53 protein-coding genes and 3 tRNA genes (1 of these 56 cut by a window edge) are annotated in these 55885 nt (G+C 63.5%); 26 read left to right on the top strand and 30 right to left on the bottom strand.

From position 1 onward, the window contains the following. The 3 genes in view from ASC45_RS10360 to ASC45_RS10350 are tightly spaced (at most 20 nt apart) and all read left to right on the top strand, a layout consistent with a single transcriptional unit that may run on beyond the window. Positions 1–571: the 3' end of a TIGR03013 family XrtA/PEP-CTERM system glycosyltransferase gene (locus tag ASC45_RS10360; RefSeq protein WP_055450966.1), read on the top strand. Its footprint begins 830 nt before the window's first position; 571 of the gene's 1401 nt are visible here — the last part of the coding sequence; the start codon falls outside the window, past its left edge; the stop codon is at positions 569–571. A gap of 20 nt (positions 572–591) precedes the next feature. Then, on the top strand, positions 592–1872 hold the full coding sequence (locus tag ASC45_RS10355; RefSeq protein ID WP_055450965.1) for a nucleotide sugar dehydrogenase: 1281 nt from the start codon (positions 592–594) through the stop codon (positions 1870–1872). Positions 1873–1878: 6 nt separating this feature from the next. Next, positions 1879–2892, top strand: a complete 1014-nt coding sequence (locus ASC45_RS10350) for an SDR family oxidoreductase (protein WP_055450964.1) — start codon at positions 1879–1881, stop codon at positions 2890–2892. An 86-nt stretch (positions 2893–2978) separates the two neighbouring features. Here the strand turns inward: ASC45_RS10350 and ASC45_RS10345 are convergent, their stop codons facing one another. Then, a complete protein-coding gene (locus ASC45_RS10345) occupies positions 2979–4091 on the bottom strand; it encodes an alkene reductase (RefSeq protein WP_055450963.1) in 1113 nt (370 codons plus the stop codon). Positions 4092–4277: 186 nt separating this feature from the next. Between ASC45_RS10345 and ASC45_RS10340 the strand changes: the two genes are divergently transcribed. The 5 genes from ASC45_RS10340 (at position 4278) to ASC45_RS10320 (ending at position 10352) form a co-directional block, all read left to right on the top strand. After that, complete coding sequence (locus tag ASC45_RS10340) at positions 4278–7250, top strand: molybdopterin oxidoreductase family protein (RefSeq protein WP_072243036.1); 2973 nt, start codon at positions 4278–4280, stop codon at positions 7248–7250. Next, complete coding sequence (locus ASC45_RS10335; RefSeq protein WP_245610025.1) at positions 7247–8065, top strand: 4Fe-4S dicluster domain-containing protein; 819 nt, start codon at positions 7247–7249, stop codon at positions 8063–8065. The genes ASC45_RS10340 and ASC45_RS10335 overlap by 4 nt, the downstream gene beginning before the upstream one ends. A gap of 2 nt (positions 8066–8067) precedes the next feature. Next, positions 8068–9000 (top strand): dimethyl sulfoxide reductase anchor subunit family protein, encoded by a 933-nt coding sequence (locus ASC45_RS10330; protein ID WP_055451090.1) that lies wholly within the window; start codon positions 8068–8070, stop codon positions 8998–9000. Between the two features lie 107 nt (positions 9001–9107). Further along, positions 9108–9485, top strand: coding sequence for a lysozyme inhibitor LprI family protein (locus tag ASC45_RS10325; RefSeq protein ID WP_245610024.1), 378 nt, complete (start codon positions 9108–9110; stop codon positions 9483–9485). Positions 9486–9545: 60 nt separating this feature from the next. Continuing rightward, on the top strand, positions 9546–10352 hold the full coding sequence (locus ASC45_RS10320) for an enoyl-CoA hydratase (RefSeq protein WP_055450961.1): 807 nt from the start codon (positions 9546–9548) through the stop codon (positions 10350–10352). On the opposite strand, the gene ASC45_RS10315 is transcribed toward ASC45_RS10320, so the two are convergent. Further along, on the bottom strand, positions 10341–11189 hold the full coding sequence (locus ASC45_RS10315; RefSeq protein WP_055450960.1) for a PP2C family protein-serine/threonine phosphatase: 849 nt from the start codon (positions 11187–11189) through the stop codon (positions 10341–10343). The genes ASC45_RS10320 and ASC45_RS10315 overlap by 12 nt on opposite strands. A 218-nt stretch (positions 11190–11407) precedes the next feature. On the opposite strand from ASC45_RS10315, the gene yoaA reads away from it, so the two are divergent. Further along, positions 11408–13441 carry a DNA repair helicase YoaA gene (gene yoaA, locus ASC45_RS10310; RefSeq protein ID WP_055450959.1) on the top strand — a complete coding sequence of 678 codons (2034 nt, stop codon included), beginning with the start codon at positions 11408–11410 and terminating at the stop codon, positions 13439–13441. A 21-nt stretch (positions 13442–13462) separates the two neighbouring features. Here yoaA and ASC45_RS10305 read toward each other — a convergent pair whose 3' ends face one another. Then, on the bottom strand, positions 13463–14284 hold the full coding sequence (locus ASC45_RS10305) for an outer membrane protein assembly factor BamD (protein WP_055451089.1): 822 nt from the start codon (positions 14282–14284) through the stop codon (positions 13463–13465). Positions 14285–14343: 59 nt separating this feature from the next. Between ASC45_RS10305 and ASC45_RS10300 the strand changes: the two genes are divergently transcribed. The 7 genes from ASC45_RS10300 (at position 14344) to rimO (ending at position 22192) form a co-directional block, all read left to right on the top strand. Continuing rightward, the gene (locus ASC45_RS10300) at positions 14344–15369 is read left to right on the top strand and encodes an RluA family pseudouridine synthase (RefSeq protein ID WP_055450958.1); all 1026 of its coding nucleotides are present in this window, start codon (positions 14344–14346) and stop codon (positions 15367–15369) included. 18 nt (positions 15370–15387) lie between these two features. After that, a complete protein-coding gene (gene pgeF / locus ASC45_RS10295) occupies positions 15388–16245 on the top strand; it encodes a peptidoglycan editing factor PgeF (protein WP_055450957.1) in 858 nt (285 codons plus the stop codon). Positions 16246–16354: 109 nt separating this feature from the next. Continuing rightward, positions 16355–18088, top strand: a complete 1734-nt coding sequence (phaC, locus tag ASC45_RS10290) for a class I poly(R)-hydroxyalkanoic acid synthase (protein ID WP_055450956.1) — start codon at positions 16355–16357, stop codon at positions 18086–18088. Positions 18089–18123: 35 nt separating this feature from the next. Next, positions 18124–19302: an acetyl-CoA C-acetyltransferase gene (locus tag ASC45_RS10285; protein WP_055450955.1), complete on the top strand. Its 1179-nt coding sequence runs from the start codon at positions 18124–18126 to the stop codon at positions 19300–19302. A 43-nt stretch (positions 19303–19345) separates the two neighbouring features. Then, positions 19346–20086, top strand: a complete 741-nt coding sequence (phbB, locus tag ASC45_RS10280) for an acetoacetyl-CoA reductase (RefSeq protein WP_055450954.1) — start codon at positions 19346–19348, stop codon at positions 20084–20086. Positions 20087–20204: 118 nt separating this feature from the next. Next, a complete protein-coding gene (gene phaR / locus ASC45_RS10275) occupies positions 20205–20750 on the top strand; it encodes a polyhydroxyalkanoate synthesis repressor PhaR (RefSeq protein WP_055450953.1) in 546 nt (181 codons plus the stop codon). A gap of 47 nt (positions 20751–20797) precedes the next feature. Then, complete coding sequence (rimO, locus tag ASC45_RS10270) at positions 20798–22192, top strand: 30S ribosomal protein S12 methylthiotransferase RimO (RefSeq protein WP_055450952.1); 1395 nt, start codon at positions 20798–20800, stop codon at positions 22190–22192. Between the two features lie 32 nt (positions 22193–22224). Here rimO and ASC45_RS10265 read toward each other — a convergent pair whose 3' ends face one another. Further along, positions 22225–22713, bottom strand: coding sequence for a hypothetical protein (locus tag ASC45_RS10265; RefSeq protein ID WP_055450951.1), 489 nt, complete (start codon positions 22711–22713; stop codon positions 22225–22227). A 142-nt stretch (positions 22714–22855) separates the two neighbouring features. Continuing rightward, positions 22856–23923: a sulfite exporter TauE/SafE family protein gene (locus ASC45_RS10260; protein ID WP_245610023.1), complete on the bottom strand. Its 1068-nt coding sequence runs from the start codon at positions 23921–23923 to the stop codon at positions 22856–22858. Between ASC45_RS10260 and ASC45_RS10255 the strand changes: the two genes are divergently transcribed. Then, entirely contained in the window at positions 23905–24453 is a 549-nt protein-coding gene (locus tag ASC45_RS10255) for an acetate uptake transporter (RefSeq protein ID WP_055450950.1), read from the top strand. The genes ASC45_RS10260 and ASC45_RS10255 overlap by 19 nt on opposite strands. Positions 24454–24669: 216 nt before the next feature. Next, on the top strand, positions 24670–25113 hold the full coding sequence (locus ASC45_RS10250; RefSeq protein WP_055450949.1) for a DUF2844 domain-containing protein: 444 nt from the start codon (positions 24670–24672) through the stop codon (positions 25111–25113). Between the two features lie 42 nt (positions 25114–25155). Here ASC45_RS10250 and ASC45_RS10245 read toward each other — a convergent pair whose 3' ends face one another. Then, the gene (locus ASC45_RS10245) at positions 25156–25776 is read right to left on the bottom strand and encodes a DUF4124 domain-containing protein (RefSeq protein ID WP_055450948.1); all 621 of its coding nucleotides are present in this window, start codon (positions 25774–25776) and stop codon (positions 25156–25158) included. Positions 25777–25952: 176 nt separating this feature from the next. Here ASC45_RS10245 and ASC45_RS10240 point away from each other — a divergent pair, with 176 nt between their 5' ends. Continuing rightward, complete coding sequence (locus ASC45_RS10240; RefSeq protein WP_055450947.1) at positions 25953–26756, top strand: exodeoxyribonuclease III; 804 nt, start codon at positions 25953–25955, stop codon at positions 26754–26756. 58 nt (positions 26757–26814) lie between these two features. On the opposite strand, the gene ASC45_RS10235 is transcribed toward ASC45_RS10240, so the two are convergent. After that, positions 26815–26889 (bottom strand) — tRNA-Val (locus ASC45_RS10235). 63 nt (positions 26890–26952) lie between these two features. Next, a complete protein-coding gene (gene dnaQ / locus ASC45_RS10230) occupies positions 26953–27672 on the bottom strand; it encodes a DNA polymerase III subunit epsilon (RefSeq protein ID WP_055450946.1) in 720 nt (239 codons plus the stop codon). Positions 27673–27856: 184 nt separating this feature from the next. On the opposite strand from dnaQ, the gene ASC45_RS10225 reads away from it, so the two are divergent. After that, a complete protein-coding gene (locus tag ASC45_RS10225) occupies positions 27857–29473 on the top strand; it encodes a peptide chain release factor 3 (protein WP_141655773.1) in 1617 nt (538 codons plus the stop codon). Between the two features lie 17 nt (positions 29474–29490). Here ASC45_RS10225 and ASC45_RS10220 read toward each other — a convergent pair whose 3' ends face one another. The 4 genes from ASC45_RS10220 to ASC45_RS10205 all read right to left on the bottom strand — a co-directional run bounded on the left by ASC45_RS10220 (position 29491) and on the right by ASC45_RS10205 (position 34970). Further along, a complete protein-coding gene (locus tag ASC45_RS10220) occupies positions 29491–30300 on the bottom strand; it encodes a DUF2189 domain-containing protein (RefSeq protein WP_055450944.1) in 810 nt (269 codons plus the stop codon). A 135-nt stretch (positions 30301–30435) separates the two neighbouring features. After that, positions 30436–30960 carry a signal peptidase II gene (gene lspA / locus ASC45_RS10215; RefSeq protein WP_055450943.1) on the bottom strand — a complete coding sequence of 175 codons (525 nt, stop codon included), beginning with the start codon at positions 30958–30960 and terminating at the stop codon, positions 30436–30438. Positions 30961–30977: 17 nt separating this feature from the next. Continuing rightward, positions 30978–33857: an isoleucine--tRNA ligase gene (ileS, locus tag ASC45_RS10210; protein WP_055450942.1), complete on the bottom strand. Its 2880-nt coding sequence runs from the start codon at positions 33855–33857 to the stop codon at positions 30978–30980. A gap of 141 nt (positions 33858–33998) precedes the next feature. Further along, positions 33999–34970 (bottom strand): bifunctional riboflavin kinase/FAD synthetase, encoded by a 972-nt coding sequence (locus ASC45_RS10205; protein WP_055450941.1) that lies wholly within the window; start codon positions 34968–34970, stop codon positions 33999–34001. Positions 34971–35340: 370 nt separating this feature from the next. Here ASC45_RS10205 and ASC45_RS10200 point away from each other — a divergent pair, with 370 nt between their 5' ends. Beyond that, positions 35341–35544 carry a cold-shock protein gene (locus ASC45_RS10200; protein WP_055450940.1) on the top strand — a complete coding sequence of 68 codons (204 nt, stop codon included), beginning with the start codon at positions 35341–35343 and terminating at the stop codon, positions 35542–35544. Positions 35545–35668: 124 nt separating this feature from the next. Then, positions 35669–36226, top strand: a complete 558-nt coding sequence (locus ASC45_RS10195) for a DedA family protein (RefSeq protein ID WP_055451087.1) — start codon at positions 35669–35671, stop codon at positions 36224–36226. A 27-nt stretch (positions 36227–36253) separates the two neighbouring features. On the opposite strand, the gene ASC45_RS10190 is transcribed toward ASC45_RS10195, so the two are convergent. The 4 genes from ASC45_RS10190 to ASC45_RS10175 all read right to left on the bottom strand — a co-directional run bounded on the left by ASC45_RS10190 (position 36254) and on the right by ASC45_RS10175 (position 39752). Next, the gene (locus ASC45_RS10190; RefSeq protein WP_055450939.1) at positions 36254–37486 is read right to left on the bottom strand and encodes a tryptophan--tRNA ligase; all 1233 of its coding nucleotides are present in this window, start codon (positions 37484–37486) and stop codon (positions 36254–36256) included. A 32-nt stretch (positions 37487–37518) separates the two neighbouring features. Then, a complete protein-coding gene (locus ASC45_RS10185; RefSeq protein WP_055450938.1) occupies positions 37519–38178 on the bottom strand; it encodes a site-2 protease family protein in 660 nt (219 codons plus the stop codon). A 77-nt stretch (positions 38179–38255) separates the two neighbouring features. Then, positions 38256–38891 (bottom strand): L-threonylcarbamoyladenylate synthase, encoded by a 636-nt coding sequence (locus ASC45_RS10180; RefSeq protein WP_055450937.1) that lies wholly within the window; start codon positions 38889–38891, stop codon positions 38256–38258. Positions 38892–38900: 9 nt separating this feature from the next. Further along, positions 38901–39752, bottom strand: a complete 852-nt coding sequence (locus ASC45_RS10175) for a 3',5'-nucleoside bisphosphate phosphatase (protein ID WP_055451086.1) — start codon at positions 39750–39752, stop codon at positions 38901–38903. A gap of 39 nt (positions 39753–39791) precedes the next feature. Here ASC45_RS10175 and ASC45_RS10170 point away from each other — a divergent pair, with 39 nt between their 5' ends. Further along, positions 39792–40286 (top strand): aminoacyl-tRNA deacylase, encoded by a 495-nt coding sequence (locus ASC45_RS10170; RefSeq protein ID WP_055450936.1) that lies wholly within the window; start codon positions 39792–39794, stop codon positions 40284–40286. Between the two features lie 68 nt (positions 40287–40354). Next, positions 40355–40987, top strand: a complete 633-nt coding sequence (gene plsY / locus ASC45_RS10165) for a glycerol-3-phosphate 1-O-acyltransferase PlsY (protein WP_055450935.1) — start codon at positions 40355–40357, stop codon at positions 40985–40987. A gap of 9 nt (positions 40988–40996) precedes the next feature. On the opposite strand, the gene ASC45_RS10160 is transcribed toward plsY, so the two are convergent. Further along, positions 40997–41482 carry a YajQ family cyclic di-GMP-binding protein gene (locus ASC45_RS10160; protein WP_055450934.1) on the bottom strand — a complete coding sequence of 162 codons (486 nt, stop codon included), beginning with the start codon at positions 41480–41482 and terminating at the stop codon, positions 40997–40999. Positions 41483–41524: 42 nt separating this feature from the next. On the opposite strand from ASC45_RS10160, the gene murB reads away from it, so the two are divergent. After that, the gene (gene murB / locus ASC45_RS10155; protein ID WP_082454360.1) at positions 41525–42550 is read left to right on the top strand and encodes a UDP-N-acetylmuramate dehydrogenase; all 1026 of its coding nucleotides are present in this window, start codon (positions 41525–41527) and stop codon (positions 42548–42550) included. A 305-nt stretch (positions 42551–42855) separates the two neighbouring features. Here the strand turns inward: murB and ASC45_RS10150 are convergent, their stop codons facing one another. From ASC45_RS10150 to ASC45_RS10095, 12 genes are all read right to left on the bottom strand, one after another. Further along, positions 42856–44724, bottom strand: coding sequence for a phage major capsid protein (locus tag ASC45_RS10150; RefSeq protein ID WP_055450933.1), 1869 nt, complete (start codon positions 44722–44724; stop codon positions 42856–42858). A gap of 234 nt (positions 44725–44958) precedes the next feature. After that, positions 44959–45252: a hypothetical protein gene (locus ASC45_RS10145; protein WP_055450932.1), complete on the bottom strand. Its 294-nt coding sequence runs from the start codon at positions 45250–45252 to the stop codon at positions 44959–44961. Then, entirely contained in the window at positions 45245–45865 is a 621-nt protein-coding gene (locus ASC45_RS10140) for a MerR family transcriptional regulator (protein WP_055450931.1), read from the bottom strand. The genes ASC45_RS10145 and ASC45_RS10140 overlap by 8 nt, the downstream gene beginning before the upstream one ends. Before the next feature lie 199 nt (positions 45866–46064). Next, positions 46065–47684, bottom strand: coding sequence for a hypothetical protein (locus tag ASC45_RS10135; protein WP_055450930.1), 1620 nt, complete (start codon positions 47682–47684; stop codon positions 46065–46067). Beyond that, on the bottom strand, positions 47677–48519 hold the full coding sequence (locus ASC45_RS10130; protein ID WP_167344850.1) for a toprim domain-containing protein: 843 nt from the start codon (positions 48517–48519) through the stop codon (positions 47677–47679). The genes ASC45_RS10135 and ASC45_RS10130 overlap by 8 nt, the downstream gene beginning before the upstream one ends. After that, entirely contained in the window at positions 48512–48796 is a 285-nt protein-coding gene (locus tag ASC45_RS10125; RefSeq protein ID WP_055450929.1) for a hypothetical protein, read from the bottom strand. Before ASC45_RS10125 ends, ASC45_RS10130 begins: the two co-directional genes overlap by 8 nt. Beyond that, positions 48796–49041: a helix-turn-helix transcriptional regulator gene (locus ASC45_RS10120; RefSeq protein ID WP_055450928.1), complete on the bottom strand. Its 246-nt coding sequence runs from the start codon at positions 49039–49041 to the stop codon at positions 48796–48798. The genes ASC45_RS10125 and ASC45_RS10120 overlap by 1 nt, the downstream gene beginning before the upstream one ends. 122 nt (positions 49042–49163) lie before the next feature. Beyond that, positions 49164–49943: a hypothetical protein gene (locus tag ASC45_RS10115; RefSeq protein ID WP_055450927.1), complete on the bottom strand. Its 780-nt coding sequence runs from the start codon at positions 49941–49943 to the stop codon at positions 49164–49166. Between the two features lie 105 nt (positions 49944–50048). Continuing rightward, positions 50049–50519, bottom strand: coding sequence for a JAB domain-containing protein (locus ASC45_RS10110; protein WP_055450926.1), 471 nt, complete (start codon positions 50517–50519; stop codon positions 50049–50051). Positions 50520–50638: 119 nt separating this feature from the next. Then, positions 50639–51862, bottom strand: coding sequence for a tyrosine-type recombinase/integrase (locus ASC45_RS10105; RefSeq protein ID WP_055450925.1), 1224 nt, complete (start codon positions 51860–51862; stop codon positions 50639–50641). 173 nt (positions 51863–52035) lie between these two features. Beyond that, a tRNA-Leu gene (locus tag ASC45_RS10100) sits at positions 52036–52122 on the bottom strand. A gap of 77 nt (positions 52123–52199) precedes the next feature. Beyond that, positions 52200–52284, bottom strand: a tRNA-Leu gene (locus ASC45_RS10095). Positions 52285–52373: 89 nt separating this feature from the next. On the opposite strand from ASC45_RS10095, the gene rnr reads away from it, so the two are divergent. Then, positions 52374–54770 (top strand): ribonuclease R, encoded by a 2397-nt coding sequence (rnr, locus tag ASC45_RS10090; protein WP_072243034.1) that lies wholly within the window; start codon positions 52374–52376, stop codon positions 54768–54770. Between the two features lie 20 nt (positions 54771–54790). On the opposite strand, the gene ASC45_RS10085 is transcribed toward rnr, so the two are convergent. Beyond that, the gene (locus tag ASC45_RS10085; RefSeq protein WP_055450924.1) at positions 54791–55666 is read right to left on the bottom strand and encodes a cytochrome c oxidase assembly protein; all 876 of its coding nucleotides are present in this window, start codon (positions 55664–55666) and stop codon (positions 54791–54793) included. Positions 55667–55885 lie beyond the last annotated feature (219 nt).

Below are 55885 nucleotides of genomic sequence, written 5' to 3'. Positions count from 1 at the left end.
GCGCCTGTTCGATCTTTTCAGTGCCAGCGTTTTGCTGCTCACCTTGTGGCCCATCATGCTGCTCGCCGCATTGGCCATCAAAATCGAAGATCGCGGCCCGGTGTTTTTTCAGCAGGAACGGGTTGGGTTGTTCGGCAAAACGTTCAAGTGCATGAAGTTCCGCAGTATGCGAACGGACGCCGAAAAAGACGGCGTGGCTAGATGGGCCAGCACCAATGACAATCGGATTACCCGAGTGGGTGCCTTCATCCGCAAAACCCGTATCGATGAACTGCCGCAACTGATCAATGTTCTGCGTGGCGAGATGAGCATGGTCGGCCCGCGGCCCGAGCGTCCGACATTTGTCGACATGCTTGAGCGAGACATTCCGTTTTACGCCATTCGCCACAGCGTGAAGCCGGGCGTGACCGGCTGGGCGCAGGTGCGCTACGCCTACGGCGCCTCGGTCGAGGACTCCAAAAGAAAATTGCAGTTCGATCTTTACTACGTCAAGAATAACAGTGTTTTTCTCGATTTTTTCATTTTGTTTGAAACCGTGCGCGTCGTGATTTTTGGCGAAGGTGCAAGATAATTTTTTATAGAAAGAGAAAGATGACAGTAGTTGCTGTAGTTGGTTTGGGGTATGTCGGCCTTCCTTTGGCCGTCGAATTCGGAAAAAAATATCGCACCATCGGTTTTGACCTATCGGTTGAGAAAATCGCGGCTTATTGCAAGCATGTCGATCCTACCGGGGAGGTCAGTCAAGAGAATCTCAAGCAGGCGACCCTGCTCGAACCCACCACCGACGCCTCCAAGCTGAAAGAGGCGGATTTTGTGATCGTCGCGGTGCCGACGCCCGTTGACGAGGCCCACAATCCCGATTTCAGCCCCTTGGTGGGCGCCAGCACCTCGGTCGGCAAGTACCTCAAAAAGGGCGCCATCGTGGTGTACGAATCCACGGTCTATCCGGGTGCGACGGAAGAAATCTGTGTGCCCATTCTCGAAAAGCAGTCCGGCCTGACCTGGAAAAAGGATTTCTTTGTCGGCTACTCGCCCGAGCGCATCAACCCGGGTGACAAGGAGCACACGCTGACCAAGATCGTCAAGGTGGTTTCAGGCGATACCGCCGAGACCCTCGACACCGTCGCCGAGGTCTATGGTTCCGTGATTACCGCCGGGGTTCATCGCGCTCAGAGCATCAAGGTGGCCGAGGCAGCGAAAGTCATCGAGAACACGCAGCGCGATCTCAACATCGCCCTGATGAACGAACTGTCGCTGATTTTTCATCGCATCGGCATCGACACGCTGGAGGTGCTCAAGGCCGCAGGGACGAAGTGGAATTTTCTGCCGTTCCGCCCCGGTCTCGTGGGTGGGCATTGCATCGGCGTCGACCCCTATTACCTGACGCACAAGGCCGACATGCTCGGCTATCACCCACAGGTCATCCTGGCGGGCCGGCGCATCAACGATGGCATGGGCAAATACATTGCCGAGCAGACGATCAAGCAGATGAGTCAGGCTGGGCTTCCCATCAAGGGCAGCGATGTCGTCGTGCTGGGGTTGACCTTCAAGGAGAACTGCCCCGATCTGCGCAACTCCAAGGTCATCGACGTCATCCGTGAGCTGGCTTCGTATGGGGTGAATGTGATTGTCCACGATCCGATCGCCGACGCGGGTGAGGCCATGCACGAGTATGGCGTCACGCTGACCCCCTGGGCCGATTTGCCACGTGCCCAGGCCGTGGTGGCAGCCGTGGCGCACCAGGCATACAAAGACTATTCAGTGCAGCAGTTGCTCGAGAAACTGCAACCCGGCGGCATCTTCATGGACATCAAGTGCCAATACGATGCTGCCGCGCTGGAGTCGCAGGGCGCCAAGGTCTGGAGACTTTGAGCCGCCATGTCGATCGAACAACTTTTAGCTGAAAAGCCCCGGCGCTGGCTGGTGACGGGAAGTGCCGGGTTCATCGGTTCCCACCTGATCGAAACCCTGCTGGCCCACGGGCAGACCGTGGTCAGCCTGGACAACTTTGCGACCGGTCATCAATCCAATCTCGACGAAGTGCGGCGCATCGTGGGTGAAGAGGCCTGGAAGCGTCACACCTTCATCGAAGGCGACATCGTCGATCTGTCGGCCTGTCAGCGCGCATGCGAAGGCGTGGACATCGTGCTGCACGAGGCCGCGCTCGGCTCGGTGCCGCGTTCCATTGAAAATCCGCTGGCGACCCATGCGGTTAACGCCACCGGCTTTCTGAACATGCTGGTGGCGGCGCGCGATGCGGGTGTGAATCGCTTTGTCTACGCTGCCTCCAGCTCGACCTACGGTGACCACCCGGGCCTGCCCAAGGTCGAAGACCTGATCGGCAAGCCTCTGTCGCCCTATGCGGTGACCAAGTATCTCAACGAGCTTTACGCCGATGTGTTCGGCCGGGTCTACGGCCTGCAGACCATCGGCCTGCGCTATTTCAATGTGTTCGGTACCCGGCAAGATCCGAACGGGCCTTACGCCGCCGTCATTCCCAACTGGGCCAAGGCCATCCGCAGCAATCAGCCCTGTTTCATCAATGGCGACGGCGAAACCACCCGCGATTTCTGCTATGTCGATAACGTGGTGCAGGCCAATGTCCTGGCTGGGCTGAGCACAAACCCGGAAGCCGTGGGGCAGGTTTACAACGTGGCGTTTGGCGAGCAGACCAGTCTGAACACCCTGCATCAGTTGTTGAGCGAGGAGATCATGTCCCTGGACGACAAGGTGGTCTTCACGCCGCCCGTCTACCGCGATTTCCGCAAGGGCGATGTCAGGCATTCCTTGGCTGACATCGGCAAGGCCAGGCGCTTGCTGGGCTACAACCCCGTTTTCAGCGTGCGCGCAGGCTTGAAAACAGCCATGCCCTGGTACGTCGCGCGGGGGTAAAGACGAACTGTCGTCAGCCCCCTCCGCATCCAACCCCTTCGATCGGCACATCGCTGATCGAAGGGGTTTTTTCTTTCAGGTGCGGCTCAGGCTGCGACCGTCGCGCCAAGCAGCGGGTAGTCGGTGTAGCCTTCCTCGCCGCCGCCATAGAAAGTGGCCGGATTCGGTTTATTCAGCGGCGCGCCCTGCTCGAACCGGGCGACCAGGTCCGGATTCGCAATGAACGGGCGGCCGAAGGCCACGGCGTCGGCAAGCCCCGAGGCCAGTCGGGCTTCGGCGGATTCGCGGGTGTAGTTGCCGCACACGATGATGCTGCCCGAGTAGCCAGCTCGCAGCTTTTTGCGGAAATCCTCGCTCAGAGCTGGGCCGCCAGCCCAATCGGGTTCGGCGATGTGAATGTAGGCGATCGAGCGGCGGTTGAATTCTCGCGCCAGGTAGAGATGAATCTCCTCCGTTTGCTCGTCCTTGATGTCGTGGCGGATGAAATGCGGGGAAATGCGCACCCCGACGCGATCCGCACCGGCCACCTCGATCAGGGCATCGATCGCCTCGAGCACGATGCGCGCCCGGTTTTCCAGGCTGCCGCCGTAGCCGTCGGTGCGCTGATTCGTATTGGTCGAGAGGAATTGCTGCAGCAAATAGCCGTTGGCGCTGTGCAGTTCCAGCATGTCAAAGCCCGCCTGCATAGCGCGCTGTGCCGCATGGCGGTAGTCGGCGATGATGCCGGGAATCTCTGCCGTCTCGAGCGCGCGCGGCATGTCGCAGGGCACGCGCTTCGGGCCCTCGGGCAGCACCACGAATGATTCACCCGTCTCGCTGCGGATGGCACTGGGCGCCACAGGCGCCTGGCCGTTTTCCTGCAGCAGATGGTGCGAGATGCGGCCGACATGCCATAGTTGCATCGCCATGCGTCCACCGGCTTCGTGGACGGCGTCCGTCACCATTTTCCATCCGGCGACTTGTTCATCGGTGTAGATGCCGGGGGTGAAGGCATAGCCTTGCCCCTGCCGGGAAATCTGCGTGGCTTCGCTCACGATCAGGCCCGCAGTGGCGCGCTGGGCGTAATAGCGTGCATTCATTTCGCCAGGAATGTCGCCGGGCTGCCGAGCGCGCGAGCGCGTCAGTGGTGCCATCACCACGCGATTGGGCAGTTGCAGGGCGCCGAGTTGCAAGGGGGTGAGCAGGGTAGGTTTGGTCATGGAGATCCTTGTTTGTTGCAATGCAGAACGATCGTAAGTCGGTTGGCGGGAACTTGCTGAGTTGGGGAATCGCCTTGTGGGTCATGGCTTGCATCGAAAAATTAGATATGAAAGACACAAACTAATCGTTTGTTTAATGAATGGGGCAGGGCTAGGGTTGCAACAAGCACGCACCCGAAGCTCGCCATGCCCGCCCTGTTCAAACCGCTCGATCGCTTTTTCTCCAACGGCACGCCATTGCACGATCCGCTCGCGCCCCCGCCCGGAGCCACCGAGGTCAAGTCGACGACCTGCTACATGTGCGCCTGCCGTTGCGGCATCAACGTGCATCTGCGCGACGGGCAGGTTCGCTTTATCGAGGGCAATCCGAGGCATCCGCTCAATCAGGGCGTGATCTGCGCCAAGGGCTCTGCGGGCATCATGAAACAGGTGTCACCGGCGCGCCTCACGCAGCCGTTGCGGCGCAAGCCGGGTGCCGAGCGAGGCGACGGTCAGTTCGAGCCGATTTCATGGGACGAGGCGATGCAACTGCTGGAAGATCGCTTGCGCCATCTGCGCGCCACCGATCCCAAACAGTTCGCGCTGTTCACCGGGCGCGATCAGATGCAGGCGCTCACTGGGCTGTTCGCCCGGCAGTACGGCACGCCCAACTATGCCGCGCACGGCGGCTTCTGCTCGGTGAACATGGCCGCCGGCATGATCTACACAGTCGGAGGCAGCTTCTGGGAATTCGGCGGGCCGGATCTGGAGCGGGCCCGGTTGTTCGTGATGATCGGCACTGCCGAAGATCATCACAGCAACCCGATGAAAATCGCCCTGTCCAAATTCAAGCGGGCAGGGGGGCGGTTCATCTCCATCAATCCGGTGCGCACTGGCTATTCCGCCATCGCCGACGAGTGGATTCCCATTCGTCCGGGCACCGATGGCGCGCTGCTGCTCGCGCTGGTGCATGAGTTGCTGCGCACCGGCCGGTTCGACGCCGAGTTCATCGCCGCCTGCACCAACGGCGCGCAACTCGTGCGGGTGCAGCCCGGAGATGCGCAGGACGGCCTGTTCATTGCCGATGCTTCGGGCGCGGAGCAGTCGCAAGACCGCATGTGGTGGGACGCACCGATGCAGCGCCCCGTGCCCGCCTGGACCGAGGGCGCGCAGCCGAATCTGTCCGGGCACTATCGCCTGGCCGACGGCACGCCGGTGGCGCCCGCCTTGGAGTTGCTGCGCGAACGGGTGGCCGACAACACCCCCGAATGGGCCGCGGACATCACGGGCATCAGCGCTGCACGCATCCGCCAACTGGCGCAGGAGATGGCCAGCGCCGCGCTCGATCAGGGCGAAGACCTGCCCATCGCCTGGACCGACTGGTTGGGCCGCGAGCACGCCACGGTGCGCAGCAAACCGCTGGCGTTCCACGCCATGCGCGGTCTGGCGGCGCATTCCAACGGCTTTCAGACCATCCGCGCCCTGTCGATTCTGATGAGCCTGCTGGGCACCATCGATGCGCCGGGCGGCTTTCGCCACAAGGCGCCGTACCCCAAGGACATTCCGCCCGATGTGCGCAACCCGCGTGGCCCGCAGGACGTGCGGCCCGACACGCCGCTTGCCGGTTCGCCGCTGGGCTGGCCGACCTCGCCCGACGACCTCGCGCTGATGGATGATCGCAGCCCGCTGCGCATCGACAAGGCGTTTTCCTGGGAGCATCCGCTGGCGGTGCACGGCCTGATGCACAACGTCATCACCAATGCCTGGCGCGGCGACCCGTATCCGATCGACACACTGCTCATCTTCATGTCCAACATGGCGTGGAATTCGGCGATGAACACTGTGGACGTGCGGCAGATGCTGCGCGATAAGCGCGAGGACGGCAGCCATCGCATTCCATTCCTGGTGGTGTGCGACGCCTTTCACAGCGAGATGACCGCCTTTGCCGACCTGCTGCTGCCCGACACCAGCTATCTGGAGCGGCATGACGCCATGTCGCTGCTGGATCGACCGATCTCCGAGTTCGACGGCCCCGTGGATTCGGTGCGTGTGCCCGTGCTGCCGCCGCTGGGGCAGACGCGGCCATTCCAGGAGGTGCTGGTCGAGCTTGCCGGGCGTCTGGGGCTGCCAGCGTTCGTGAATGCCGACGGCAGCCGCAAGTACAAGGACTACCCCGATTTCATCGTGAACTACGAGACCGCGCCGGGTTCGGGCATCGGCTTTCTGTCGGGCTGGCGTGGCAAGGACGGCAGCAAGTCGCTCAAGGGCGAGCCCAACCCGCGTCAATGGGAGATGTACGCAAAGAACGACTGCGTGCACTTTCACCATCTGCCCGAATCGCTGCGCTTCATGCGCAACTGGAACCGCGATTACCTCGATTTCGCGCAGGAGCAAGGCTGGCGCACGCGCAACACGCCCATCATCATCGCGCTGTATTCCGACGTGCTGCAGCAATTCCGCCTGGCGGCGCGCGGCCAGCGTCCGGGGCGGCAGCCGCCCGAACACTTGCGCGAGCGCGTGGCACATCACTTCGATCCACTGCCTTTCTGGGAACCGCCGCTGGAGCACGCTGCCACCGACCTGTCGCGCTACCCGCTGGCGGCCGTGACCCAACGGCCCATGGCCATGTATCACGCCTGGGATTCGCAGAACGCCTGGCTGCGGCAGATTCACGGCCACAACCGGCTGTATGTGAATCCGGCGCTCGCACGGCAACAGGGCATCGCCGATGGCGACTGGCTGTGGGTCACCTCGCCGTGGGGGCGGGTGCGGGCGCGCTGCCAGTACAGCGAAGCGGTCGAGCCCGGCACGGTCTGGACCTGGAATGCCATCGGCAAGGCCAGCGGCTTCTGGGGGTTGCATCCGCGAGCCGAGGAGGCGCAGACCGGCTTTCTGCTCAACCACCTCATCCGCGAGGAACTGCCCGCCAGCGCACTGGGGGCAGGGCAAGGACAGATTTCCAACAGCGACCCCGTCACCGGTCAGGCCGGCTGGTACGACGTGCGCGTGCGCATCGACCCGGCCGACGCGCCGCCCGAGACCGATGAACCCGCGCCGGATGCAGCCGAGCAGAGCTGGCCGCAGTTTGCGCCGCCCCCAACCCTGCATGGACAAGCACCGAAGCCATCGGTGCTGCGCTATTTCGCCGGGCGGCATGCCCGGCAGGGAGAAAAGCCATGACCCAGCTCGCCCTGGTCATCGACCTCAATGTCTGCGTCGGCTGCCATGCCTGCGTGACGTCTTGCAAGCAATGGAATACCTCGGGGGCGGCCGGGCATCTGAGCGACCTGGAGCCCTACGGCGAAAACCCGCTGGGGGTGTTCTTCAACCGGGTGCAGACCTACGAGGTCGGCCAGTTCCCGCACACGCAGACGGTGCATTTTCCTAAGAGCTGCCTGCACTGCGAAGAGCCGCCTTGCGTGCCGGTGTGTCCGACCGGCGCGTCGTACAAGCGCCAGGAAGACGGCATCGTGCTGGTGGACAGCGACAAGTGCATCGGCTGCAAGTACTGCTCCTGGGCCTGTCCCTACGGCGCGCGTGAATACGATGAAGACCGCGGGGTGATGACCAAGTGCACCCTGTGCGTGGACCGCATCTACGACGAATCCATCCCCGCGGCGCAACGCCGCCCGGCCTGCGTCAACGCCTGCCCGACCAACGCCCGCTTGTTTGGCGACGTGCACGATCCTGAATCGGAAGTATCGCGCGCCATCCGCGAACGCGCAGGCTACGCCCTGATGCCCGAGCTCGGCACCCGGCCCGCCAACCACTATCTGCCTCGCCGCCTGCCGCAGGATGTCGGGCTGGCGGAGGAGGCGAGGCAAGTGCCGGAGCAGGCTCCGGCCCCGCGCCCGGTGCCGAACGAGGCGGCCCTCGAGGTCGAGGCGCGCGGCCTGTTTGCACGGCTTTTCGGCGCACTGGGGAAGAACCGCAACGCCGACCCGAAGACGCATGGTGCCGATCTCGCCCATGCCGCCGGTCGGCAGGGATATTGATCATGCGGCCCGCCTTCTCTGTTCTTCTCCTCACCACCCTGATCGGCTGCGCCCAGGGGCTGGCGGTCGTAGTGGCGCTGCCCGCGCTCGCAGGCCGCGTGCCAACCGAGGCCTGGCTGGGTTTCTGGAGCCTGAGTCTCTGGATCATTCTGGGCCTGGGCGTCATCGGGCTGGCCGCGTCCTTCGGCCACCTCGGGCGCCCCGAGCGGGCCTGGCGTGCCGCGGCCATGTGGCGCACGTCCTGGCTGTCGCGCGAGGTCATTGCCTTGCCCGCGTTCCTGGGGTTGAGCGCGCTGTGTCAGCTGAGCCTGTTGCGCTTTCACGCCTGGCCCGCGTGGCTTGCCGCGGTCCTGATCGCCGGGGCCTTTGCGCTGTGGGTCTGTACCGCGATGATCTACGCCGGGGTGCGTTTTCTGCGCGAATGGGCCACCCCGCTGACCGTGCTCAACTTCGTGTTGATGGGTCTGGCCAGTGGCTGCCTGCTCGCCGCCGTGCTCGCCTTGTGGCGGTTTGCACCGCAGGCGGCGCTGTATGCGCGCGTGGCATCAGCCTTGCTGGCTGCCGCGCTGCTGGGGCGGCTGGCGGCGCTGCTGCGGGTGCGGCGTCTGGCGCCTGCGGGGTCGATGCAGTCGGCCATCGGCGTGAGCAGCCCGGTGATTCGGCAGACATCCAAAGGGTTCACCGCGGGAGCCTTCAACACCCGTGAGTTCTTTCATGGCCGCAGCGCGCAATGGGTGACGAGCGCGCGTTGGAGTTTCGTCGGGCTGGGCTTTGTGCTGCCCATGCTGCTGCTGTGGCTGACACCAGAGCCCTTGCGCGCTATCGGCTGGCCGCTGGCGCTGCTTAGCCATCTGCTGGGCATGATTGCCGAGCGCTGGGACTTTTTCGCCCAGGTGCGCCACCCGCAGAACCGCTATTACCAGGCGGCGTTGTGACCGATTGAAACCGCCGGGAACGACCGGGGCAGAGCAGGCCTCCATTCATTTTTCGATGATGGAGGCGAAGGATGCATGGGCGCGGCTTGTGGTGTGGTGGGGGATGGATGCTGGCCGTGGTGGCCTCTGGTCTGATGGCGCAGGCCGCTGTCGCGGCGCCAGCGCCTATTTGCCAGACGCAGCCGCAGAGCCCGGCATGCGCAGCGCAAACCCGTCACGCCCTCAATGACCGCATGACGCATCTCTACCGTCTCGAACTGCAAAAGGTGATGGGCACTTACGCCGAGCGCCGACTCGATCATGCGCAGAACCTTTGGCGGCGCTGGGTGAATGCGGAGTGTCTGTTCCGCGACGGCCCGCCGGGCCGTGGCGGGGCTGACTGGAATCGGCGGCAGGATGACTGTCTCTCCGGCATGATCCGCACCCGCATAGCCCAGCTAGACGGTTTTCTGCACTGTTCCGGCGCCACCTGTCCGCCGCGATGACCCTCGTCAGATGAGTATCAGCAGGTGATGGCAGTATGCTCGTCGAAAAAGGAGACAGTCATGCCCCATTCCTCCAACCCCACCGATGTGCTTCTGCGCGAACGCGATGCGCGCGGCGTGGTCACTCTGACGCTCAATCGCCCGCAGGCCTTCAACGCACTCTCCGAGGCGTTGCTCGATGCGCTGCAGGCGCAGATCGATGCCCTGATGCAGGACGACACTGCCCGCGTGGTCATCCTGCGCGGCGCGGGGCGCGCCTTTTGCGCCGGGCATGATCTCAAGGAGATGCGTGCCCAGCCCTCGCAGGCGTACTACCAGTCGCTGTTTGCGCGCTGCGGCAGAGTCATGACCGGGTTGATGCGTCTGCCCCAGCCCGTCATCGCCCAGGTGCATGGCATCGCCACCGCCGCAGGCTGCCAGTTGGTCGCGAGCTGCGATCTGGCCGTGGCCAGTCTTGAGGCGCGTTTTGCCGTCTCGGGGGTCAACTATGGGCTGTTCTGTTCCACGCCGGGGGTGGCGCTCGCGCGCAACCTGCCGCGCAAGCAGGCGATGGAAATGCTGCTGACCGGCGACTTCATCGATGCCCAGACCGCCCTGCAGCGCGCCCTCGTCAACCGGGTGGCTCCGGCTGACGCGCTCGACGCGGAAGTCGAACGTCTGGTCGGCAGCATTCTGAGCAAACCGGCAGCTGCCGTGCGCATGGGCAAGGAACTGTTCTATCGCCAGATCGAAACCGGCATCGACGCGGCCTACCAACTCGCGGCGCAGACCATGACCTGCAATATGCTCGACGAGTGCGCCCTCGAGGGTGTGCAGGCCTTCATCGAGAAACGCGAGCCGAGCTGGCGCGTGGGGTCAGCCGCCTGAGGTTTCACCCGGCGCGGGCAGGCGCATGAGTTCGATGACGATGATGGACAGGTTGTCGCCGCGCCCGCCCGCGCGCGTGCGGGCCTTGTCGATGAGGTATTGGCAGCACTCGCGCGGCTGCAGCTTGGAGGTCGCGATCTCCAGGTCCTGGTCGGTGAAATAGTGCCAGACCCCGTCGCTGCACAGCATCAGCACGTCGCCGGGCATCAGCGGGCTTTCCTCGACGGGCTTGACCGGCAATTCCGACATCCCCAGGCTGCAGGTGAGCACATTGCTCATCGGATGGGTGCGCGCCTTGGCCTCGGTGATCTCGCCCTTGTCGACCAGGGTCTGAACGTAGCTGTCGTCCTTGGAGCGCAGCAGCAACTGGCCGTCGCGGAAGATATAAATGCGGCTGTCGCCCACATGCGACCAGTAGCACCGCCCCTCGTCGGCATGAAACAGGGCGCAGGCGATGGTGGAGTGCGGCTCCTGCTCGGTGGACAGGGCCGTGAGCCGGATCATGCTGTGACTTTCGCGCACGATCTGCTGCAGCAGCGCATGGGGGTCGTCGCCATCGGGGTGATAGCGCTCAAACAACTGCTGCGCGGTGAGCATCACCTGGTCGGCGGCCTTGCGGCCTCCGCTCTTGCCGCCCATGCCGTCGGCAATCACCGCCAGCACACAACCTTGCACACGCGGGTGGGGAATGACGCGGAGCTGATCCTGCTGATAGGGGCGATCGCCCTTGTGCAGGCCGCTGGCCGCGTTCAGCCGCCAGCGCGTTCCTGCCTTGTGCTGCACGGGCTTGGGCAGTGGCGGCAGCCGGGACGACGGGTAGTGATCGGTGGGGTCCATAGAATCGGCTGATGGGCCTGGGCGCAGCGGATGGATCGGATGAAGTGGTGAATCAATGCAGGAAGCAGGGATGACGAACGAGGTGCTAGCACAGGATTCTAGGGGCCACGCAGGCCCGCGCCCGCAGCGGGCCGCCACGCATCGGGCGGCTGCTTCACCCCTGGCGTGTTCGCCTTGGCAGCCCGCGATCCTCAAGTTCGACAGGCTCCTAAGTTCGCATGACTTCTGATCCTGCCCTTGCAAGTCAGGCGCAGCCCGAGCCGGTCACGGCGCTGGCCGAGCACTGCGACGCTTTGTTCTCGCCGGGTAGCCCGCTGCAGGCCGAGCTGCCGCAATGGTCGGTACGCGAGGGCCAGCGCGCGCTGGCCATGGCCGTGGCCGACGCCATCAGCGATCGCGCCATCCTCATGGCCGAGGCTGGCACGGGCACAGGCAAGACCCTGGCCTATCTGATTCCGGCCTTGCTGCACGGCGGGCGGGTGATCATTTCCACGGCCACCCGCAACCTGCAGGATCAGCTCTACCAGAAGGATCTCCCGGCCGCGCGGCGGGCGCTGGGGGCGGCGGTGAGCACCTGCGTGCTCAAGGGTCGTTCCAACTATGTGTGCCTGTACCGCCTGCAGCGAGCGGCGGAATGGGTGCACGGTCGTCATGCCCATGCACAGTTGCGGCGCATCGAGCAGTTTGCCCGCAGCGATGCGCGCGGCGATCTGTCGGCGCTGCCGGGGCTGGAGGAAAACTCGGCGCTCAACTTTCTCGTCACTTCAACCACCGACAACTGCCTCGGCGCCGATTGCCCGGATTACAAGGCCTGCTTCGTGATGAAGGCCCGCCGAGAAGCTCTGGCCAGCGATGTGGTGATCATCAACCATCATCTGTTTTTCGCCGACCTGGCGCTGCGAGGCGAGGGCGTGAACGAACTCCTGCCGACCGCCGATACCCTCATTCTCGACGAGGCCCATCAGCTTGCTGAAATCGGCGTGCAGTTTCTCGGTGCGCGCACCAGCACGGCGCAGGTCGTCGACCTCAGTCGCGATCTGCTGGCCGCTGGGCTGCAGCATGCCAAGGGCCTGGCCGACTGGCAGACGCTCAGCGCCGCGCTGGAGCGTGCCGCGCGCGATCTGCGTCTGGCTGCGCCGCAAAATCCGGGGCGGCTGAGTCAGCCCCAGGTTCTCGATCTGCCGGGTTGGGACGTGGCCATGCACGATCTGCAGGCCCGTCTGGCGCTTACCGCGCAGGTGCTGTCGGCGCACGGCGAGGCGGCGCCCGAGTTCGAGCGCCTGATGGACCGCTGCACCGATCTTCACGCGGCCTTCTCCCGCTGGCAGGCCGACACATCGGAGGATGACGACAGTGCCGACGCCGCACAGGTGCGCTGGGCCGACGTGGGCAGCGCCCACCTGCGGCTGCAGGCCGCGCCGCTGTCGATCGCACCCGCGTTCGCCGCGCTGCTGGCTCAGCGCAGCCAGGCGTGGATTTTCACCTCGGCGACCTTGAGCGTGGGCGGCAGCTTTCGTCACGCCCGCGCCGCGCTGGGGCTGACCCCGGAGCAGGGCGGCTGCACGCCGGTGGAACAAGGCGTGGCGCCGCGTTGCCGCGAGCTGCGCGTGGCCAGCCCGTTCGACTATGCCGAACAGGGCAGGCTGCTGGTGCCGCAGGATTTGCCCTTGCCGAATCAGCCTGGCCACTCCGAGGCCGTGGCGGCGCTGGCCGCCCGGCTTGCCGCCAGCAATGGTGGCGGCACCTTCGTCCTCACCACCACGCTGCGGGCCGCCAAGCTGATTGCCCAGCAACTGCGCGCGCTGCTGCCCGACCGCACGGTGCTGGAACAGTTCGACGAATCCAAGGCGGCCCTGCTCGACCGATTTGCGCGCACGCCGCAGTCGGTGCTGGTGGGCAGCCAGAGCTTCTGGGAGGGGGTGGATCTGCCCGGTGATCGTCTGACCCTGGTGATCATCGACAAGCTGCCCTTCGCCCCGCCGGACGACCCGCTCACCGCGGCACGCCTGCGGCAGATCGAAGCCGAAGGTCGCAGCGGATTTGCCGACTACAGCATGCCGCAGGCGGCGCTGTCGCTGCAGCAGGGTGCCGGGAGGCTGATTCGCACCGAAAGCGATCGCGGCGTGCTCGTGGTGTGTGACCGTCGCCTGACGGCCACTGGCTGGGGTCGCCAGTTGCTCGCCAGCCTGCCGCCGTTCACGCGGGTGACGCAGACGGCCGAGGCGCAGGACTTTCTGCGGCAGCTGCGGTGAGTCCGCACCCGGCAATCAGCTTTACCAGAGCTTCCAGAAAGGCTCGTTGCGCGCCGGCAGGCCTTCGGTGAGGTAGGTGCTGTTGGGATAGTTGAGCTTGAGCACGCGCTCGGCATCGTCGCGCAACTGGGTCAGGCCCAGTTTGCCGTAGGCATCGACCAGAATGGCCAGCGCGAGCTGGGTGGCTGGGGCGTCCTGGTAGTGCTCGATGGCGCGCTGGGCCCGATCGGCAGCGGCCACATAGGCGCCGCGGCGGTAGTAGAACAGCGCGACATGGGTTTCGTACTCGGCCAGCGAGTTCACGATGTAGCGCATGCGCTGGCGGGCATCGGGCGCGTACTTGCTCTCGGGGAAGCGGGTCACGAGTTCCTTGAAGCTCTCGAACGACTGCTTGGCCGCCGCCTGGTCGCGCTCATACAGCTTCTGATCGGAAAGGAAGGAGAACCAGCCCTGATCGGTGTTGAAGTTGATCAGGCCCTTCAGATAGAGCACGTAGTCGGTATAGGGGTTGTTGGGATAGAGCTTGAGAAAGCGGTCGGCGGCGGCAAGCGCCTGGGCGCGTTCGCCCTGCTTGTAGTTGCCGTAGGCGATCTCGATCAGCGCCTGCTGGGCCATCAGGCCGTAGGGATAGCGCGACTCGAGCTTCTCATACAGCTTCACACCTTTTTCGGTGTTGCCGCTGTTCATCTCGTCCTTGGCCTCTGCATACAATTTGGCCGACGACCAGCCCAGGGTTTCGTCTTTCGATGGCGAGGAGGCGCAGCCCCCGAGTCCAAGCAGCACGGCCGCCGCCGCAGTGCCCATCAATCGCAGCGTCCAAAGACGATACAGCGCAACACGCATATCCATCACCCTGAGTGGTGTAAAGCTCGCAGATTATAGGGAGCCCTTGCTCGCCCCTCATGACCCCTCCTTCTCCTCATTCCCCCCAACGCACTGCGGCAGAGCCCGAAGCCGACCTCGACGAAGACGACGCTGGCGCCGATAGGGTGCTGGAGGCCGTGGTGCCCGAGGCCGATGCCGGGCAGCGTCTCGACAAGGTGCTCGCCGCATTGTTCAGCCAGTATTCGCGCAGCCGTCTGCAACAGTGGTGCGAGGCGGGGCTGGTGCGCATGGGGGCAGCCGTGGCCGGTGTGAGGGACAAGGCGCTGCCGGGCGAAATCCTGCGCATCACCGTGCCCGACCTGCCTGAAGAGACCGCGTTCGCGCCCGAGGATGTGCCGCTGAACGTGGTTTACGAAGACGCCGATCTGGCTATTCTCAACAAGTCGGCCGGCATGGTGGTGCACCCGGCGGCGGGCAACTGGAGCGGCACCTTGCTCAACGGCCTGCTGGCGCGTTATCCCGAGACCGCCAGCCTGCCACGTGCGGGCATCGTCCACCGCCTGGACAAGGACACCAGCGGGCTGATGGTCACCGCGCGCACGCTGGAGGCGCAGACCGAACTGGTGCGCAGGCTGCAGGCGCGCACCCTGCAGCGGCAGTACCTCGCGCTGGTGTGGGGGTCGGTTGAGCGTGCCTTCAACGTCGATGCGCCCATCGGTCGCCACCCGCGAGACCGGCTTCGTATGGCGGTCGTTCACGGCGGCAAGCCCGCGCGCACCGATTTCACCCCACTGGCCGAGTTGGACACCGAGTGGGGCCCGATGACGGCGCTGCGCTGCAAGCTGCACAGCGGCCGAACGCACCAGATTCGGGTACATCTGCAGTTCGCCAAGTTCGACATGGTGGCCGATCCGGTCTATGGCGGTCGGGTGCGTCCCGGTCTGCCGCTGAAGCGTCAGGCGTTGCATGCCGCGCGCCTGGCCTTTCTCCACCCCATCTCCGACCAGCTGCTCGATCATGTCGCGCCGATTCCCGACGACATCGCCGATTTCTGGGCGGCGTGTGGCGGCGAGCCGGAGGAGATCGATCCGCACAACTGGTGAGTCGTCCCGGACAAGAACATGACTCAAACGCCCATCCTGGCTGATTTCATTCCCGAAGCGCTTTCCCCTGTGGGGGCGTCAGACCCTGCGTTCGTGCAGGCCCCCTGGGTGCAGGTGGAGTGGCCCGGCAACCCGCGGGTTCGGGCTGTGTTCACCAGTCGCATGGGCGGGTTGAGTCGCGGGGACTATGGCGGGGGCGAAGCCGCACCGGATCGGGGCATGAATCTGGGCAGCCATGTGGCCGATGCCCCGTCCACCGTGGCGGAAAACCGCCGCCTGCTGCGCGAGGCGCTCGGCGGCGCCGAGCCGCTTTATCTGCAGCAAGTGCATGGCGTGGCGGTCGCCGATCTCGATCTGGAAAACGGGCAGGTGGCGCAGCCGGTGGCAGACGCCGCGTGCACCACCCGACCGCGCATCGCCGCCACCGTGCTGGTGGCGGACTGTCTGCCGGTGCTGTTTGCGGCGCCGCAGGGGCGGGCGGTCGCTGCGGCTCACGCGGGCTGGCGAGGCCTGGCCGGGGGCGTGCTGGAGGCCGCGCTCGCATCGGTCTGTGTGGGCGCCGGATGCGATGTGGCCGAGGTCCAGGTGGCCCTGGGTCCGGCGATCGGACCTGAGGCGTTCGAGGTCGGTGACGAAGTGAGGGAGGCCTTCGTGAGTCGGCATCCGCAGGCCGCGGTGGCCTTCAGGGCGGGAGCGCCCGGGAAGTGGTGGGCCGACCTCTGGCAACTCGCCCGCATTCGATTGCACGCCGCCGGTGTGCGTGCGGATCATGTGGCGGGCGGCGGGCTTTGCACCTTCGGCCTTGCGCAGCGCTTTTACTCGTATCGGCGCGAGCCTGTCACCGGTCGGCAGGCAGGCTGCATTTGGATTGACTGAACCGGCCGTCACACCCACGTCGTTGACAGGTGTTGCCGCGTGTTCAAGAATGCCACAGTGGTCTTCAAGCCGAAGACGCCAATCTCACATCCCGCCGTCTCAACTCCCCATGGCACATTCCACTTCGATGGACCGCGAGGCGTCGCCGTCATTCGCGGGTCCGGGCTCTGCCTCGATAGCCTGGGCCGAGATGCCGCAGCGATGGTCGGCCTTGCTGGGCGAAGCGGCCAAGGGAACATCCGTGCAGATCGAGCCGGAGCGGCTGCGTAAGCTGCAGCAGCGTTACCTCGACGAGTTCCGCCAGTTGTGGGCCAGCCTTCTGCAGTCCGATGGTGGCCAAGAGGCTCCCAAGTTGGACGCAGACCGGCGCTTCTCTCACGGCGCCTGGGGTGAGAACCGGGTGTCGCGGTACACCGCGGCGCTGTATCTGCTGGGCGCGCGGGCTTTGTTCGATCTGGCCGACAGCGTGCAGGCCGACGAGCCGACGCGGCAAAGGCTGCGATTCGCGGTGCAGCAGTGGGTCGATGCCGCGGCGCCTTCGAATTTCCTGGCGCTCAACCCCGAGGCGCTCGCCAAGGCCGTGCAGACGAACGGGGAGAGCCTGCGCGCCGGGATGGACAACTGGCTTCGCGATCTGAAGCAGGGTCGTCTCACCCAGACCGACGAGTCGGTCTTCGAGGTGGGACGCAATGTAGCGACCACGGAGGGGCAGGTGATCTTCGAGAACGCGCTGTTTCAGCTCATCGAATACGCGCCGCTCACGCCCACTGTCCATGCGCGTCCGCTGCTCATCGTCCCGCCTTTCATCAACAAGTACTACATCCTCGATCTTCAGCCCGACAACTCGCTGGTGCGGTTTGCGGTGGAGCAGGGCCATCGCACCTTCGTCGTGTCGTGGCGCAACCCCGACGCCAGCATGGGGCATCTGACCTGGGACGACTACGTGCAGGATGGCGCCATTCAGGCGATGACCGTGGTGCGCGATGTGGCCGCGGGCAAGAGCGGCGGCTCGATCAACACGCTGGGATTCTGTGTCGGCGGCACCTTGCTCGCCAATGCGCTGGCCGTGCAGCAGACGCGGGGCGAATCGTTCGCGCACAGCGCCACCCTGCTCACCACCATGCTCGATTTCAGCGACACCGGGGTTCTGGGCGTCTATATCGACGAGGCTTCGGTGGCGATGCGTGAAGCCACGCTGGGGCAGGGCGGGCTGATGACCGGGCGCGAACTGGCCTCGGCCTTTTCCAGCCTGCGACCGAACGATCTGGTCTGGAACTATGTCGTCGGCAATTACCTCAAGGGCGAGACTCCGCCGCCTTTCGATCTGCTGTACTGGAATTCTGACTCGACCAACCTGCCCGGCCCTTTGTTTGCCTGGTATCTGCGCAACACCTACCTTGAAAACAAGATGCGACAACCCGGAGCGCTCACCGTGGCCGGATTGCCCCTGAATCTTCAGGCCCTCAAGCTGCCGACCTATGTGTACGCGTCGCGCGAAGACCATATCGTTCCCTGGCAGACGGCTTACGAAACCACGCGAATATTGAGCGGGCCGACGCGTTTCGTTCTCGGTGCATCCGGGCATATCGCCGGGGTCATCAACCCCGCCAAACGCAACAAGCGCAGCTTCTGGACGTCTCCATCAGGTCAGCGCAAACTGCCGCCGAAGGCGCAGGACTGGCTCGACGCTGCCTCGGAGCACCCCGGGAGCTGGTGGACGGATTGGGCGCAATGGCTGGACAGTCAGGCCGGGCCGCAGATCGCGGCGCCCAAAAAGCCCGGCAATGCGCGCCATAAACCCATCGAACCGGCACCGGGGCGCTACGTCAAGGTGCGGTCCTGATTCCGTCTGATTCTTTACTGCAAGGGAATTCGATCATGACTGATATCGTCATCGTGTCCGCCGTCCGTACCGCGGTCGGCAAATTCGGCGGCTCGCTCGCCAAAACGTCGGCCGTCGATCTGGGCGCCCGGGTCATCCAGGAGGCCGTGGCTCGCGCCCGCCTGGAGCCGGGGCAGGTCTCCGAAGTCATCTTCGGTCAGGTCTTGCAGGCCGGGTGTGGCCAGAACCCGGCGCGGCAGGCCAGCATCAAGGCCGGACTGCCCGACATGGTGCCTGCGATGACCATCAACAAGGTCTGCGGCTCCGGCCTGAAGGCGGTCATGCTGGCCGCACAGGCGATTCGCGACGGCGATGCCGACATCGTCGTGGCCGGCGGCCAGGAGAACATGAGCGCTTCCCCGCATGTGCTGCCGGGCTCGCGCGACGGTCAGCGCATGGGCGACTGGAAACTGATCGACACCATGATCGTCGACGGCCTCTGGGATGCGTTCAACCACTACCACATGGGCACCACGGCCGAGAACGTCGCCAAGAAATATGGCATCACCCGCGAGATGCAGGATGCCTTCGCCGCGGCCAGCCAGAACAAGGCCGAAGCCGCTCAGAAAGCCGGACGCTTCGCCGATGAAATCGTGCCGGTGATGCTGCCGCAGAAGAAGGGCGATCCGGTCGCCTTCGCCACCGACGAATTCGTGCGTCACGGCGTGACGGCGGAAAGCCTGGCCGGGCTGCGCCCCGCGTTTGACAAGACGGGCACGGTCACTGCGGGCAATGCCTCCGGCCTCAACGATGGGGCTGCTGCCGTGGTGGTCATGTCGGCCAAACGCGCTGCCGAACTCGGTCTCAAGCCGCTTGCGACCATCCGTGCCTATGCTAATGCGGGCCTCGATCCGGCCTACATGGGCATGGGGCCAGTGCCGTCGTCCACGCGCTGCCTGTCGCGTGCGGGCTGGACACCGCAGGAACTCGACCTCATGGAAATCAACGAGGCCTTCGCCGCCCAGGCCATCGCCGTGAATCAACAGATGGGTTGGGACACGGCCAAGGTCAACGTCAATGGCGGGGCGATTGCCATCGGCCACCCGATCGGCGCCAGTGGCTGCCGCATTCTGGTGACGCTCTTGCACGAGATGAACCGGCGTGATGCCAGGAAGGGCCTGGCCTCGCTGTGCATCGGCGGCGGCATGGGCGTGGCCATGGCGCTGGAGCGGTGATATTGAGCATCGACCTATCAAGAACCAAAGCGAGGAGAACGACATGAGCAAGAAAGTGGCCTACGTCACGGGCGGCATGGGTGGGATCGGAACCGGCATCTGCAAACGGCTGTGCGAGGCCGGGCACAAGGTGATCGCGGGCTGCGGACCCAATTCCAGCCGCAAGGACGGCTGGTTGGAGACGATGCGATCGCAGGGTTACGACGTCTACGCCTCCGAGGGCAACGTGGCCGACTGGGAGTCGACCAAGGCCGCGTTCCAGAAGGTTTTCGTCGAGCACGGCCAGGTGGACATTCTGGTGAACAACGCGGGCATCACCCGCGATGCCGTGCTGCGCAAAATGACCTACGAAGACTGGGATCTGGTGCTGCGCACCAATCTGTATTCCATGTTCAACGTGACCAAACAGGTGATTGACGGCATGGTCGAGCGGGGCTGGGGGCGCATCATCAACATCGCTTCGGTGAACGGAGAAAAGGGCCAGTTCGGTCAGACCAATTACGCCGCGGCCAAGGCCGGCATGCACGGCTTTGCCATGTCGCTGGCGCTGGAAGTGGCCTCCAAGGGCGTGACCGTCAACACCGTCTCGCCGGGCTACATCCTCACCGACATGGTCAAGGCCATCCGCCAAGACGTGCTCGACAAGATCGTGGCGTCGATTCCGGTCAAGCGTCTGGGTACGCCCGAGGAGATCGCCTCGATCGTGGTGTGGCTGGCCAGCGAGGACGCCGGTTTCACCACAGGCGCCGAGTTCAGCTGCAATGGTGGCCTGCACATGAGCTGATTGGAGCTGATCGCCCGGACGGGATGCGGGCAAGCCACAGTGGCGTGGGTCGGGGAATATGGTTCAATCGGCCTCGAAAACATGCCCGCTCCCATCTTTCCGACCGGATTGCAACGACATGCCCAAAGCCGACTCGTCTCAGCGCATCATCAAAAAGTACCCCAATCGCCGTCTCTACGACAGCGAGGCCAGTGCCTACATCACCCTGAGCGATGTCAAGCAACTGGTGATGGAGGGCACGCGCTTCGTCGTCCAGGACGCCAAATCGGGCGAAGACCTCACGCGCAGCATTCTGCTGCAGATCATTCTGGAGGAGGAAAGCGGCGGCGTGCCCATGTTCAGCACCGTGATGCTCGAGCAGATCATCCGCTTCTACGGGCATGCGATGCAGGGCATGATGGGCAGCTATCTGGAAAAGAACGTGCAGGCCTTTATCGACATTCAGAACCGGTTGAGCGAACAGTCGCGCGGCATCTACGACAATGCCGCGCTCAACCCGGAAGCCTGGACGCAGTTCCTCAACGTGCAGAGCCCCATGCTGCAGAACATGATGGGCAACTACCTCGAACAGAGCAAGAATCTGTACATGCAGATGCAGGAGCAGATGCAGGAACAGGCCAAGCAGATGCTCGGCGCCTTCCAGCCGCCAGCGCCCAAGAAATGAAGCCCCGCTGAGCCGATTCCCCTTTGGTCTTCGGCGACAATAACGGGATGGAAACACCTTCAACGTCGCCCGCCGCAGCCGCGGCGCCAAAAATCGGCTTTGTCTCGCTCGGCTGCCCCAAGGCACTGGTGGACTCCGAGCGCATCCTGACCGAATTGCGCGCCCAGGGTTACGACACCTCCAAAAACTACGCTGGGGCCGATCTGGTCATCGTCAACACCTGCGGCTTCATCGATGCGGCCGTGCAGGAAAGCCTCGACGCCATTGGCGAGGCGCTGGCCGAAAACGGCAAGGTCATCGTCACCGGATGTCTGGGAGCGCGCGTTGACACGGCGACGGGCCACAATCTGGTGCGCGAAGTGCACCCCAAGGTGCTCGCCGTCACCGGGCCGCACGCCACCGACGAAGTGCTGCATCATGTGCATGCGGCCTTGCCCAAGCCGCACGATCCCTTCGTTGACCTCGTTCCGGCCGCCGGCATCAAGCTCACCCCCAGACATTACGCCTATCTGAAAATCAGCGAGGGCTGCAACCATCGTTGCACCTTTTGCATCATCCCGGCCATGCGGGGCGATCTGGTGTCGCGCCCGATCGGCGACGTTCTGAACGAAGCGCGCGCGCTCTTTGCCTCGGGCGTGAAAGAACTGCTGGTGGTCAGCCAGGACACTTCAGCCTACGGCGTGGATGTGAAGTACCGCACCGGGTTCTGGGATGGCCGCCCCATCCGCACCCGCATGACCGAACTGGTCGAAGCGCTGGGCGCGCTGGCGGCGGAGCACGACGCCTGGGTGCGGCTGCACTACGTCTATCCCTATCCGCACGTCGACGAGGTTCTGCCGCTCATGGCGCAGGGCCGCATCCTTCCCTATCTGGACGTGCCGCTGCAGCATGCGCATCCCGACGTGCTCAAACGCATGAAGCGACCGGCCAGCGGCGAGCGCAACCTGGAGCGCATCGCGAAGTGGCGTGAGATCTGCCCCGAGCTGGTGATCCGATCGACCTTCATCGCCGGATTTCCGGGCGAGACCGAAGAGGAGTTTCAGACCCTGCTCGATTTCGTTGAGGAAGCCGAGCTCGACCGAGTGGGCTGCTTTGCCTACTCGCCGGTGGAAGGCGCCGCGGCCAACGCGCTCGCCAACCCGGTGCCCGACGCGGTTCGAGAGGAACGCCGCGCCCGCTTCATGGCGGTGGCCGAGGCGGTTTCCACCCGCAAGCTGCAAAAGCGCGTGGGGCAGGTGATGCGGGTTCTGGTCGATCAGGCCAGCCGCGAGGGCGGTTTGGGCCGCACCTATGCCGATGCGCCCGAGATCGACGGCAAGGTGCATCTGCTCCCGCCCGACAAGCCCTCACACAAGATGCGGCTGGCGCAAAGCGGCGGTCAGTTCGTCCGCGTGCGCATCACCCGCGCCGACGGCCACGACCTCATCGGCGAACTGATCTGACGGGATCGCCGGGGGGGGGGGCAGCTTGCGGCTTAGCTCCCGCCGACCGCGGCTTTCAGCGCGGCCAGATCACGCGGGAACTGGATCTGAGTGATCTTGCCCTGGGCCAGATGCAGCACCGTGACGGCGTCTTTTTCGTGGGGCATGAAGGCACATTGATCCGCCTTGTTGGCCAGCAGGATCGAATAGGGCCGCTTGCGCATTTTCGGCAAGGCGAAGGTCTGGGTCACGAATCCCGGCATGCCGCTGATGTCGGCCAGAAACACGATGCCTCGCTGGCGCATGGCCTCGACGCCCAGGGCGGTGAGGTACTCGTTGACCACGTCGGAAGGCGCCTTCTCCACGGCGAACAGCACGACCCTTGTGTCAGCCCCGGGGAAAGGTTCCGGCTTGCCGTGCTGATTCTCGAAGGTCGTTGACGGAAGACCATCTCCCACTCCCAGCGCAGCCGCCACGGCCAGGGCGGGCCAGCCCAATACGGTCGATACGGCGGCGGCCATGATGAACGTGCGACGTTGCATGCGAACTCCTGTGTCCAAATGCAACATCAGAACAGACGCTGGCCGCCCGGTTCCCGCGAGAGCCCAGCCAGCCGCTCGCGCAATTGCGACCGATCAATCTGCACCACCCGTCGGCATGGTGCGACGGGTTCGGGTTTACACCTTACAGATGAATGCCGAAGGCCGACATGTTTTTGTAAATCATGTACACGGCCACCACCGCCACCAGCGCGGCAAAAATGATGTTGAGCGTTCCCTTGCTGCTCTTGCCCAGATGCGTGGCAAGGCGTGCTCCGAACACACCCCCGGCGATGCCGCCGGCGATGTAGAGGCCCGCGACCGTCCAGTCGAGTAGACCGGAGCTGGCGTAGTTGATGGCCGTCGTCAGGCCGAAGGTGCCCACCGAGAACAGTGACGAACCCACCGCAGCCAGCATAGGCATGCCGGTGGCGAACACCAGTCCGGGAACGATGAGAAAGCCGCCGCCGATGCCGAAGAAGCCCGACAGCGTGCCCACGATGGCCGCGGAAACGATCAGTTTCCACAGCGAAAACTGTCCTGGATGGCCCTCCATATCGCCCGGCTTGACCTTTTTGGGGCGAACCATCAGCGCCGCGATGACCAGCATCAGGATGGCAAACAGAAACAGCAGCTTCTTGCCATCCACGGCCTTGCCCAGCGAGGAGCCGATAAACGCGGCGACTGCACCGACGATCGCAAAGATCACCGCCTCCTTCCAGCGCACATTGCCAGCGCGGGCATGCGGGATGAGGTTCAGGTAGGCGTTGATCGAAACCGCCAGGGCGGTGGTGCCGATGACCACGTGTGGGTTGGGATAACCCACCAGATACAGCAGGAGCGGCACCGCGAGGATGGAACCGCCGCCGCCGATCAGGCCGAGCGTGAAACCGACTGCCGCGCCGGAAACGACGGACAGAATATGTTGGGTCAGGGTCAGGTCTGCGAGCATGGTGGTCACAGCATATAAGAACCGTCTTATGGGAGCTGTGAGGATTTGTGCTGATTTGTGGCGAGGCGATGGCGGATGTCGCAGCAGGATGACCGGCGTGACAAAGCGTAAAGCATGCCTGGCGTTTGTGACATGTAGGCAATCCGTCAGCCGGATTGCCGAAGCTTCGTGCAGGTCGGCAGATTGCGGGCCCGCAAAACGGGCAAACCGTTTTGCTTCCTGAAAACAATGAGGAGAATGAAATGGCTGAGAAAATGGCAATCAATCCCGCGCCGCTGGGGTTATCCGGCTTCGCCTTGACGACCTGGCTGCTGAGTATGGTGAATGCCGGCTGGTTTCCAGGCGCTGACGTTCCGATGGTGCTCGCAGCCGCGTTTGCGTTCGGCGGCACAGCGCAATTTGTCGCCGGTGTGATGGAAGCCACCGTGGGCAATGGCTTCGGCTTCGTGGCTTTTTGCGGGTACGGCGCGTTCTGGTGGAGTTTTGCACTGTTTGTCGACTTCTTCGCCAAGGGCGTCGGCGGACCGTTCGTCGGCTGGTATCTACTGCTCTGGGGCGTATTTACCACCTATCTGTGGATCGGCACATGGAAGAAGGGGCGTGCCCTGATGCTGGTATTCACCGCGCTCGTTCCCACGTTTTTCCTGCTGGCGGCTGGTGCGCTCACCGGAAATGGCGGCCTGAGCATCTTCGGCGGCTACCTGGGTTTGATTACGGCTGCCTTGGCGTTTTATCTGGCTGCTGCCGAAGTCATCAACGAGGCTTGGGGCCGCATCGTATTACCGGTTTGAATCCGCGCGGTGTGACAGGCTCCTGTGACATGCTGCCATGCAGCAGATATACGCCTGAATCAGCATGAACTTATTCAGGTAAACGTCAGTTTTGCATTGCAGCATTCAGGCACGAGTGCCGCGTCCGTTCCGAATCTAGTTCGGCCGGACGCTGCCAATAGGCGCGGCTGCCCGATCAGGCAGACCGGGCACTCGGACAACGAGCCTGTTCACATCATGAAAAATCGCTGGATCATTCTGGGCGCGGCGGTCACCCTGTCCGCGCCGTTCGCGTGGGCTGGTCTGGGCCAGGTCGATCTGACCCCATCGATCCGAACCGCTGGCCCGAGCGTGGCCACCACATCCGCCAGAATCGTGGCCCGCTCCATGCCCGACAGCCTGCAGATTCGCGCAGCCAAGGGGCCGAATGGGATGCCGGTGCAGGAGTACATCGCCGCGGACGGATCGCTTTTCGCCATCACCTGGGCCGGACCGCGGCATGTTCAGGCGCAAGATTTGGTGCGACAGTTTTTCCCTCACGCAGCGGCGAGCAGCGATCATGCCGCACACGAGATGCAAGCAGTGGTGCGCAGCGCCAGGCAACCCTGGGGCAACGAAGGTGTTGCTTACCTTCCTGCTCTGATGCCTATGGATTTCGACCCAAATACCTTGGCGCCCTGATTTTCGCCCGCAGGTCGAGCAGGGCGAGAGGCTTGGAGAGAGTCACTGACCCGTCGAGGTTCTGGCCCACAACGGTTTCAGGCGGACGCGCAGCGCTTCGTATTCCCGGTTGATCCGGGCGATCTCCGCGTTCTGGCCCACGATCAGGTCATTCTCCTGCTGGGTTAGCACCTTGTTTTCGTCGAGCTTGGTGCGCAGTTCCAGCGGCAGAGGGCCTTGGGGATAGAACTGCGCTTCGATGCGCAGTTGCTTGAGTTGGCGCTCAAGGCTTTCCAGTCGCTTGCGTGCATCCTGAATCATCGTCTGGGGCCGATTCAGATCGTTGATCCTCGAGGCTTCGAGCGCGGCCTCATTGGGATAACGCAACAACAACGCACGATCCTCGCGCTGCTGATCACGCTGTTGCCGGGCCTGGTTTCGGGCAGCTTCCTGAGCCTGGGCCAGTGCCGCCTGCTCCTTGACCGTCAGGATGCGACGGCGAACGGTGCCGTCAGGCCCGATGACTTTGCCGCCGTAGGTCAGGCAGTCGTTCGTCATGCGATCGCTGGTGACCAATGTGCCGTTGGCATCACGACAGAGGTAGATGTCCGCATGCGCGCCCTGTGCAACGCACAACAGGACGGCGAAGATCGTGGAACTGAAGCGACGCACGGTCAAGTTCATGGACAACAAAAACGTGGGTGCTGCAACAATGGGGTGGCAGGGGATCGGGTTGACAGGTTTCTTATTGTGCCTTGGTTTGTGATCTCACAGGCCCGTCGCATTCGATCACCCGAACGTCAAGCCCACAGGGGCTTGAAGCCTTTCGATCAATTCAAGTTCTAAGCCAGAAATCTCCTATGTTGCCATTTCCTTTGCGCGTGACCTCGCTCAATCTCAACGGCGTTCGCTCAGCCGCTGGCAAGGGTGTCGATGAATGGTTGAGGGAGCACGCTCGCCCCGACGTGCTTTGCGTGCAAGAGCTCAAGGCTCTCGATGCCGACATGACGCCGGCACTTCGCACCCTCGGCGGTCTGCCGGGTGCCGCTTTCCAGTACGCGCAGAAGGCGGGTTACAGCGGCGTGGGCCTTTACTGGAAGCACGAACCCGACGAGGTGCGTATCGGCTTCGGCCATGACGAGTTCGATGCCGAAGGCCGGTATGTCGAAGCGATCTACAAGCAGCCGGGTGGCGGGCGCCTGTCCATCGTGTCGGCTTACTTTCCCTCCGGCTCCAGTTCGGAAGAACGCCAGGACGCCAAATTCCGCTTCCTCGCGGACTTCTATGAACACCTGTGCGCTTTGAAGTCGGCGGGTGATGTGCTTCTGTGTGGCGACATCAACATTGCCCACAAGGAAATCGACCTCAAGAATTGGAAAGGCAATCTCAAGAACAGCGGCTTCCTGCCCGAAGAGCGCGCCTGGATGACACGCCTGCTCGAAGAGGCTGGTTATGTGGACGTGTTTCGCCAACTCGATCCCGCGCCGGATCGCTACACCTGGTGGAGCAACCGGGGCCAGGCGCGTGCGAAGAATGTGGGCTGGCGCATCGATTACCACCTCGCCACCCCGGCCATCGCCGCTCAAGCCAAACCTAGAAGCGCCTGGATCTACACCGAGCAGCGTTTCTCCGATCACGCGCCGCTGACCATCGACTATGCCTGATGGCGTGAGGTTAGCCGCAGGCAACAAAAAAGCAGCCTTCAGGCTGCTTGATGGTCGCTGGTGGGCGGTACTGGGATCGAACCAGTGGCTTCCACCGTGTGAAGGTGGCACTCTACCGCTGAGTTAACCGCCCGAAGTGCGCTCGGTTTGCAAAGCGCAATCAGCAAAGACTTCCATTATTGCACACTTTTTCCGATCACCGGGCGTCTTCTTGATCGGGGCGGGGGCGCCAGATGCTCTTGCCGTTGCTTTTCTTGTCGAGCAGCCGCAGGAATGACTCGTGTGCGGCCATCTCTTCCGTGCTGGCCGCGGCAACTGGCAGATCGAATCCATCGAGCGCGTGTGCCGTGACGTTGAGTTGTTGCTGCGGGGTTTCCAGGTCGATCACCAGGCTGTCCTGGCCCCGCGTCAGGCTGAGATAGACCTCGGCGAGAAGTTCGGCGTCGAGCAGCGCGCCGTGAAGGGTGCGGTGGGCGTTGTCGATGCCGAATCGCTTGCAGAGGGCGTCGAGATTGTTGAACTTGCCCGGAAACTGCGACTTGGCCATCACCAGGGTGTCGGTGATCTGCGCCACATGGTCTTTGAAGGCGGGGCGGCTCAGACGTTCGAGCTCGGCATCGAGAAATGCGCAATCGAACGGGGCGTTGTGAATGATGATTTCGGCATCGCGCACGAATTCGAGCAGATCATCGGCGATCTGCTCAAACCGCGGTTTGTCGGCGAGGAACTCCTCGGTGAGGCCGTGGACTTTGAGGGCGTCGGGATGACTGGCCCGATCCGGGTTGAGGTAGGCGTGATAGTGCTTGCCCGTGAGCCTTCGATTGAAGAGCTCCACGCCGGCGACTTCGATGATGCGATCTCCGCTGGCCGGGTTGAGTCCGGTGGTCTCGGTGTCGAGGACGATCTGGCGTGTCATGTGGGATGGGGCTCAGGCAGAATACGAGGTTTGCTGCGCCGCCCGATGAGCGGCCAAGAAGCATGCGCTGGGGCGATTCTCCAGGCCCCGAGTTGAGGCCGAAACGGTGATCGCTCCTGCCCCATCGCGCAGCCCTAAGCCTACCCCAGTTGCCAGCCGCCGCGAGATGCGGGCCGGCCCGACCATGAGCACGAACGATTCCGAGCAGATCCGCAGGCGGCGTACTTTCGCCATCATTTCTCACCCCGATGCGGGCAAGACCACGCTGACCGAAAAGCTGTTGCTGTTCTCCGGCGCGATTCAGATCGCGGGGAGCGTGAAGGCGCGCAAGGCCAGCCGACATGCCACGTCCGACTGGATGGAGATCGAAAAGCAGCGCGGCATCTCGGTGGCGTCGTCGGTCATGCAGATGGAATGGCGCGACTGCGTAATCAATCTGCTGGACACGCCCGGTCACCAGGACTTTTCCGAAGATACCTACCGTGTGTTGACCGCCGTGGATGCGGCGCTGATGGTGATCGATGCGGCCAACGGGGTGGAAGAGCAGACCCTGCGTTTACTCGAAGTCTGCCGGGCGCGCAACACGCCCATTCTGACCTTCGTGAACAAGATGGACCGCGAAGTGCGCCAGCCTCTCGACCTGATGGACGAGATCGAGCGCAACCTGGGCATGGCCGTGGCGCCGTTCACCTGGCCGGTGGGCATGGGGCGCGATTTCCATGGCGTGTTCGACCTGCGCCTCGACCGCATGCGGGTGTTCCGGCCTGGCGAGGAGCGGGTGCGCGACGACGATCAGATGCTGACCGGTCTGGACAACCCGGAATCGGTGCGGCGCTTCGGTCAGGCCTACGAACAGGCGCAGGGCGAAATCGGCTTGTTGCGCGATGCATCGCCTTCCTTTGATGCGGCGGAGTTTCTCGCCGGTCGCCAGTCGCCATTGTTTTTCGGCTCGGCCATCAACAACTTCGGAGTGCAGGAGGTGCTCGACGCGTTGGTGGAACTGGCACCGTCGCCCCTGCCACGCGCGGCGACCACGCGCGTGGTGCAGCCCGATGAACCGAGCTTTACCGGCGTGGTGTTCAAGATTCAGGCCAATATGGACCCGGCGCATCGCGACCGCATTGCCTTTGTGCGCATCGTTTCGGGTCGTTTCGAGCGCGGCATGAAAATCCGGGTCGGGCGCACCGGCAAGGACATCCGGCCTGGAAGCGTCGTCACCTTCATGTCACAGCGGCGCGAGTTACTGGACGAGGCTTTCGCTGGCGACATCGTCGGCATCCCCAATCACGGCACCCTTCACCTCGGAGACAGCCTGAGCGAGGGAGAGGAACTGCAGTTCACCGGCCTGCCGTTTTTCGCGCCCGAGATGTTTCGCGTCGTCGAGATCGCCGATCCGATGCGCAGCAAGCAGCTACGCACTGGTCTTCAGCAATTGGGCGAGGAGGGCGCCATCCAGGTCTTTCGCCCTGCGACTGGCGGCAGTCTGCTGCTGGGGGCCGTCGGCACCCTGCAGTTCGACGTGGTGCAGCACAGGCTGAAGTCGGAGTACGGCGTCGATGCGCGCATGGAGGGCAGCAAGTACCGCATGGCGCGATGGTTCACCTGCGACGATCCGCAGGCGCTCAAGCGCTTCATCGATACCAATGCCCACCGTATCGCTTACGACGTGGTCGATGCACCGGCCGTGCTGCTGACGCACGCCAGCGAGTTGCGGGTCATGCAGGAACTCGCGCCCAAGATCCAGTTCCACACGCTGCGCGAGCATGCCGGTCAGGTGTTCAAGGCTTCGATGCAGACCTGACAGGCGCCTGGCCTCGCTTACCCTGGCAGAGGCTGCTGCAGGCTTGGGCAGACGACGCCACGGTAGGCATGCCAACTGGCATGCCCGATCACTGGCAGCACGATGATCCATCCCAGCCCGAAAGGCAGCATGGCCAGCAGGCTGATGAGGCCGATCAGAGCTGCCCAGCAGATCATGGCGACCGGGTGTTCGAGGCAGACGCGAAGGCTGGTCAGGGCTGAGGTGATGGCGTCCACCGGGCGGTCGAGCATCATGGGAATCGAGATCACACTGATGGCAAACACCAGCCCACCGAACAGCAAGGCGACGCCCAGATAGACCAGAACGAAGGTGAGATTGCTTGGGTCGAGCAGCAGGCGCAGCACACCGCCGGTCTCGGGCATGCCGGCATCGAAAAACAGGGCGAACACCACCAGCGCGGTGCGCCCCCAGAGAAGTTCAATGACCAGCAGCAATCCGGCGAAGATGGCCACACTGCCGCGATGAGGCCACCAGCAGCGGATGCAGAAATTCAGGCGCGCCTTCTGGTTGATCTCGCAGCGGCGGCTGGCTTCCATCAGGCCCATGGCCAGTGCCGGCCCGATCAGAAGCAGGCCGGCTGCCAGCATCAGGGTGTATTCCGGTGTGCTGGCCAGGGTCCACACCAGCAGCCAGCCCAGCGCTGTGAAAATGACACCGTAGGTCAGTCCCACCACGGGGCAGCGGGCGAAATCACGCCATCCTTCGGCAAGCCAGCGAAAGGGCGTGTTCCATCGCAGCGAGCACACGCTCACGCGCGTGCGTGTCTCGGCTGCCAGCGGGTGGCGCTGTGCTTCTTCGGGGGTCATGAAGGTTCTCCTCCTTGGGGGGCGCCTGCTTTGGGCGCCCATCAATGAGGAGACTAAGGTGCGGCAAACGGTCGCACAACCCGGGATACTACGGGGTGTTTATCGTGATATCTCAATAAACCAATATCGCAGCATTCAGTGGTGCCGACGACTGCGCCGGAACTCGTCGACGATCAGCAGCACCGCACCGATGAAGATGGCCGAATCGGCGAGGTTGAAGGCAGGCCAATGCCATTGCCGACCATTGAGGGTGAGATAAAAGTCGAGGAAATCGGTGACCTTGCCCCAGAGAACCCGGTCGATCACGTTGCCCATGGCCCCGCCGAGAATGAACGCCAGTCCAAGGCTGAACAGAGCCTTGCCGCGATTCTTGAACATCAGCCACACGATGAATGCCGAGGCGGCAAGGCTCAGGCCGGTGAAGAACCAGCGTTGCCAGCCCGGTGCGCTCGCGAGAAACGAGAACGCCGCCCCGGGGTTGTGGATGTAGACGAGGTTGAAGAAGTCGGTGACCGGACGGCTGCTGTCGAGCGGCAAGACCTGCCGAACCCAGGCCTTGCTCAACTGGTCCGCAAGAATGACGATCAGCGAGACCACGAGCCACGGCCAGACGGCCGCGCGGCGTGGATGGAAGGTGGCGTCAGAGAGAGCGGAAGGCATGATGAGTTCACAGCCTCTCAGGCGATGTGGCGCGGCTCACCGGCGCCGAACAGATTGCTCACGCATCGACCACAGAGACCTGGGTGGGCCGGATCGGCGCCCACATCGTCACGCCAATGCCAGCAGCGCTCGCACTTGAGATGGGTCGTGGGTGAGACGGCGATACGCAATTCACCGTCTCCCTGATGTAGCGTGGCCCTGGAGGTGATCAGCACGAAGCGCAGATCGTCCTGCAGCCGGGCCAGGAGTTCATGCACGGCTGGCGGCGCGTAAAGATCGACTTCGGCCTGCAGCGAGGCACCGATCTTGCCTTGCTCACGCAGCGCCTCGATGTCCTTGTTGACAGTCTCCCGAACGGCGCGGATGCGAGCCCATTGTTCGAGCATCGGGGCGGCGTCGGGCTGCTCGGGCCACTGCCAGTAGGTTGCGGTGAAAATGCTTTCGCTATTGCCGACCAGGGCCCAGGCTTCTTCGGAAGTGAAGCTCAGAAAGGGCGCCATCCAGCGCAGCATGCCTTGGGTGATGTGCCATAACGCGGTCTGTGCGCTGCGACGCGCGAGGCTGTCGGGCGCGGTCGTGTATAGGCGATCCTTGAGCACATCGAGGTAAAACGCGCCCAGGTCTTCCGAGCAATAGACCTGCAGCTTGGCCACCACGGGGTGAAACTCGTACTTGTCGTAATGCGCCAGAATGACCGACTGCAGGCTCTGCGCATGCGCCAGCGCCCAGCGATCGAGCTCGAACATCTGGCTCAGCGGCACGGCATGCCGAGCAGGGTCGAAATCACTGGTATTGGCCAGCAGGAAGCGCAGGGTGTTGCGGATGCGACGATAGCCATCGACCACGCGCGCGAGGATTTTGTCGTCGCCCGCAATGTCGCCGGAATAGTCGGACGCGGCCACCCATAGTCGGATGATCTCGGCGCCGAGCTTGTTGCAGGTCTGCAGCGGGTCGATGCCATTGCCCAGCGACTTGCTCATCTTGCGGCCCTGGCTGTCCACAGTGAAGCCGTGGGTCAGCAGCCCTTTGTACGGCGCGCGGCCGTACATGGCGCACGAGGTGAGCAGGGAAGAGTGAAACCAGCCGCGATGCTGGTCGTGGCCTTCCAGGTAGAGGTCGGCCTGGGGCCCCTCGGCATGACCGGCGCCTGCATGGCTGCCCATCAGCACCGTGGTGTGCGTGGTGCCGGAATCGAACCAGACTTCGAGAATGTCGGTGCTCTTGGTGTAGTGCGCCGCGTCGGCCTCGCACCCCACGCGGGCGAGGATGTCTGCGGCACTGGCCTTGCTCCAGGCCTCGATGCCGCCTTGCTCCACCATCTCGGCGGCAACATCGAGAATGTCCATGGTGCGGGGATGCAATTCGCCGCTGTCTTTGTGGAGAAAGAAGGGGATGGGCACGCCCCAGCTGCGCTGGCGGCTGATGCACCAGTCGGGCCGGTTGGCGATCATGTCGTGCAGACGAGCCTTGCCGTTTTCCGGATAGAAGCTGGTGTGCTCGATGGCGTCGAGCGCCATTTGGCGCAATGTCTTGGGCGCCTTGTCCTTGGTGAATACGCCTTCGCCTTCATCCATGCGGATGAACCACTGCGCCGCCGCGCGGTAGATCACCGGTACTTTGTGACGCCAGCAATGCGGGTAGCTGTGGGTGATGGTGTGCGTCGCCATCAGCCGACCGGCGTCGCGCAGTCGCTCGATGATTTGAGGCACCGCCTTCCAGATGTTCTGGCCCCCGAACAGCGGGAAATCCGGGGCGTAGCTGCCGTCGCCCTGCACGGGGTTGAGGATGTCCTCGTAGGCCATGCCGTGTGCGACGCAGGAGTTGAAGTCGTCGACACCGTAGGCAGGCGAGGAGTGAACGATGCCGGTGCCATCGTCCGCGGTGGCGTAGTCGGCCAGATAGACCGGCGACAGCCGCCGGTAGCCTGCGTCCACGTCATAAAGCGGATGCCTGAACGCCAGCCCGCCGAGCGCCTTGCCGGGTACGGTGGCCACGACGTTGCCTTCGAGCCCATAGCGGCTCAGGCAGTCGGTCACCAGACTGCTGGCGAGCACCAGATAGCCTCGCGGCGTATCGACCAGGGCGTACTCGATGTCCGGGTTGAGATTGAGCGCCTGGTTGGCAGGCAAGGTCCAGGCCGTCGTCGTCCAGATGACGGCGAAAGCGGGCTTGGCCGCATCAGGCAGCGCCGCCAACCCGAATGCCGTAGCCAGTGCCGCAGCATCGTTGGCCTCGAAGGCGACATCGAGGGTCTGCGATTTCTTGTCGGCGTACTCGATCTCGAACTCGGCTAGGGAGGAGCCGCAGTCGAAGCACCAGTACACGGGCTTGAGACCGCGATAGACGAAACCGCGCTCGATCACCCGCTTGAAGGCGCGGATTTCAGCCGCCTCGTTGACGAAGTCCATCGTCTTGTAGGGATGGTCCCAGTCGCCCAGCACACCCAGCCGCTTGAAGTCGGCGCGCTGCTGGTCGATCTGCGCTGCGGCGTAGGCGCGGCTCTTGGCCTGCATTTCGTCGCGTGGGAGTTTGCGGCCGAACTGCTTTTCGATGGCGTTCTCGATCGGCAGACCGTGGCAGTCCCAGCCTGGGATGTAGGCCGCATCGAACCCAGCCAGTTGCCGGGCCTTGACGATCATGTCCTTCAGGATCTTGTTGACCGCATGCCCCATGTGAATCTGGCCGTTCGCGTAAGGCGGGCCGTCGTGAAGCACGAACTTCGGCGCGCCCACCCGAGCCAGCCTCAGCCGTTGATAAAGACCTTCTTCATTCCAGGTCTGGATCCACTGCGGCTCGCGCTTGGGCAGGTCGCCGCGCATCGGAAACGGCGTGTCGGGCAGATTCAAGGTAGACCGGTAATCGGGCTTTCCGGTATCGGGGGAAACGGGTTGATCCATGGGATTCCTGGCGGGGCTGAAGCCGTCGGCAAACGGCTCGGCGGGAGGAGAAAACGGCTCGGTCAGCTCGGAGCCTCGTTGCCAATGTGCGAACGGGCGCGCCAACCAAAGGGCGAACGACGCCTGTTGGGCCCATCGCCGTCAAATTCGGTCGCGCGTGGTCTGCCGGGCGAGTTGGGCGAACCAAGCTCGGGCCTGATCGCTGTCGTGCTGAATGGCAGCGGTCAATTGGTCGAGATCCGGGTAGTGCGCTTCATCGCGCAGTTTGTGCAAGAGTTCCACTCGGATGAGTTTACCGTAGGCATCTCCACGCCAATCGAACACATGCGTTTCCAACAGCACGCGACCCTGATCCTCGATCGCAGGTCGCGTGCCCAGACTGGCCACTGCAGGAAGCGGTGTGTCGTGCAGACCGAACACCCGAGCGACAAAAATGCCGCCGAGCGCCGGGCGGGCACGGTCAAACCGGAGATTCAAGGTGGGAAAGCCCAACTGCCTGCCCAACTTGGCGCCGTGCATGACATGCCCGGAGATGGCGTAGGGGCGGCCCAACAGCCGCTCGGCCATTTGCATATCGCCGCGCTTGAGCGCATCGCGCACGGCCGAACTCGATATGCGCAAATCGGTTTCGGTCACCACAGACATTTGCTGCGCTTCGGCGCCTGCTTCGCGCATCAGGCGATCGAGCTGCTCGAAATGGCCGGCGCGCTTGGCGCCAAAGCGGAAATCGTCGCCGATCAGCACATATCGGGCCTTGAGCCCGTCAAGGACGATGCGAGCGACAAAATCCGCAGGCGACAGGGCAGCGAGGTGTTGGTCAAAACGCAAAACCACAACCTGCTGCACACCGGCGTCGCCAAGCGCACACAGCTTGTCACGCAGAGTCGAGATATGGGTGGGAGCAGACTCGGCGTGACCTTGAAGTGTTGCAAAAAAATCACGCGGATGCGGCTCGAAGGTCAGGACGGTAGGGGTCAGTGCACGGAACCGTGCCGTTTGCACCAATTGGTGCAGCATCGCCTGGTGACCGCGGTGCACCCCATCGAAGTTGCCGATGGTCAAGGCGGTTCGGGCTGCCAGCAGTTTGTGATGAAATCCGCGAAAAACGTGCATAAAAACAGTCAGTTAGAGCGCATGCGCGCTGTGATGGCGTCTCGGAGTCAGGAAGCCTCGCCGCATGGGCCCGGATGCGCGGGATGCACTGGATCGATGCGGCCATCACAACCTCCGCCTTGATTCGCATCTGCATCAGGCAGGCATTTTCCGCGACATTGAGCATGAGGCGCGGTTCGGCGCTCGGGGCGGGGAAGACCCTGCGCCGAATTGTCGCGCGCGCAGGTTTTTTGCGTGTATAGTTGAAGCGCAGTCGAAACAAGAGCCTGTTCATCGTTTGCCTGGATGGGCTTGTGACGGTTTCACAGTTGTGATTTCCCGGGCTTGTTGAAGATTTGCACTCATCTATATTTTCTTTAAAGGTTGATTCATGGCTACCGGTACTGTGAAATGGTTTAACGAGTCCAAAGGCTTCGGCTTCATCAAGCCCGATGAAGGCGGCGAAGACCTGTTCGCTCACTTTTCTGAAATTCAGGCCAAGGGTTTTCGTACCCTGCAAGAAAACCAGCGCGTCGAATTCACGGTGAAGGCCGGCCCGAAGGGTCCGCAGGCTTCTGCCATTCGCCCGCTGTAAGCACACTTAAAGCATATTGCCGCGCCCGAGCCTAGGCTGGGTGCGGAAAAATCAACCGGCCCAGAGCCGGTTTTTTTTCGCCATCCGCGCCGGGCCCGACAGACTGCCGCGCATCTTCCATGACATGATCGAGGACTTCGTACGGCATTACGGCTATGCGGCGGTTGCGCTGGGCGCGCTGGCCGAGGGAGAGACGGTTCTGCTCATGGCCGGCTACGGCGCCCACCTGGGTTGGTTGCAATGGCCCTTGGTCGTCGCAGTGGCGGCCATCGCGGCCACGATGGGCGATCAGTTTTTCTTCTTTCTGGGACGATGGTATGGGCCTCGTCTACTCCATCGTTTTCCAGGTCTGAAGAGGCGACTGCCACGCGTCGAGCGCCTGCTGCAACGCGGAGCCCCCTGGGCGATCGTGAGCGTCCGGTTTCTTTATGGTCTGCGGATTGCGGGGCCCGTTCTGATCGGGATGGCCGGGGTTGCGCCGTGGCGGTTCATCGTCTTCAACGCCATAGGCGCGTTGATCTGGGCGCCGATCATCACCGGACTGGGATGGGTCTTCGGCGCCGGCATGGTGCAGTTGGCTTCGCGCTTGCAGCAGGGCGAGGAAGTCCTGCTGATGGCCGCCTCGGTCGTCGTGGTGATCGCCTGGTTGCTCTGGCGACGCAGGCACCGGGCCGACGATTAGGGTCTGCAACCGAGACGTGCGCAGCCCCTAGCTTTTCAGCCCCATGGCTTCACGTACAGCGCGCATGGTCTCGCGTGCCGTCGACCTGGCCTTGTCGCTGCCGTCGGCAAGAATGTCTCGCACCATGGCAGGGTTGTCGACGTAGGGCTGCGCGCGTTCGAGCATGGGCTGTTGTTCGCGCAGGATGGCGTCGATCACGGGTTGTTTGCACTCCAGGCAGCCAATGCCTGCGGTGGTGCAGCCGCGTTGAACCCACTGCCGCGTCGCCTCGTCGGAGTAGGCCAGATGAAACTGCCAGACTGGGCAGCGTTCGGGCGAGCCGGGGTCGGTGCGCTTGACGCGGGCCGGGTCTGTGGGCATGCGTTTGACCTTCTGTTCCACACTGGCGCGGTCTTCCCGAATGGCGATGGCGTTGCCGTAGCTCTTGGACATCTTGCGGCCGTCCAGGCCCGGAAGCTTGGATTCGGGGGTCAGCAGCGCCTCGGGCTCGCGCAGGATCTGGCGGCGTCCGCCGCTGAGTTGCGCGCGCAGGGCGTCTTTTTCGGCGCGCGACAGTTTGCTTGCAGCGATCAAATCACGCGCTTCATCGCGCTTTTCGGTGAGACCCTCTTGATCGGCCGCGCGACGCAGCGCGGTGAGTCGAACGCACATATCTTCGGGTAGCTTGGCCGCGGCCGCACGGGCCTGCGCCTCGACGTGAGAATCCTTGCCGTACAGGTTGTTGAAACGACGGGCGATCTCGCGGCTCATTTCGATATGCGGCACCTGATCGGCACCGACTGGCACGTAGCGTGCCAGATAGATCAGAATGTCGGCGGCCTGCAGCAGCGGGTAGCCGAGAAAGCCATAGGTCGTCAGATCCTTGTCCTTCAGATTGGCGATCTGATCCTTGTAGGTCGGCACGCGCTCCAGCCAAGACAGGGGCGTGCCCATGCCGAGAAGGAGAAACAGCTCGGCATGTTCGAGCACGCGGCTCTGAACGAACAGCGTGGCCTTGTTCGGATCGACCCCGGCGGCCAGCCAGTCGATGACCATCTCAGTCGTATGCGCTGAGATGGTTTCGGGGGTCTCGTAATGCGTGGTGAGCGCATGCCAGTCTGCGACAAAGAAGTAGCAGGCATGCGAGTTCTGCAGTTGGGCCCAATTCTTCAGGGCGCCGTGGTAATGGCCCAGGTGCAGTGCGCCCGTGGGGCGCATGCCCGAGAGAACGCGATCATCAGCGCTGCGGGCAATCTCCCCGGCCTGTTCGGTGGATGTCATGGGTAAGTAAGGGTTGGAAAGGAGCGTCTGGCTCAGAGCAGCATCTGAAACGGGCTGAGCAGAACTTTGAGAACCTGCATGGAGACCGCCATCAGAGGGGAGAGCCAGAAATTGCTGACAATGCCGGTGAGCACAAGGGCCATGACGATGAAAAAGCCGTAGGGCTCGACGCGCGAGAGCGCAATGGCCTGACGCACCGGCAGCAGACCGACCAGGATACGGCCACCATCGAGGGGCGGCAGCGGGAACAGGTTGAACACGAACATCACCAGGTTGACCAGAATGCCAGCCTGGGCGACGTCGTAAAAATAGATTTCGTTGACGGCAAAGGCGTGCAACGCGACCAGCATGAGCCCCCACAGGAAGGCCTGGAGGAAATTGGAGCCAGGTCCCGCCAGGGCCACCCAGATCATGTCGCTCTTGGGGTTGCGCAGCCGCCCGAAATTCACCGGAACGGGCTTGGCATAACCGAACAGAAACGCGCCTGACGTGGCGAAGTACAGAATGAGAGGGACCAGAATGGTGCCAATGGGGTCGATATGCCGCACCGGGTTCAGGGAAACACGCCCCATCATGTAAGCCGTGTTGTCGCCGAAATACCGCGCCGCGTAGCCATGCGCCGCTTCATGAAGGGTGATGGCGAAGAGCACCGGCAAGGCATAGACGGTGACGGCCTGAATGAGTTGATCCATGGTGAGATTGTAGAAAGGGCGATGCGACGAGGTGTGGGTCGCCGGGACGGGGCACGCGCTGGCGGCGATGCACCCGGCTACTGCAAGGCCGGAATGCCCAGCGCATCGAGCGGGCCGCGGCCAATGCGCACCACCACGGGCTCGGTGCCGCACAGATCGACGACGGTGGTGGGCTCGCTCGGGCAGGGCCCCGCATCGAGAACGAGATCGACCTGATGCTCCAGCCGTTCGCGGATGTCGGCGGCATCGTTGAGCGCGCTTTCGTCACCGGGCAGGATCAAGGTCGTGGCCAGTAGCGGCTGGGCCATTTCCATCAACAGGGTGTGGGCCACGGCGTTTTGCGGCACGCGCACCCCGATGGTCTTGCGCGAGGGATGCGACACCCGCCGCGGGACTTCCTTGGTCGCTTCCAGAATGAAGGTGTAAGGGCCGGGCGTGCAGGCCCGGATCATGCGGTACTGGCGGTTGTCCACACGGGCGTAGTTGCCGAGTTCGGACAGATCGCTGCACAGCAGGGTCAGGTGGTGGCGCTCGTCCACCTGTCGAATCTGCCGCAGGCGCTGCACGGCGGCTTTGTCGTCCAGGTGGCACACCAGGGCGTAGGACGAGTCCGTCGGGATGGCCGCAACGCCACCAGCGTGCAGCACCGTGGCGGCTTGTTTGATGAGTCGAAGCTGGGGGTTGTCCGGATGCAGGCTGAAGTATTGGGCCATGGAAAAGTCTCAGTGCAGCAGATCCCAGACGGGGGCGAGATCAACGGGGAGGGGAGCGAGTCGACCGAGGTCGCAAACGCTTTCACCGGGGCTATGAAAGTCGGACCCGCGAGAGGCATAGAAGCCGAACTCCAGCGCGAGCTTGGCGTACTTGCGGGCCTGCGAGGCAGTGTGGCTGCCCGTGACCACCTCGATGCCTTGACCACCGAGAGATTTGAATCGATCGAGCAGCGCCCATTCTTCGGTTGCGCTGAAGCGGTAACGCCCCGGGTGGGCGATCACGGCAATGCCTCCGGCAGCTCTGATCCAACTCAGCGCGTCGTCAAGGCTCGCCCATTCGTGCTCCACATAGCCCGGCTTGCCCGGGGTGAGAAATCGACTGAAGACTTCATGGGTCTGATGGCAGATGCCACGTTCCACCAGAAGCCGAGCGAAGTGCGTGCGCGACAACAGCGCCGGGTTTCCGGCAAAGCGCAAGGCTCCTGCGTAGACACCCTCGATGCCCAAGTGGTCTTCGAGCGCGGCGGCCATGTCCCTGGCGCGCTGGTCACGACCGGCGCGAATCTGCTGTAGGCCGTCGATGAGGGTCGGATGCTCAGGGTCGATGTTCAGCGCGACGATGTGAACCGTCTGTGTCGCAACCGAGACCGAGATCTCCACGCCGGGAACGAAGCGCATGCCCAGTTCCTCGGCCGTGCGCCGGGCCTCGAGCAGTCCACCAAGTTCATCGTGATCGGTCAGCGCCCAGAGGTCGACACCCTGCGCGTGGGCCCGCCGCGCCAGCGCATCAGGGGCAAGCGTGCCGTCCGACACGTTGGAATGACAGTGCAGGTCGGGGTTGCGGGGCTGGGAACGTGATATCACCTCGCCATTGTAGGGAGCGCGTCTAAACTCCGCCGGATGGGCAAATCGCATCATGTCAGTCAAACACCGGCCACACAGTGTTTGCAAAAGCACGGCGTCGCCTACACCGAGCATGTGTACGACTACGTCGACCACGGCGGCGCCTCTTGGGGGGCGGAGTCGCTTGGCTTGTCGCTGCATTCGGTCATCAAGACGCTGGTGATGCAGAACGAGAAGTCTGAGCCGCTGGTTGTGCTGATGCACGGCGACTGCGAGGTGTCGACCAAGCAATTGGCCCGTGTCATCGGCACGCGGCACATCGAGCCGTGCAAACCCGACGTGGCGCAGCGGCATAGTGGCTATCTGGTCGGGGGGACCTCGCCATTCGGGCTGCGCAAGCCCATGCCGATCTATGTCGAGCGATCCGTGCTCGGGCTCGAGCGCATTTTCATCAATGGCGGGCGTAGAGGCTATCTGCTGGGCCTTGCGCCCGGCCTTCTGGAGACCCTGCTGAAGGCCCAGCCAGTGGACTGCGCGCTCGCCGCGCCTTGAGCCCGGCTGCACACCAAATCACCGTGGGGTCGGTCGCTGCTTGCGGGCGCCTCAATACAATCACTGTCATGAATACATCGAGTGTCGTGGCGCTGTTTTTCGCTGCTCTGGCTTACCTGTTGGGGTCGTTATCGTTCGCGGTGCTCGTGAGCCGGGCCATGGGCATGGCCGACCCTCGAACCTACGGCTCCGGCAATCCGGGCGCGACTAATGTGCTGCGCAGCGGCAACAAGACCGCTGCCATCCTCACCCTGCTTCTCGATGCCTTCAAGGGCTGGCTCGCCGTCTGGCTTGCCATGGTGATTGGGCCAGGCTTCGGCCTCGGGGCGCCTGGCGTGGCGCTGGTTGCCGTGGCGGTTTTTCTTGGCCATCTGTACCCGGTTTTTTTCCACTTCAAGGGTGGCAAAGGCGTGGCGACGGCCGCCGGCGTGCTGCTGGCGATTCAGCCTTGGCTGGGGCTGGCCACCTTGCTGACCTGGCTCATCGTGGCAGCCTTTTTCCGCTACTCCTCGCTGGCTGCGCTGGTGGCCGCCGTGTTTGCGCCGTTCTACTACTGGTTCGGCGGTGGGCTGGCGTGGAATACCGATCCGGCCGTGTTGCTTGCTCTCGTGATCGTCAGCGCCTTGCTGATCTGGCGCCACAAGAGCAATATCGGCAAGCTGATGCGCGGTGAAGAAAGCCGGATCGGCCGCAAGAAATAGCGGAAAAAATCAGTCCCGGAAGTTGTTGAACGACAGCGGTGCTTCCTGCAGGTCTTTGCGCAGAAGCGCCATGGCGGCTTGCAGATCGTCGCGCTTGGCGCCCGTGATGCGCACGACGTCGCCCTGTATGGCCGAGGTCAGCTTGAGCTTCGAGCCCTTGATGGCTGCGGTGATTTTTTTGGCCAGATCCTGCGGTATGCCGAACTTCACCGTGATGACCTGTTTGACCTTGTCGCCCGAGATTTTTTCGATCTTGCCCAGATCGAAGAAGCGGGGATCGATCTTTCGCTTGGCAGCCTTGGCCATCAGCACGTCGCGGACCTGGCCTAACTGAAACTCACTGTCGGCCGTCAGCGTGAGGGTCTTGTCGGATTGTTCGACCTGGGCCGAACTGCCCTTGAAATCGAAGCGCGTGGCAATCTCCTTTGCGGCCTGATCGCACGCATTGCGCACTTCGACGAGATCGGGTTCGAGAACGGTGTCGAATGAAGGCATGGGTCAACCTGAAGATAATGAAATTTTGATCGTTGGGATTTTATGAGTCTGGACATTGAAAGCGATGTGCCGCTGCGCGCGCTCAACACCTTCGGCATCGAGGCAAGAGCCCGACGTCTGGTGCGGATTCGAAGTGCGCGCGATGTGCGTCAGGTGGTCGATCATCCCGAACTGGGGCGCGCACCGAAATTCATCCTCGGTGGCGGTAGCAATGTGCTGTTCACCAAGGACGTTTGCGACGCCTTGGTGGTCAAGATGGAGGTGCGAGGCATTCGCGTCGTGGAAGATGACGCCCGCGCCACCCTGATTGAAGTGGGCGGCGGCGAATCGTGGCATGACGTTGTCACCTGGACGCTGGCGCAGGGTTTTGGCGGCTTGGAAAACCTCGCCCTCATTCCCGGAACGGCAGGCGCAGCTCCGGTGCAGAACATCGGTGCCTACGGCCTGGAACTCTCCGACCGGCTCGAATCCGTCGATGTCGTCGATTTCGTGACTGGCCGCAGTGCCACCCTGCCTGCCGCCCATTGCCGTTTCGGCTATCGCGACAGCATCTTCAAGCGCGAACTTGCGGGTAAATCGGTAATCACCGGCATTCGGTTGCGATTGCCCAAGCCCTGGGTGCCGGTCGCCGGGTATGCCGATGTCGAGCGGTGGCTGCAGCGCGAAGGCATAGGCCAGCCCAGTCCGCAGACGATTTTCGACGCGGTGTGCGCCATTCGTCGCAGCAAATTGCCAGATCCGGCGCAATGGGGCAACGCAGGGAGCTTCTTCAAGAATCCGGTCGTCAACCGAACCATCCGCAACGAGATTCTCGAGGAACACCCCGACATCGTCAGCTACCCGCTTGAAGATGGCACCTACAAACTCGCGGCGGCCTGGATGATCGCGGCTTGCGGCTGGAAAGGGCAGGATCTGGGCAAGGCGGGAGTGCATGCGCAGCAGGCACTAGTTCTGGTCAACCGTGGAGGCGCCAGCGGCGCCGACATCCTGGCGTTGGCGCACGCCATTCAAGACAGCGTCCGACGCAAATTCGGCTTGACCCTTGAGCCAGAACCTGTGATCGTGTGAATCAAGTTCCCGGCGGCCACCCCGGCCAACTCAGGCTGAACGCGCAAACGCAGCGTGTTCATGCTCGTAAAAGCCGTATCGGTGCGTTTGTGTTTGGTGCGGGAGCGGGTGGCGAATAATTCACCTATTTCATTGATTTGAAAGGGGGTTGTTGCGTTATAGCAAGCCGCTTGCCCCCGATCTTGCCCCCACAGTCGCTGTGCTGACCCTGAAGGTAAAAAAAGAGGAGGCCGGCGCGCCCGCACCGCCTCCCCACTCCGCCCGCCCCAACCGGAACCAGTATGCGGACGGAGGTACTGCAAACATCAGGACGTGATCGCGTCCTTCATCGCCGCGAAGCTCTGCGCGTGCCGCACGGCAATGTCGATGGTCTGCATCGCCCGGATCTGCACCGCGCCGGCCTCATAGGCGCCGCTGGCATAGGCGTTCGGCAGGACTTCGAGCACGCCCCATTCGCCGATCAGCAGGTCCGCCCAGTTGCCGAAGATGGCGGCGCTGAGGTTGGTGCCGGCGCCCTTGGTCAGATCGCTGGGCACGTTGGACGACGCCGCCACCGGGAAGCCCAGGGCGGTGAATGCCGGACGGTCCGAACCCGGAGCAAAGCCGCCGCCGGCCGGCGCGACCGTCTCGCCATTGGACGCGCCCACCGGGACCAGATAGGCGCCCTGGGTGGTCTTCAGCTTGAGCAGGGCGGTGATGGTCTGCGGATTCAGCAGATAACCCTGCGCAGGGCCGTCCGCGTTCGCCACAGCCACCACGCCCGCCAACTCGATGAGGTGGTCGTAGGTGATGGCGGCGCCGTCGGTGCCGCCGGCCACAGAGCCGATGCCCGCCTGATTGAGGATGCCCAGCGGTTGACCGGCGGCACCGGTGCCCTTGATCGCCGCCAGGTCGATGGCAGCGGCCAGGCCGGCCACCATATCCGCGCGCACCAGCATTTCCGCATCCGGCGTGCCCTGCATGAGCAGATTGCGGCTGATCGTGGTGATCGAGCCGACCGTCCGCGGGCGCAGGGACACCACGTCGAAGGCGCCTTGGCCTTGCGTGAGCGACTGCCCCTCCGTGATCCACTGTGCAGGGCCCGCTGCGGTGCGGCGGGGAATGTCCACGTTGCCGACCAGGCCCGACAGCACGGTGGCGCCGAGCTGCAGGACGCGGCAGCGCGGGCGCAATACGTCGATGAAACTGCCGCCGAGCAGATCGGTTGCGACGACAGCACCACCGGCCGCAGTGGTCAAAGTGCTGTATCCGTCACGCCGCTGCGGTGCCAAGGCGCCCACCGGAATGAACAAGCCGCTCGTATCGCGGCCACTGCGGCGGCCAATCTCAGCGGACACCTCGCGCTCATACCCCGCTTTGCGCCAGTCGCCCGACGCGGCGGCCATGATGGCGCGCGAGATAGAAAACTCGCGCGCCTGCGGGTTGGTTTCATACCAGTCCGCGGGCGTGTAGCCGCTCAGGCTTTGCACGCTCTTACTCCGTGCTTCGAGCTGGGCGAGGATGAATTTTTTCGCATCGCTGACGGACACACCGTCGCGCAGCATGCGCATGCGGTCGTCCGCTTCAATGTTGAAGGAATTGCACATGCCGTCGATTTCGGTCACGCGCAGGCGTTCCATTTCGACGGCAGAGCGCTCGCCGTCTTCGTCGGCTCGGATGGCGCGGCGTTGCGAACGGGTGAGCGTGGTGATCGGTTCCACGGTTTCATCGATGGTCATGGGGTAGCTCCGAAAGAAGCCCGCGGCAGGATCGGCCGGCACACTGACGGCCGACACTTCGAGCGGGCGAAATGGGAAACGCAGGGCGCCGTCGCCCTGCCGAGTGGGGTTGCCTGTGTATTCGTAGGCGATGGACACGCTGCGCACCGTGCCGTCAAGCACGTCTTGGAAGACTTCCTGGGCGCGCTGTGAGGTGCCGAAGCGGGCAATGCCGCGCAGCTTTCGACCTTCCAGCCGCAGGCCGTCCACCCTGCCAATGGGCAATTGCCGCTGATCGTGGGATTCGATCAGCGGCAGGGGTGCCCGTGACAGGTCAATGCTGGCCCAGGTGGAGTGGTCGAGCACTTCCACGAAGTCGCCACGGTCCACAGGCGTCTCGGTCGACAGCACCACAGGAACCGTGCGCGCCTTGGCGTCCGGCTGGCCGATGGCGAGTTCGCGAGTTTGTTGCGTCATGGGGTTGGCTCCATTACCGCGCGCAACCGGCAACAAAAAAGCGACCGGCAGCAGCGCAACAGGCCCGAAGGGCCGCCACGTTTCTGTCCAGTCGCCTTTTGGCGCTCCCACCTTCGCGAAGGTCTCGCCGGTTGGTTGGCAGCGCGGAGCTATGCCAGACCTCCAGGGCGAGCCTGCGTGCAGAGGCTCGAAACAGGGTCGAGCATATCCGCATTAAGCAATTTTCGCAAGAGGTCACAACGGCTTTTCGTTTGCCGCGGGCGTTGCCGCTATGGCCTGGTCCAGCATGGACTGGAGGCCCTCAGCCAGCCCTTGCAGGATGCCGGCCCACTCGTCGGCGTCGCACGGGGTGTAGAGCACCCAGCGGCTTTCGTGCGGTTCGGCAGCCAGGCGCAAGATGCCGCCCACCTGCAGTTCCTCGCTGCGAAGAAACCAGATGCCGGCGGGGCTGCGCCAGGCTTTCACCGGGGCGCTACGCAGAAAGCCCGGCACAGGAATCGGCGGGGCAATAGGGGTTTGGTCAGTCATGGTCAGGCTCCAGGTTGTTGGCCGCATTCGGCCGGGGAAGTCCCGTCTCCCCTTCGACGCTGTCGCGCAAGGTGGTAGCGATGCCCACCAGGCGGACGGTCGAGGGATCTGCGGGTGAACAGGGGTCAAGAAACACGCTCAGCCAGTGCCGCACGGCATCCACGATCACATCGGCTGGCATGCTGGATAAGGTTTCGCGCCAGGTCATGAGCTGGCGCATCAGCTCGGTCTGCTGCTCGATCAGTTCCTCAACTGCGCCGCTGTGAAACTCGGCGTCGGCGCGGGCGGCGGCCAGGTCGCGCTCCAGGTCAGCAACGCGCAGCCGGAGGTCGTGCATCTCACGCACCACTGGCGCCAGGGCAGAGGCGCGCAGGCGTTCCGGGTGGTGCTGGACCAACTGCCGCACAGCGCTGGCCGCGCTGACGCGGCCGTCCGCATCGAGACGCAGCTTTCCGGCGGCGATCCATTGGCTCACCGCTTGACGGCTCACCTTGAGCATGCGCGCCAGGTCCGCAGGGCGTAGGCGAACCTGGGCGGCGTCAAGCGCGGGCGCGTCGGGGAACAGTCCGCCGAATGCGGCGTTTGTTTGGGCGATGGAGTTAAGGTCAGTCATGGCGTCCACCTGTCGTTGCGTTGCGTTTGTGCAGCAAGCTCACACACCAGCGAAAGCGCGCCGTTTCGTACCCGTGTTGCGCCAAGGCCGGAAGGACCCGACCGACTCGCCACAGTTGCGCAACGCTTGGTGGGGATGGTTGAGGTTGGTGGCAGTTGTTCAGCCAGTCCGAGTATGTTTTTCATGATTTGTCCTGCGCTTAGGCTGTAGAACCCCCACCATTCACACCATCCCCACCATCCGACTGCAGATCAACAAGCCACCGAACCGACCCTGCATAGAGGTTGCCGCGCCTGAACTCCATCCCGGAGACAATTCGCTCGGCATGTGTTTTCAAGTACTTACCCATGCGGATGGCGGACAACTCGCCGCTGCGGTCGCCCGCAACCTCGGCAATGGCGTCGCGCAGCTCGAAGTCGCCAGCAGCGGCCCGGTCGATAGCGCGGCCGAGCACATCTCGAACGGTTTGCGGGTGGCCGCCGAATTCGGCATGCCAGGTTGACAACAAGTTCGCCAGCGCCACGCGGGCCGGGTCTTCCTCCCGTGTCGCATCCAAGGCGTCGAGGGGGTCGGGGTATCCAGCCCACACCAATGGCCCACGCACCGCGTCGTTCCATTCCGTGAACATCGTTCCGCGCCAGGGCTTTAAGGCGGGCTTGTCGTCGGCGATGGTGTATGCGCGCAGGAATGTCAGCAGGGCGGCTAGGAGTCTTGGCCGCTCTTGCTCTACCCACGCAAAGAGGTTCCGGCTGAATGCCCTGTTCTCCGGATGTTCGGCGCGAGCATCGAGCCGACACAGCAGCACGCGTTCCGCGACATCCGCCGCTGGCTGACTGTTATTTCCTGTGAGGCAGATAGTTGCGGCCGTGGAGACCTCAACGGTTTTCGAGAGGCCCAGCACTCGCTGGCGCATCGTCGCGGCCGTTGCCGAGACGCACAGCGTTTCGGATTTAAAAAACCCGTTCACGTTATCGAAGAGCAACGCGGATTGCCCATCAGCCAAGGCCGCGAACAGCGTTTTGTTCATTTCCGCGTCGTCATGCGGAAAGGCTTGAATTGCCGGATCATGGCCTTGAACAAGGCGCGGCATTGTTGTCGCCAGCAGGGTTTTTCCGGTCCCCGGGGTGGGTGCCGTAATCAAGAAATATGGCGCCCCGTCGATCATTCGACGCTGCAGCAGGGTGAGTGCATAGGCCAGCGCCACCGCCCTGTCGGTCTCGGTCGCGAACGGAAACTCAGAAACAACCTCGGCGACTTGCTCCAGCGCGGCCAGGCCATCGTCGCGCGTCGGCGCGGCCGGGATGGGTGGCAGGCGCAGGCGGCCAAAATCGAGCAGCAAGCCGGTCTTGGCGTCATAGCCTGGGCGATCCATCACCCGCCCGTCTGCGAAGCTTGGATGCGAGCTGAGACCCGTCAGCACCGGCAGTCCAGCGCCTCCGCTCGATAACAACGACGCGGCCAGGCCGGGCGGAGGATTGCAAGGCGCCAGGGTGCCGTCCTTTCGTCGGCGCGAGAAGGTGAACAGCCGAGCGAGCTCCGTCATCATGCGCGGCACATCGACCGACCGGACAACCAGCGACCCAGCCGCGCCGCGATAGTGGGCGCGCGGGCTGGCTGCGGCGGATCGTTCGACGGCCACGATCTCGGTGCCGCGGCGGAATAGGACCGGGGGTTGCTGCGCCGCGAAGCCGGCCAGGCAGGCGTCCACCAAATCGCCGAGGTTGTCCTCGCCGGCAATGAAATCGCGGCGCAGATCGGCCTCGCCGCTTTGTGCGCCGTCCACCAGCGCGCGGATCTTGTCGGGGATGGGATCACTCATGACCGGCATAGGCCCTCGCGGAATCGTTCAAATCGTTGTCGCCTGGATCGGGACGGACCAGGCGCGTGCGGCGGCCAGCAGCGCGCCAGCGCGCGGCGCATTCGGCCGATGCCGCCTCGCCTGCGGCGTCGGCGTCCTCCGCGATCAACAGCTCGGGCACGCCGGGCAGGACAGGAAATTGCGCCAGGTTGCCGGCGTCGATGGCCGCCCACACAGGAACCTCGGCCCAGGCCAAGCTCAGCGCAGTTTCAATGCCCTCGGCAACGCCAAGCGGCTGCCCCTTCTCGCGGGGAAACAGGCGGATCACGCCGCCCGCCTTGCGATGGCCGGCGGCCAGCAGGCGCGGCGTGTCGATGGGCGCCTTCTCACCGCTGGCGAGCACCCAGGTGCGGTGAATCGAGCAAGGCTGGCCGGTCAGCGCATCCGTCACCAGCGCGACTAGGCCGGGCCCGGTGTAGCCGGTTGGATGGCGCAATGCCGGGTTGCAGCGCAGGTGCGAGCCCTCGGGCGGAATGCAGCAGGCGCGCGCCTTCAGGTAGTCGCGGGCGGCGCCATGCAGCGGCTGCGCTGCGGCCCATTCCTTGGCGGCCCACGGTGCCAGGCCATCGGTGTGGCGCTCGGGCTTGGCTGGCCTTGGCGGTGGTGCTGCGGGCCGAGTTTCACGGCCACTTGCGCCGGACCAGCCGCAGCGGTGGCAGCGCCACACCACGCGGCCGTCCGCCTCGCGCCGAACGGCCAGGGCTTTGTCTTTGGGGCCACGGTCGCACTGCGGGCAGGGCAGGCGGTTTTCGCCGACACGCAGGCCGGCGACGTCGAAGGGCGGGGCGTCAGTCACGGAAAATCCCCCCGCCGAGTCCACACACGAAGGTCCCGTCCTCCAATTCCAAGCGATCGAAAATGGCGCGGCGCTGGATCACGTAGCCGAGCCCGCGATGCTCGAACCTATCGCCGCGAGCGTGCTTGGCCGCGTGAACCAGGTCCCGCAGTTGGCGCAACAGATGCAGGGGCATCCCGTGCTGGTATGCCCTGGCCTGACGGAGGATGTGCACACGCTTGATCGAGGCGCCAATGCGCCGCTTCCACAGATCGCGCTTGGCTGGATCGCTGACCATCACAGCCGCGCGATGGCGTCGAGCAGGTCGCCGACGCGCCAAAAGCTGGCGCTACCGATCTTGCGCGGCTTTGGCAGCCGGCCTTCGGCGATCAACGCATGAAACTTTGTTGCGCCAATCGCAAGCAACGGCGGGTTGCCATCAGCTCCGAGGATTTGCTTGCGCCGGATAAGCGCATCCGGGTGAATGTTGAAGGCCGCCGGGGCGACCGTGGGGGCGGACTTGTGGGGCGATGTGCGCGACATGATTGCTCCAGTTGTGGTAAGGACTGGGGCGAATCTTCGCGTCCGCAGATACGGCTGTTAAGGGTGCGTTTTGCGCTATTGGATGGAATAACGATCCGCTCTGTTGCGGGCCTTTTGTTGCGTTAATTCTTTCGGCCGGGGTTACGGGCCCGTGCGACTCGCTTTTTCACTTTGGCGATTTCTTTTTTCGCGCTGTCGAGGTCGATCAGCTCGTGGTGATCGTTGCCAAAAAGCACTTTCGCGATGTTCCACCAATCCTCATCACGTACTTTGAAGCAGACTTCAGTGAATTCCTCGGTCTCGCAAAGGTTATCGATGGCCGCGCTCAACCAATCCCACCAGCCGATTTTTTGTGAGCCATTTAGCCATGCCTCGGAGACGACAATCGGAGTTTTCAACTCTTCAGCCAGCGATAGCAGGGCGGAGGATGTCGGGATGAGACGGACGGTTCCACCAGGTGCCGCCACCTCCATATTCGGCAGGTGCGTCGCGGCGAACAGCCACAGGCGCAAGGCGTCCGGCGCGTCTGGACTTCCCTCCAGCGCGTCCAACTCCGCAGCAAGTTTTTCGGCCAGATCGGCGGCCCGTTTTCTACGTGGGCCAGCGTCCGAGATGGCCTTGAGAAGCTGCCCCTTGAAAGACCTAGGGGCATCCGTTTTTCTGGTGTCCGAAACGCCAATTCCAATCCAGTAGGGCGTTAGAAAAGCGCCGACAAAGTTGGTGGCCTCATCAAGCTGAGCGTCGATGTCCTGCGCTTGGCGCAGGGTGGAGCCCGATAGGTCCCAAAAATCCTGCAGCTCGCTTTGTTCGAAGAATTGCTTCACGCGAGGATCGTCAAGCTTTCCCTGCGCCTCTAGGTGGCGCTTCACTTGCTCAAAGGCGGGATGGATGCGTGCCATCATTGCGCTCCCACTGCGCGGCCCTGTATGGGTGCCCGGCCAGCCTGCCCAGGGGCGGCAGGTTTTCGGCGGCCAAACCTAGGCCGGGCAAAACAATGCTATCGGCTGTCAGAGCAGCCCATGATCCGCAAAGGAGTACGTGGCGCTGCGGGTGACGATCAGATGATCCGCCACGCGCACATCGACCAGGGCAAGGGCGTCGCGCAGGGCCGTGGTCAGCGTCCGGTCCGCCACCGAGGGCTCCGCTGCTCCGCTTGGGTGGTTGTGTGCCAGCAGAACCGACGCGGCGTTGTGGCGCAAGGCGAAGCGCAGAACCTCGCGCGGGTAAACGCTAGTCTCCGCCAAGGTGCCGCGAAAAAGCTCCTCGGCCTCGATCAGCCGATTCTGTGTGTCGAGAAACAGGGCCGCGAAGATTTCACGATCTGCTGCTCCGATCCACAGGCGCAGATAGGCGCCCGCCGCTATTGGCGATCCAAGAACCGGCGAGCCGCTGCGCAGGCCGCGCTCCAGCAGGCGCATGCTGCGCCGAATGGTTGCCACCTCGCGAGCGGTGTAGACGGCCGGATCAAGCGCCGGCATAGGATATGCAGTAGCCATGTTGTCGCACCTCTAATGTGCACCTCGTGGTCAGGGGCGCGCAGCGTTGGCGCGCTGCACGTCCCGCCTTTTTTGCCCGGAACCGCCGGGCGCGGTTGCAATCAGGCAGCGCCAGGCAGTTGAATCACCTCCGCGCCGGCCTTGAGTTTGTCCAAATAGTTGCTCCATGCCTGCATCATCGCCTTGCGCTCGTCGGAAAAACGGGTGCGGTTGTAGGCCCGGCCGAGCGTGTCGGGCACTGCATGCGCGAGCTGCATTTCGATCACCTCCGGGCGATAGCCCAGGCGCTCGTGCAGAAAGGTGCGGGCCACCGCGCGCCAGCCGTGGCCGGTCAGCTCGGCCCGTGTGTCCACGCCCAGGCGGCGGAGGGCAGCATTGATCGCCATATCGCTCATGGGGCGCATTGGGCTGCGCCCGCCAGGGAACACCCAGCCGCCGCGCAGGTTTCCGGTCAGGAGCTTGAGGTCGCGCAGGATGGCAACGGCCTGTGTGCTGAGCGGTACCAGGTGATCAACCTCGGTTTTTGTGGCATGGAATTTCCACTCCGCGGCGTCGAGGTCGATCTGCTCCCACCGAGCCTTGCGCAGCTCGCCAGGGCGTACAAACACCATCGGCAGCAGACGCAGGGCCGAACCGACCACAGCGCCGCCTTTGAAGGCATCCATCGCGCGCAGTATGGCGCCCACTGCGGCGGGGTCGTCGGCCGGCGCGGGCTGATGCGTTTCTCTGTGCGGAGCCAGTGCGCCGCGCAGGGAGGCGGTCGGGTCGGCAGTCGCGCGGGCCGTTGCCACCGCGAACCGGCACACCTGACCGATGTTCTGCAGGGTGCGGTGCGCCGTGTCGGATAACCCCCGTTGCTCGATGCGGCGCACCACGGCCAGCACTTCGGGGGCGGAAATCTCCGCCACAGGGCGGCTGCCTAGGTAGGGCAGCACCAGGCGCTCCATCCGGCTCAGAAAATGTGTCCGGTACGTCTCGCTCTTGGCTTTGAGGTGTGTCGCGGCAAAGTCGCCCAGGACGGCCTCGAAAGAATCCGCCGCGAGCTGCGCAACCCTGATTTTTTCGATCTGGCGGGCCGCGCCTGGGTCTATACCGTCCGCGAGCTGGCGCTTGGCCGCGTCGCGCCGATCACGGGCATCGCGCAGGCCAATGACCGGATATGCCCCCAAGGCAAGGCGCTTTTCCTTGCCCCCATGTCGATACTTGAGGCGCCAGAGCTTGCCCCCGGCCGGCGTGACTTCGAGATAGAGGCCTCCACCGTCGAAGAGCTTCACGGCTTTGGCGCCCGGCTTGGCGTTTCGGATGGCTGTATCTGTGAGGGGCATGGTGAGTTTTTCTCCAGCTTGCCCCCACGGGGTGGGGACATGCCCCCATTCTTGCCCCTATTTGCCCCCGGATGCAAACAACCAACGGCGAACAGCTATGAAAGAAAAACGGCCGGAATCCCTTGTTTTCCTTAGGATTTCCGGCCGTTAGCGAACAACGGTGAACAATCAAGTGGTGCCGGGAGCGGGACTCGAACCCGCACGCTTTTAAGGGCGGTGGATTTTGAGTCCACTGCGTCTACCGATTCCGCCATCCCGGCCGGGAGTTCAGGCTTTGTGCCTGACACAAAGCAAAACGGGGAATCGAAATCCCCCGTCTGTGCTTGCTTCATTGATTTGGTGCCCAGAAGAGGACTCGAACCTCCACGCCTCACAGCGCTAGTACCTGAAACTAGTGCGTCTACCAATTCCGCCATCTGGGCAGCGAAAGGTGTCATCTTAGCATAATGAATTTGGCTGTAAAGACTTGGTGCGCAATTTCAGGCTATTCCCGGTTGGCGGTGATAATGCGATGCAGAACAATGCCAAGTTTCATCTCCCTGCGGCGCCTGAGCCGCAACGCTGCGTCGAGCAGCCAAAAAAAGGATCTTCCGTGATTGTTGAAGGTATCGTGCGCGGTCATCGCGATGGTCATGGGTTTGTCACGCCGGACGACGGCGGCCCGGATGTTTATCTCCCGCCCCAGCAGATGCGAACGGTGCTGCATCTGGACAGGGTGCGCGTGAGGGTGGGCAAGCCCGATCGCCGGGGACGAACGGAGGGGCAGATCATCGCCATTCTGGAGCGCAGCACGCGGCCCATCATCGGACGTTTGTTGCAGGAGGGGGGGGCGTGGTTGCTGGCGCCGGAAGACAAGCGCTACGTGCAGGACATCCTGATCTCGCCGGATGCCGTTGGCAAGGCGCGACCGGGGCAGGTCGTGAGTGCGGAGATCACTCAGCCGCCTTTGCCGAACGTGCAACCGGTGGGGCGGGTGCTGGAAGTGCTCGGGGAACTCGACGACCCCGGGATGGAAATCGAGATTGCGGTGCGCAAGTACGGTGTGCCGCATGTTTTTTCGGACGGCGCATCAAGGGAGAGCGCGGCTCTGCCCGACGCTGTTCGCGATGCGGATTCGGCGGGACGGATCGATTTGCGCGATGTGGCGCTCGTCACCATCGACGGCGAGGATGCGCGCGATTTTGACGATGCGGTGTATTGCGAGCCCGCGAAGGTAGGCCGCAGCAAGGGCTGGCGGCTGCTGGTGGCCATCGCCGACGTGTCGCACTATGTGCGCGAGGGCACCGAACTGGATGCGGACGCGCTGGAACGTGCGACCTCGGTGTACTTCCCCAGGCGAGTCATCCCCATGCTGCCGGAGAAGTTGAGCAACGGCCTGTGTTCGCTCAATCCGCAGGTAGATCGGCTGTGCATGGTGTGCGACATGCTGATCACTGCGCAGGGAGAACTCAAGGCCTATCAGTTCTATCCCGCGGTCATGCGCTCGCAGGCCAGGCTGACCTACACGGAGGTTGCGGACATCCTGTCGAATACGGCGGGCAAGCTGGCGCGCGAGCGTGCGCCGCTGGTGCCTCATCTGCTCAATCTGCATGCGGTGTTTCATGCGCTGCTGAAATCCCGTCAGGTTCGGGGCGCCCTTGATCTCGACATTCCCGAGACGCAGATCGTGGTCAATGCGGCGGGCAAAATCGAGGCGATCGTGCCAAGGCATCGAAACGACGCGCACCGTCTCATCGAGGAGTGCATGCTGTCGGCCAATGTATGTGCCGCCGATTTTCTGCAACGAAACAAGCAGCTTGCGCTCTACAGGGTGCATGAAGGGCCGACGCCCGAGAAACTTGAGACCTTGCGTACCTTGCTGCGCAATCTCGGGCTCACCTTGGGCAGCAAGGGCACGCCTGAACCGGCCGACTATCAGGCTTTGGCGCAGTCCATCGAGGACAGGCCCGATGCTTTGCAGATCCAGACACTTCTTTTGCGCTCCATGCAGCAGGCGATCTACACGCCGCATAACAGCGGGCATTTCGGCCTGGCGTACCCGGCTTATACCCACTTCACCAGTCCGATTCGGCGTTATCCGGATCTGCTCACGCACCGGGGCATCAAGGCCATTCTGCATGGTTCGCACTACACCCCGAAGTTCAGCGAGCGCATTGCGCTCAATCGCGGTGAGCAGAACGCACGCCGTGTGCCGCAGCGTCAGGCCGGCAGCGTGGCACCTGCTGCGCCTGTGAGCAAGCAGCAGGCCAAGGACATGCCGATCTGGGAAGCGGTGGGAGTTCATTGTTCCGCCAACGAGCGCCGGGCGGACGAAGCCAGCCGGGATGTCGAGAGCTGGTTGAAATGCTGGTACATGCGCGACAAACTGGGCGAGGAATATGCGGGAACGATCACCGCAGTAACCAGTTTCGGTTTGTTCGTGCAGTTGGACGCGCTGTTCGTCGAAGGGCTTGTTCACGTATCCGAGATCGGTGCCGATTATTTTCGCTACGACGAGGCTCGGGGTGAACTGCGCGGAGAGCGCACCGGCATTCGCTATGCCCTGGGAGGACGTCTGCTCGTGCAGGTCAGTCGCGTCGATCTCGACGGCAGGAAGATCGACTTTCGCATGGTGCGTGAGGGCGGCAAAGCCATGCCGTCCAACAAGCCGCTGCCTACCTCCGGTGAGATCAAGGGGGTGGATGAAGACGTCTTCGCGCTGAATCCGCAGATGTCTTCGGGTGTGCGCAAGTCCCGGGCTTCGACCCATGGTGCGACGAAGTCGGCTGGCAAAAATGCCCGTCGCACCGCCGAGGCGCCGGTCAAAACCTCTGCAACGGCCGTATCCAAAGGCAAGGCAGGCAAGGGCAAGACTTCGGCTGCGCGCAAGGCGGTGCAGCCCGGCGGTTCGCGCAAGAGATCGCGCTGAGGCTCAAGGCTCCGGCAAGGTTAGACGGCGGGCGGGGTGATCGGCGCAACAGCGGACCCAGCGGCTTGGCCCGAGCCCCGCTTCTTGAGGCGCCCCCTGTCAGAGAGGCGCATCCAGTGGCGAAGCGCGATCATGCTGGCCAGCACCATGGCGAACGATCCTGGAATCCACAGGATCAGGCCACCCAGATGTTGGTCAGTCAGCGGATCAAGGTTCAGCGCTCTGCCGCAAATCTCGTAGATCGGGTAATAGTCGGTCATGCTCAGGGCGAGAATGGCGCCCCACACCATGGTCGGCAGCATCGCCAGCAAAGGCAACAAAACGCGCTTGCCCGGAGACAGGTGTGCAGGCGGACTAGGCCGTGTGTCCAGAACAAGCCACCAGAACAACAGACCATCGAGTGCCATGCTCCAGTTCATCAAGCGGTAGGTGGGCGCGTTGAGCATGACGAAGGGGTGAAACGACGGAATCAGCCAGAGCAAGGCCATGCCGCCAAACAGGACGGCGGCAAACAGCGGATTGAACATCACCACCTTGATGCCCCGAACCACGACCGAGCGATTCAGCGGCCTCAGCCAGCGAAGGCGCCAGTGCAGCGGAATGCCAGCGCGCAGGGTGCTCAGCGGATAGCTCCACATGATGAGCAGAGGGGCAAAATCATGCAGCGAAAGCTGCTGGCTGATATGCACAAAAAACTGATGTTCGGCGTAGTAATCCCACCGGGTCTGAAAGGCCTGCCACATCAACACCCAGCCGAGCCAGAAGCGAATCTGTCGCGAAATCGAGGTCCGTCTTCTGCGGCAACCGCGGACGTAGATGACTGCCGCCGCCGCCAGCAGGAAGAGGGCGGTCGGGGACAGTTCCCAGGGTATGAACCAGCGCAACAGGGCATCCATGCCGGAAAACGGAAAGACAGAATCAACCGAAGACGAATACCGCACTGTAGCGTGGTCAGGGCTCAGATTGGTCACGACATGGGCAAGACATGAAAAACCCGGCAGGAAGCCGGGTTGAGCAGGCGGAGGTAATGTCCCCTGGCGTGGTGTAAGTCTTTGAAGCGGTGAGCTGCGAAGGGCGTAGCCCGGAGCAGCTCACCGCGCGCCGGTCGTCCCTGG

It is taken from the genome of Thiomonas bhubaneswarensis (assembly GCF_001418255.1).
Lineage (GTDB): Bacteria > Pseudomonadota > Gammaproteobacteria > Burkholderiales > Burkholderiaceae_C > Thiomonas > Thiomonas bhubaneswarensis.
This window is presented reverse-complemented; position numbering and strand designations above follow the sequence as displayed.

Bases quoted from the DNA above. Each gene is read 5' to 3' on its own strand.
- ASC45_RS10355 (WP_055450965.1), top strand. From the start codon at position 592: ATGACAGTAGTTGCTGTAGTTGGTTTGGGGTATGTCGGCCTTCCTTTG.
- ASC45_RS10350 (WP_055450964.1), top strand. From the start codon at position 1,879: ATGTCGATCGAACAACTTTTAGCTGAAAAGCCCCGGCGCTGGCTGGTG.
- ASC45_RS10345 (WP_055450963.1), bottom strand. From the start codon at position 4,091: ATGACCAAACCTACCCTGCTCACCCCCTTGCAACTCGGCGCCCTGCAA.
- ASC45_RS10340 (WP_072243036.1), top strand. From the start codon at position 4,278: ATGCCCGCCCTGTTCAAACCGCTCGATCGCTTTTTCTCCAACGGCACG.
- ASC45_RS10335 (WP_245610025.1), top strand. From the start codon at position 7,247: ATGACCCAGCTCGCCCTGGTCATCGACCTCAATGTCTGCGTCGGCTGC.
- ASC45_RS10330 (WP_055451090.1), top strand. From the start codon at position 8,068: ATGCGGCCCGCCTTCTCTGTTCTTCTCCTCACCACCCTGATCGGCTGC.
- ASC45_RS10325 (WP_245610024.1), top strand. From the start codon at position 9,108: ATGCTGGCCGTGGTGGCCTCTGGTCTGATGGCGCAGGCCGCTGTCGCG.
- ASC45_RS10320 (WP_055450961.1), top strand. From the start codon at position 9,546: ATGCCCCATTCCTCCAACCCCACCGATGTGCTTCTGCGCGAACGCGAT.
- ASC45_RS10315 (WP_055450960.1), bottom strand. From the start codon at position 11,189: ATGGACCCCACCGATCACTACCCGTCGTCCCGGCTGCCGCCACTGCCC.
- yoaA (WP_055450959.1), top strand. From the start codon at position 11,408: ATGACTTCTGATCCTGCCCTTGCAAGTCAGGCGCAGCCCGAGCCGGTC.
- ASC45_RS10305 (WP_055451089.1), bottom strand. From the start codon at position 14,284: ATGCGTGTTGCGCTGTATCGTCTTTGGACGCTGCGATTGATGGGCACT.
- ASC45_RS10300 (WP_055450958.1), top strand. From the start codon at position 14,344: ATGACCCCTCCTTCTCCTCATTCCCCCCAACGCACTGCGGCAGAGCCC.
- pgeF (WP_055450957.1), top strand. From the start codon at position 15,388: ATGACTCAAACGCCCATCCTGGCTGATTTCATTCCCGAAGCGCTTTCC.
- phaC (WP_055450956.1), top strand. From the start codon at position 16,355: ATGGCACATTCCACTTCGATGGACCGCGAGGCGTCGCCGTCATTCGCG.
- ASC45_RS10285 (WP_055450955.1), top strand. From the start codon at position 18,124: ATGACTGATATCGTCATCGTGTCCGCCGTCCGTACCGCGGTCGGCAAA.
- phbB (WP_055450954.1), top strand. From the start codon at position 19,346: ATGAGCAAGAAAGTGGCCTACGTCACGGGCGGCATGGGTGGGATCGGA.
- phaR (WP_055450953.1), top strand. From the start codon at position 20,205: ATGCCCAAAGCCGACTCGTCTCAGCGCATCATCAAAAAGTACCCCAAT.
- rimO (WP_055450952.1), top strand. From the start codon at position 20,798: ATGGAAACACCTTCAACGTCGCCCGCCGCAGCCGCGGCGCCAAAAATC.
- ASC45_RS10265 (WP_055450951.1), bottom strand. From the start codon at position 22,713: ATGCAACGTCGCACGTTCATCATGGCCGCCGCCGTATCGACCGTATTG.
- ASC45_RS10255 (WP_055450950.1), top strand. From the start codon at position 23,905: ATGGCTGAGAAAATGGCAATCAATCCCGCGCCGCTGGGGTTATCCGGC.
- ASC45_RS10250 (WP_055450949.1), top strand. From the start codon at position 24,670: ATGAAAAATCGCTGGATCATTCTGGGCGCGGCGGTCACCCTGTCCGCG.
- ASC45_RS10245 (WP_055450948.1), bottom strand. From the start codon at position 25,776: ATGAACTTGACCGTGCGTCGCTTCAGTTCCACGATCTTCGCCGTCCTG.
- ASC45_RS10240 (WP_055450947.1), top strand. From the start codon at position 25,953: ATGTTGCCATTTCCTTTGCGCGTGACCTCGCTCAATCTCAACGGCGTT.
- dnaQ (WP_055450946.1), bottom strand. From the start codon at position 27,672: ATGACACGCCAGATCGTCCTCGACACCGAGACCACCGGACTCAACCCG.
- ASC45_RS10225 (WP_141655773.1), top strand. From the start codon at position 27,857: ATGAGCACGAACGATTCCGAGCAGATCCGCAGGCGGCGTACTTTCGCC.
- ASC45_RS10220 (WP_055450944.1), bottom strand. From the start codon at position 30,300: ATGACCCCCGAAGAAGCACAGCGCCACCCGCTGGCAGCCGAGACACGC.
- lspA (WP_055450943.1), bottom strand. From the start codon at position 30,960: ATGCCTTCCGCTCTCTCTGACGCCACCTTCCATCCACGCCGCGCGGCC.
- ileS (WP_055450942.1), bottom strand. From the start codon at position 33,857: ATGGATCAACCCGTTTCCCCCGATACCGGAAAGCCCGATTACCGGTCT.
- ASC45_RS10205 (WP_055450941.1), bottom strand. From the start codon at position 34,970: ATGCACGTTTTTCGCGGATTTCATCACAAACTGCTGGCAGCCCGAACC.
- ASC45_RS10200 (WP_055450940.1), top strand. From the start codon at position 35,341: ATGGCTACCGGTACTGTGAAATGGTTTAACGAGTCCAAAGGCTTCGGC.
- ASC45_RS10195 (WP_055451087.1), top strand. From the start codon at position 35,669: ATGATCGAGGACTTCGTACGGCATTACGGCTATGCGGCGGTTGCGCTG.
- ASC45_RS10190 (WP_055450939.1), bottom strand. From the start codon at position 37,486: ATGACATCCACCGAACAGGCCGGGGAGATTGCCCGCAGCGCTGATGAT.
- ASC45_RS10185 (WP_055450938.1), bottom strand. From the start codon at position 38,178: ATGGATCAACTCATTCAGGCCGTCACCGTCTATGCCTTGCCGGTGCTC.
- ASC45_RS10180 (WP_055450937.1), bottom strand. From the start codon at position 38,891: ATGGCCCAATACTTCAGCCTGCATCCGGACAACCCCCAGCTTCGACTC.
- ASC45_RS10170 (WP_055450936.1), top strand. From the start codon at position 39,792: ATGGGCAAATCGCATCATGTCAGTCAAACACCGGCCACACAGTGTTTG.
- plsY (WP_055450935.1), top strand. From the start codon at position 40,355: ATGAATACATCGAGTGTCGTGGCGCTGTTTTTCGCTGCTCTGGCTTAC.
- ASC45_RS10160 (WP_055450934.1), bottom strand. From the start codon at position 41,482: ATGCCTTCATTCGACACCGTTCTCGAACCCGATCTCGTCGAAGTGCGC.
- murB (WP_082454360.1), top strand. From the start codon at position 41,525: ATGAGTCTGGACATTGAAAGCGATGTGCCGCTGCGCGCGCTCAACACC.
- ASC45_RS10150 (WP_055450933.1), bottom strand. From the start codon at position 44,724: ATGACGCAACAAACTCGCGAACTCGCCATCGGCCAGCCGGACGCCAAG.
- ASC45_RS10145 (WP_055450932.1), bottom strand. From the start codon at position 45,252: ATGACTGACCAAACCCCTATTGCCCCGCCGATTCCTGTGCCGGGCTTT.
- ASC45_RS10140 (WP_055450931.1), bottom strand. From the start codon at position 45,865: ATGACTGACCTTAACTCCATCGCCCAAACAAACGCCGCATTCGGCGGA.
- ASC45_RS10135 (WP_055450930.1), bottom strand. From the start codon at position 47,684: ATGAGTGATCCCATCCCCGACAAGATCCGCGCGCTGGTGGACGGCGCA.
- ASC45_RS10125 (WP_055450929.1), bottom strand. From the start codon at position 48,796: ATGGTCAGCGATCCAGCCAAGCGCGATCTGTGGAAGCGGCGCATTGGC.
- ASC45_RS10120 (WP_055450928.1), bottom strand. From the start codon at position 49,041: ATGTCGCGCACATCGCCCCACAAGTCCGCCCCCACGGTCGCCCCGGCG.
- ASC45_RS10115 (WP_055450927.1), bottom strand. From the start codon at position 49,943: ATGATGGCACGCATCCATCCCGCCTTTGAGCAAGTGAAGCGCCACCTA.
- ASC45_RS10110 (WP_055450926.1), bottom strand. From the start codon at position 50,519: ATGCCGGCGCTTGATCCGGCCGTCTACACCGCTCGCGAGGTGGCAACC.
- ASC45_RS10105 (WP_055450925.1), bottom strand. From the start codon at position 51,862: ATGCCCCTCACAGATACAGCCATCCGAAACGCCAAGCCGGGCGCCAAA.
- rnr (WP_072243034.1), top strand. From the start codon at position 52,374: ATGCAGAACAATGCCAAGTTTCATCTCCCTGCGGCGCCTGAGCCGCAA.
- ASC45_RS10085 (WP_055450924.1), bottom strand. From the start codon at position 55,666: ATGGATGCCCTGTTGCGCTGGTTCATACCCTGGGAACTGTCCCCGACC.